General features: G+C 67.0%; 56 protein-coding genes and 2 pseudogenes (2 of these 58 running past the window's edge). 31 read left to right on the top strand and 27 right to left on the bottom strand.

All coding sequences use genetic code 11. The features are described 5' to 3' along the window. From AC5Y36_RS01145 to AC5Y36_RS01115, 7 genes are all read left to right on the top strand, one after another. Positions 1-743 carry the 3' portion of a bifunctional 3-(3-hydroxy-phenyl)propionate/3-hydroxycinnamic acid hydroxylase gene (locus AC5Y36_RS01145; RefSeq protein WP_500039026.1) on the top strand. Its footprint begins 943 nt before the window's first position, so only the last 743 of its 1,686 coding nucleotides appear in the window; the start codon falls outside the window, past its left edge; the stop codon is at positions 741-743. Beyond that, a complete protein-coding gene (locus tag AC5Y36_RS01140; RefSeq protein ID WP_500039025.1) occupies positions 700-1,617 on the top strand; it encodes a 3-carboxyethylcatechol 2,3-dioxygenase in 918 nt (305 codons plus the stop codon). The genes AC5Y36_RS01145 and AC5Y36_RS01140 overlap by 44 nt, the downstream gene beginning before the upstream one ends. 167 nt (positions 1,618-1,784) lie before the next feature. After that, positions 1,785-3,512, top strand: coding sequence for an FAD-binding protein (locus AC5Y36_RS01135; protein ID WP_500039024.1), 1,728 nt, complete (start codon positions 1,785-1,787; stop codon positions 3,510-3,512). After that, on the top strand, positions 3,509-4,810 hold the full coding sequence (locus AC5Y36_RS01130; protein WP_500039023.1) for an LLM class flavin-dependent oxidoreductase: 1,302 nt from the start codon (positions 3,509-3,511) through the stop codon (positions 4,808-4,810). The genes AC5Y36_RS01135 and AC5Y36_RS01130 overlap by 4 nt, the downstream gene beginning before the upstream one ends. Positions 4,811-4,830: 20 nt before the next feature. Beyond that, positions 4,831-5,643, top strand: coding sequence for a coniferyl-alcohol dehydrogenase (locus tag AC5Y36_RS01125; RefSeq protein WP_500039022.1), 813 nt, complete (start codon positions 4,831-4,833; stop codon positions 5,641-5,643). Next, the gene (locus AC5Y36_RS01120) at positions 5,640-6,632 is read left to right on the top strand and encodes a cyclase family protein (protein WP_500039021.1); all 993 of its coding nucleotides are present in this window, start codon (positions 5,640-5,642) and stop codon (positions 6,630-6,632) included. Before AC5Y36_RS01125 ends, AC5Y36_RS01120 begins: the two co-directional genes overlap by 4 nt. A gap of 12 nt (positions 6,633-6,644) precedes the next feature. Further along, positions 6,645-7,460 (top strand): alpha/beta fold hydrolase, encoded by an 816-nt coding sequence (locus AC5Y36_RS01115; protein ID WP_500039020.1) that lies wholly within the window; start codon positions 6,645-6,647, stop codon positions 7,458-7,460. Between the two features lie 70 nt (positions 7,461-7,530). Here AC5Y36_RS01115 and AC5Y36_RS01110 read toward each other — a convergent pair whose 3' ends face one another. Beyond that, on the bottom strand, positions 7,531-8,988 hold the full coding sequence (locus AC5Y36_RS01110) for an aldehyde dehydrogenase family protein (RefSeq protein ID WP_500039019.1): 1,458 nt from the start codon (positions 8,986-8,988) through the stop codon (positions 7,531-7,533). Between the two features lie 146 nt (positions 8,989-9,134). Here AC5Y36_RS01110 and AC5Y36_RS01105 point away from each other — a divergent pair, with 146 nt between their 5' ends. From AC5Y36_RS01105 to AC5Y36_RS01065, 9 genes are read left to right on the top strand one after another with little or no spacing between them, the layout of a single operon-like run. Continuing rightward, on the top strand, positions 9,135-9,947 hold the full coding sequence (locus AC5Y36_RS01105; RefSeq protein WP_500039018.1) for an SDR family NAD(P)-dependent oxidoreductase: 813 nt from the start codon (positions 9,135-9,137) through the stop codon (positions 9,945-9,947). A 44-nt stretch (positions 9,948-9,991) separates the two neighbouring features. Then, positions 9,992-10,663 carry a TetR/AcrR family transcriptional regulator gene (locus tag AC5Y36_RS01100; protein ID WP_500039017.1) on the top strand — a complete coding sequence of 224 codons (672 nt, stop codon included), beginning with the start codon at positions 9,992-9,994 and terminating at the stop codon, positions 10,661-10,663. Continuing rightward, a complete protein-coding gene (locus tag AC5Y36_RS01095; RefSeq protein ID WP_500039016.1) occupies positions 10,660-10,854 on the top strand; it encodes a ferredoxin in 195 nt (64 codons plus the stop codon). Before AC5Y36_RS01100 ends, AC5Y36_RS01095 begins: the two co-directional genes overlap by 4 nt. Positions 10,855-10,856: 2 nt before the next feature. Continuing rightward, complete coding sequence (locus tag AC5Y36_RS01090; protein WP_500039015.1) at positions 10,857-12,092, top strand: cytochrome P450; 1,236 nt, start codon at positions 10,857-10,859, stop codon at positions 12,090-12,092. Between the two features lie 31 nt (positions 12,093-12,123). Then, positions 12,124-13,296 carry an amidohydrolase family protein gene (locus AC5Y36_RS01085; RefSeq protein WP_500039014.1) on the top strand — a complete coding sequence of 391 codons (1,173 nt, stop codon included), beginning with the start codon at positions 12,124-12,126 and terminating at the stop codon, positions 13,294-13,296. Then, positions 13,297-14,535, top strand: coding sequence for a M24 family metallopeptidase (locus tag AC5Y36_RS01080; protein WP_500039013.1), 1,239 nt, complete (start codon positions 13,297-13,299; stop codon positions 14,533-14,535). It abuts the gene before it with no gap. A gap of 39 nt (positions 14,536-14,574) precedes the next feature. After that, positions 14,575-15,702, top strand: coding sequence for a M24 family metallopeptidase (locus AC5Y36_RS01075; protein WP_500039012.1), 1,128 nt, complete (start codon positions 14,575-14,577; stop codon positions 15,700-15,702). Then, positions 15,695-16,654: an enoyl-CoA hydratase/isomerase family protein gene (locus AC5Y36_RS01070; protein WP_500039011.1), complete on the top strand. Its 960-nt coding sequence runs from the start codon at positions 15,695-15,697 to the stop codon at positions 16,652-16,654. The genes AC5Y36_RS01075 and AC5Y36_RS01070 overlap by 8 nt, the downstream gene beginning before the upstream one ends. Positions 16,655-16,657: 3 nt before the next feature. Further along, the gene (locus AC5Y36_RS01065) at positions 16,658-19,051 is read left to right on the top strand and encodes a CaiB/BaiF CoA transferase family protein (protein ID WP_500039010.1); all 2,394 of its coding nucleotides are present in this window, start codon (positions 16,658-16,660) and stop codon (positions 19,049-19,051) included. Positions 19,052-19,118: 67 nt separating this feature from the next. On the opposite strand, the gene AC5Y36_RS01060 is transcribed toward AC5Y36_RS01065, so the two are convergent. The 3 genes from AC5Y36_RS01060 to AC5Y36_RS01050 form a co-directional block, all read right to left on the bottom strand. Next, the gene (locus tag AC5Y36_RS01060) at positions 19,119-19,958 is read right to left on the bottom strand and encodes a mycofactocin-coupled SDR family oxidoreductase (protein ID WP_500039009.1); all 840 of its coding nucleotides are present in this window, start codon (positions 19,956-19,958) and stop codon (positions 19,119-19,121) included. A 26-nt stretch (positions 19,959-19,984) separates the two neighbouring features. Then, positions 19,985-21,181 (bottom strand): cytochrome P450, encoded by a 1,197-nt coding sequence (locus tag AC5Y36_RS01055; RefSeq protein WP_500039008.1) that lies wholly within the window; start codon positions 21,179-21,181, stop codon positions 19,985-19,987. Between the two features lie 233 nt (positions 21,182-21,414). Continuing rightward, a complete protein-coding gene (locus tag AC5Y36_RS01050; protein WP_500039007.1) occupies positions 21,415-22,068 on the bottom strand; it encodes a TetR/AcrR family transcriptional regulator in 654 nt (217 codons plus the stop codon). A gap of 177 nt (positions 22,069-22,245) precedes the next feature. On the opposite strand from AC5Y36_RS01050, the gene AC5Y36_RS01045 reads away from it, so the two are divergent. Then, the gene (locus AC5Y36_RS01045; protein ID WP_500039006.1) at positions 22,246-23,418 is read left to right on the top strand and encodes an acyl-CoA dehydrogenase family protein; all 1,173 of its coding nucleotides are present in this window, start codon (positions 22,246-22,248) and stop codon (positions 23,416-23,418) included. A 78-nt stretch (positions 23,419-23,496) separates the two neighbouring features. Here AC5Y36_RS01045 and AC5Y36_RS01040 read toward each other — a convergent pair whose 3' ends face one another. Genes AC5Y36_RS01040 through AC5Y36_RS01010 form a run of 7 tightly spaced genes read right to left on the bottom strand, consistent with a single transcriptional unit; the run spans position 23,497 to position 29,250 of the window. Then, positions 23,497-24,288, bottom strand: coding sequence for an acyl-CoA dehydrogenase family protein (locus tag AC5Y36_RS01040; RefSeq protein WP_500039005.1), 792 nt, complete (start codon positions 24,286-24,288; stop codon positions 23,497-23,499). A gap of 2 nt (positions 24,289-24,290) precedes the next feature. Continuing rightward, positions 24,291-25,388 carry an acyl-CoA dehydrogenase family protein gene (locus AC5Y36_RS01035; RefSeq protein WP_500039121.1) on the bottom strand — a complete coding sequence of 366 codons (1,098 nt, stop codon included), beginning with the start codon at positions 25,386-25,388 and terminating at the stop codon, positions 24,291-24,293. 50 nt (positions 25,389-25,438) lie between these two features. Beyond that, positions 25,439-25,861, bottom strand: a complete 423-nt coding sequence (locus AC5Y36_RS01030) for a nuclear transport factor 2 family protein (RefSeq protein WP_500039004.1) — start codon at positions 25,859-25,861, stop codon at positions 25,439-25,441. Then, a complete protein-coding gene (locus tag AC5Y36_RS01025; protein WP_500039003.1) occupies positions 25,845-27,071 on the bottom strand; it encodes a metal-dependent hydrolase family protein in 1,227 nt (408 codons plus the stop codon). Before AC5Y36_RS01025 ends, AC5Y36_RS01030 begins: the two co-directional genes overlap by 17 nt. 38 nt (positions 27,072-27,109) lie before the next feature. Continuing rightward, on the bottom strand, positions 27,110-27,433 hold the full coding sequence (locus AC5Y36_RS01020; RefSeq protein ID WP_500039002.1) for a hypothetical protein: 324 nt from the start codon (positions 27,431-27,433) through the stop codon (positions 27,110-27,112). Then, the gene (locus AC5Y36_RS01015; protein WP_500039001.1) at positions 27,417-28,715 is read right to left on the bottom strand and encodes an aromatic ring-hydroxylating oxygenase subunit alpha; all 1,299 of its coding nucleotides are present in this window, start codon (positions 28,713-28,715) and stop codon (positions 27,417-27,419) included. Before AC5Y36_RS01015 ends, AC5Y36_RS01020 begins: the two co-directional genes overlap by 17 nt. A gap of 4 nt (positions 28,716-28,719) precedes the next feature. Further along, entirely contained in the window at positions 28,720-29,250 is a 531-nt protein-coding gene (locus AC5Y36_RS01010) for a carboxymuconolactone decarboxylase family protein (protein WP_500039000.1), read from the bottom strand. Positions 29,251-29,545: 295 nt separating this feature from the next. Here AC5Y36_RS01010 and AC5Y36_RS01005 point away from each other — a divergent pair, with 295 nt between their 5' ends. From AC5Y36_RS01005 to AC5Y36_RS00955, 11 genes are all read left to right on the top strand, one after another. Then, complete coding sequence (locus AC5Y36_RS01005) at positions 29,546-30,826, top strand: amidohydrolase family protein (RefSeq protein WP_500038999.1); 1,281 nt, start codon at positions 29,546-29,548, stop codon at positions 30,824-30,826. 90 nt (positions 30,827-30,916) lie between these two features. Beyond that, positions 30,917-32,083: an acyl-CoA dehydrogenase family protein gene (locus AC5Y36_RS01000; RefSeq protein WP_500038998.1), complete on the top strand. Its 1,167-nt coding sequence runs from the start codon at positions 30,917-30,919 to the stop codon at positions 32,081-32,083. Beyond that, positions 32,083-33,276, top strand: coding sequence for a CaiB/BaiF CoA transferase family protein (locus tag AC5Y36_RS00995; protein WP_500038997.1), 1,194 nt, complete (start codon positions 32,083-32,085; stop codon positions 33,274-33,276). The genes AC5Y36_RS01000 and AC5Y36_RS00995 overlap by 1 nt, the downstream gene beginning before the upstream one ends. Then, the gene (locus AC5Y36_RS00990; protein ID WP_500038996.1) at positions 33,273-34,049 is read left to right on the top strand and encodes an enoyl-CoA hydratase/isomerase family protein; all 777 of its coding nucleotides are present in this window, start codon (positions 33,273-33,275) and stop codon (positions 34,047-34,049) included. Before AC5Y36_RS00995 ends, AC5Y36_RS00990 begins: the two co-directional genes overlap by 4 nt. Positions 34,050-34,073: 24 nt before the next feature. Next, positions 34,074-35,222, top strand: a complete 1,149-nt coding sequence (locus tag AC5Y36_RS00985; RefSeq protein ID WP_500038995.1) for a thiolase family protein — start codon at positions 34,074-34,076, stop codon at positions 35,220-35,222. Then, complete coding sequence (locus AC5Y36_RS00980; protein ID WP_500038994.1) at positions 35,222-36,370, top strand: acyl-CoA dehydrogenase family protein; 1,149 nt, start codon at positions 35,222-35,224, stop codon at positions 36,368-36,370. Before AC5Y36_RS00985 ends, AC5Y36_RS00980 begins: the two co-directional genes overlap by 1 nt. Before the next feature lie 102 nt (positions 36,371-36,472). Beyond that, positions 36,473-37,093: a TetR/AcrR family transcriptional regulator gene (locus AC5Y36_RS00975; protein ID WP_500038993.1), complete on the top strand. Its 621-nt coding sequence runs from the start codon at positions 36,473-36,475 to the stop codon at positions 37,091-37,093. Positions 37,094-37,101: 8 nt separating this feature from the next. Continuing rightward, positions 37,102-37,605, top strand: a complete 504-nt coding sequence (locus AC5Y36_RS00970) for a hypothetical protein (protein ID WP_500038992.1) — start codon at positions 37,102-37,104, stop codon at positions 37,603-37,605. 208 nt (positions 37,606-37,813) lie between these two features. Continuing rightward, the gene (locus AC5Y36_RS00965; RefSeq protein ID WP_500039120.1) at positions 37,814-39,058 is read left to right on the top strand and encodes a cytochrome P450; all 1,245 of its coding nucleotides are present in this window, start codon (positions 37,814-37,816) and stop codon (positions 39,056-39,058) included. Next, a complete protein-coding gene (locus AC5Y36_RS00960) occupies positions 39,055-39,243 on the top strand; it encodes a ferredoxin (RefSeq protein ID WP_500038991.1) in 189 nt (62 codons plus the stop codon). The genes AC5Y36_RS00965 and AC5Y36_RS00960 overlap by 4 nt, the downstream gene beginning before the upstream one ends. A gap of 69 nt (positions 39,244-39,312) precedes the next feature. After that, complete coding sequence (locus AC5Y36_RS00955) at positions 39,313-39,555, top strand: DUF1330 domain-containing protein (protein ID WP_500039119.1); 243 nt, start codon at positions 39,313-39,315, stop codon at positions 39,553-39,555. A gap of 84 nt (positions 39,556-39,639) precedes the next feature. On the opposite strand, the gene AC5Y36_RS00950 is transcribed toward AC5Y36_RS00955, so the two are convergent. The 8 genes and pseudogenes from AC5Y36_RS00950 to AC5Y36_RS00915 form a co-directional block, all read right to left on the bottom strand. Further along, the gene (locus tag AC5Y36_RS00950; protein ID WP_500038990.1) at positions 39,640-39,834 is read right to left on the bottom strand and encodes a ferredoxin; all 195 of its coding nucleotides are present in this window, start codon (positions 39,832-39,834) and stop codon (positions 39,640-39,642) included. Then, the gene (locus AC5Y36_RS00945; RefSeq protein ID WP_500038989.1) at positions 39,831-41,033 is read right to left on the bottom strand and encodes a cytochrome P450; all 1,203 of its coding nucleotides are present in this window, start codon (positions 41,031-41,033) and stop codon (positions 39,831-39,833) included. The genes AC5Y36_RS00950 and AC5Y36_RS00945 overlap by 4 nt, the downstream gene beginning before the upstream one ends. Positions 41,034-41,198: 165 nt before the next feature. Beyond that, a pseudogene (locus AC5Y36_RS00940) lies at positions 41,199-41,993 on the bottom strand (NAD(P)-dependent oxidoreductase); the annotation flags it as partial. Continuing rightward, positions 41,981-42,799: an NAD(P)-dependent oxidoreductase gene (locus AC5Y36_RS00935; RefSeq protein WP_500038988.1), complete on the bottom strand. Its 819-nt coding sequence runs from the start codon at positions 42,797-42,799 to the stop codon at positions 41,981-41,983. The gene AC5Y36_RS00935 and the pseudogene AC5Y36_RS00940, both read right to left, overlap by 13 nt. Then, complete coding sequence (locus AC5Y36_RS00930) at positions 42,799-43,692, bottom strand: alpha/beta hydrolase (RefSeq protein WP_500038987.1); 894 nt, start codon at positions 43,690-43,692, stop codon at positions 42,799-42,801. Before AC5Y36_RS00930 ends, AC5Y36_RS00935 begins: the two co-directional genes overlap by 1 nt. Further along, positions 43,689-45,341, bottom strand: a complete 1,653-nt coding sequence (locus AC5Y36_RS00925) for a thiolase C-terminal domain-containing protein (RefSeq protein ID WP_500038986.1) — start codon at positions 45,339-45,341, stop codon at positions 43,689-43,691. Before AC5Y36_RS00925 ends, AC5Y36_RS00930 begins: the two co-directional genes overlap by 4 nt. Before the next feature lie 11 nt (positions 45,342-45,352). Beyond that, positions 45,353-45,547 (bottom strand): annotated as a pseudogene (locus AC5Y36_RS00920) (ferredoxin); the annotation flags it as partial. Further along, positions 45,544-46,851, bottom strand: a complete 1,308-nt coding sequence (locus tag AC5Y36_RS00915) for an NADH-ubiquinone oxidoreductase-F iron-sulfur binding region domain-containing protein (RefSeq protein ID WP_500038985.1) — start codon at positions 46,849-46,851, stop codon at positions 45,544-45,546. The gene AC5Y36_RS00915 and the pseudogene AC5Y36_RS00920, both read right to left, overlap by 4 nt. 29 nt (positions 46,852-46,880) lie before the next feature. On the opposite strand from AC5Y36_RS00915, the gene AC5Y36_RS00910 reads away from it, so the two are divergent. After that, positions 46,881-47,351, top strand: a complete 471-nt coding sequence (locus AC5Y36_RS00910; protein ID WP_500038984.1) for a hypothetical protein — start codon at positions 46,881-46,883, stop codon at positions 47,349-47,351. A 5-nt stretch (positions 47,352-47,356) separates the two neighbouring features. Here the strand turns inward: AC5Y36_RS00910 and AC5Y36_RS00905 are convergent, their stop codons facing one another. The 4 genes from AC5Y36_RS00905 to AC5Y36_RS00890 are packed head-to-tail and all read right to left on the bottom strand — an operon-like array spanning position 47,357 to position 50,886. Further along, complete coding sequence (locus tag AC5Y36_RS00905; protein WP_500038983.1) at positions 47,357-48,223, bottom strand: alpha/beta fold hydrolase; 867 nt, start codon at positions 48,221-48,223, stop codon at positions 47,357-47,359. Positions 48,224-48,237: 14 nt separating this feature from the next. Continuing rightward, complete coding sequence (locus AC5Y36_RS00900) at positions 48,238-48,630, bottom strand: Rieske (2Fe-2S) protein (protein WP_500038982.1); 393 nt, start codon at positions 48,628-48,630, stop codon at positions 48,238-48,240. Beyond that, positions 48,631-49,773 carry an amidohydrolase family protein gene (locus AC5Y36_RS00895; protein WP_500038981.1) on the bottom strand — a complete coding sequence of 381 codons (1,143 nt, stop codon included), beginning with the start codon at positions 49,771-49,773 and terminating at the stop codon, positions 48,631-48,633. 24 nt (positions 49,774-49,797) lie between these two features. Next, positions 49,798-50,886, bottom strand: a complete 1,089-nt coding sequence (locus AC5Y36_RS00890; protein ID WP_500038980.1) for an amidohydrolase family protein — start codon at positions 50,884-50,886, stop codon at positions 49,798-49,800. 306 nt (positions 50,887-51,192) lie between these two features. On the opposite strand from AC5Y36_RS00890, the gene AC5Y36_RS00885 reads away from it, so the two are divergent. Both AC5Y36_RS00885 and AC5Y36_RS00880 read left to right on the top strand, forming a co-directional pair. After that, positions 51,193-52,203: an acyl-CoA dehydrogenase family protein gene (locus AC5Y36_RS00885; RefSeq protein ID WP_500039118.1), complete on the top strand. Its 1,011-nt coding sequence runs from the start codon at positions 51,193-51,195 to the stop codon at positions 52,201-52,203. After that, positions 52,187-53,362, top strand: coding sequence for an acyl-CoA dehydrogenase family protein (locus AC5Y36_RS00880; RefSeq protein ID WP_500038979.1), 1,176 nt, complete (start codon positions 52,187-52,189; stop codon positions 53,360-53,362). The genes AC5Y36_RS00885 and AC5Y36_RS00880 overlap by 17 nt, the downstream gene beginning before the upstream one ends. 82 nt (positions 53,363-53,444) lie before the next feature. Here the strand turns inward: AC5Y36_RS00880 and AC5Y36_RS00875 are convergent, their stop codons facing one another. The 4 genes in view from AC5Y36_RS00875 to AC5Y36_RS00860 are tightly spaced (at most 39 nt apart) and all read right to left on the bottom strand, a layout consistent with a single transcriptional unit that may run on beyond the window. Further along, a complete protein-coding gene (locus AC5Y36_RS00875) occupies positions 53,445-54,803 on the bottom strand; it encodes a cytochrome P450 (protein ID WP_500038978.1) in 1,359 nt (452 codons plus the stop codon). Positions 54,804-54,820: 17 nt separating this feature from the next. Beyond that, positions 54,821-55,027, bottom strand: a complete 207-nt coding sequence (locus AC5Y36_RS00870; RefSeq protein WP_500038977.1) for a ferredoxin — start codon at positions 55,025-55,027, stop codon at positions 54,821-54,823. Between the two features lie 32 nt (positions 55,028-55,059). After that, positions 55,060-55,920 (bottom strand): mycofactocin-coupled SDR family oxidoreductase, encoded by an 861-nt coding sequence (locus tag AC5Y36_RS00865; RefSeq protein WP_500038976.1) that lies wholly within the window; start codon positions 55,918-55,920, stop codon positions 55,060-55,062. A gap of 39 nt (positions 55,921-55,959) precedes the next feature. After that, a protein-coding gene (locus AC5Y36_RS00860) for an SDR family NAD(P)-dependent oxidoreductase (protein WP_500038975.1) crosses the window boundary here: on the bottom strand, positions 55,960-56,537 show its 3' portion. Its footprint extends 124 nt past the window's final position; only the last 578 of its 702 coding nucleotides appear in the window; the start codon falls outside the window, past its right edge; it ends in the stop codon at positions 55,960-55,962.

The raw sequence follows: 56,537 nt of genomic DNA, 5'->3' as shown, positions 1-56,537 counted from the left end.
GACGCGCCGGCGACTCGCTGCTGGACAGCTACGACGTCGAACGCCGCAAGCACGCCCGCGCGATGATCGACCTGTCCACTCTGGTCGGCCGCGTCATCTCCCCGACCAACCGTCATATCGCGACCGCACGAGACCTGCTGATCCGGGCGGCCTCGGTGGTGCCGACGCTCAAACAGTATGTGCTGGAGATGCGGTTCAAGCCGATGCCGCGCTACGAGCAGGGTGCGGTGGTGCGCCCCGGGCCGCGGGACCGCAAAGGCTCAGCCTCGCCGGTGGGCACGCTGTTCATCCAGCCCCGGGTGCATACCCGCGAGCAGAACAACGTCCTGCTCGACGACGTCGCCGGAACCGGGTTCGCCGTCATGTCCTGGAACAACAATCCACGCGCGCTGCTAGGCGCCACCGAGTTCGCCCGCTGGAAGCAGTTGGGGACACGGTTCATCGAACTGCGCCCCCTGACCCAGCTGCACTGGACCGGACACGACGACCCCGAAGTGGTGGTGGTCGGCGACGCCACCGGTGAACTCAAGCGCTGGTTCGACGCGCACAGCGAATCGGTTCTGTTCGTGCGCCCGGATCGCTGCATCGCCGGCGCCGGCATCGCCCAACTCGCCCCGCAACTGAGCGCCGCGGTACTCGACGTGCTCGCGATACTTCCGAAAGGCGGTGAACCCCACGATGGCACTAGCCCTGTGCTGCATGTCGCACAGCCCCCTGCTGAATCTGCCGGGACCATCGCCTGAGGTGCTCGGCGACATCGACGCCGCGCTGGCCCAGACCCGGGCGTTCGTCGCCGACTTCGACCCCGAATTGGTGGTGACGTTCGCGCCGGATCATTACAACGGATTCTTCTACCGCCTGATGCCGCCGTTCTGCATCGGCCTGGGCGCCACCGGCGTCGGTGACTACGGCACGCACGCCGGCCCGCTGAACGTACCCGCCGAGATCGCCCAGGCCTGTGCACAGGCCGTGCTGGCCGACGACGTCGACGTCGCGATCGCCGACTGCATCGATGTCGATCACGGGACCGTCCAACCGCTGGAGAAGCTGTTCGGCGACGCCACCGCACGCCCGGTGGTGCCGATCTTCCTCAACGCGGTGGCCACTCCGCTGGGCCCGTTGCGGCGCGCCCGGGCACTGGGTGCCGCGGTCGGCACGTATCTGGCCGGGTTGGACAAGCGGGTTCTGCTGCTGGGATCCGGTGGCCTGTCGCATGATCCGCCCATCCCCACCCGAGACACCGCGGCGCCGGAGGTCCTGGAGCGGATTGTGGGAGGCCGACCGATGACGCCTGAGCAGCGGGAGGCGCGGCAGGCGACGGTCGTCGCCGCTGCGCGTGAGCTGGCCGAGGGGCGCAGCCCTCGCCAGCCGCTGAACCCGGCCTGGGACCAGCGGTTCCTATCGGTCATCGACGGTGGCCGGCTCGACGATCTGGACGGGTGGTCGAACTCGTTCATCTCCGAGCAGGGCGGTGGATCCGCGCACGAGATCCGCACCTGGGTGGCCGCTTTCGCCGCGCTGGCCGCGGCCGGCCCCTACCAGACCATGCAGCGCTACTACCGGGAAGCCGCCGAGTTGATCGCCGGCTTCGCCATCCGCACGGCGGTGCCGGCATGAGCGATCGCAAGCGCGGCGAAGCCGGGCGCAGCGGGTCGCGAACAGACCAGCGCATGAGCGAACGCAAGCGCGGCGACGCCGGGGGCAGCGGGTCGCGAACAGACCAGCGCATGAGCGATCGCAAGCGCGGCGAAGCCGGGCGCAGCGGGTCGCGATCAGGCCAGCGCATGAGCGATTCCACCGTGGATGTGCTGGTGGTCGGCTCCGGAGGTGGCGGAATGACCGCCGCGCTGGCTGCCGACGCCGCCGGGCTGGACACCCTGGTGATCGAAAAGTCGTCCCACTTCGGTGGTTCGACCGCGCTGTCGGGCGGCGGCATCTGGGTGCCGGGCGCACCGGCGCAACGCCGGGCCGGCTACACGCCGGCCCCGGAGAGCGTTGTGGAGTATCTGAAGCAGATCACCGGCGGCCTGGTCAGCGACGCGCGCCTGCAGCAGTACGTCACCACTGCTCCGGAGATGATGGAGTTCCTGGAAAAGACCAGCGACTGGTTCGAGTTCGTCTGGAAACCGGGCTACGCCGATTACTACCCGGAACTGCCCGGGGGTTCGGAGCAGGGCAGCACCATCAACGTACCCGCCCTGGATCTGCGCAAGCTCGGTCAGCAGGAGCAGTATCTGCTGGCGCCGCTGGCCCTGGCCCCCAAGGGGATCTGGCTGGGGCCCAAGGACCTTCGGCTGTTCTATCAGATCCGGCAATCGTGGCGCGGCAAAGGGGTGCTGGTCAAGCTGCTGTGGCGGATGTTCCGGGCCCGGGTGTTCGGCGATCGGATGGCGGCGATCGGGCAGTCGCTGGCGGCGCGACTACGGCTGGCGATGCTGCAGCGCGACATCCCGCTGTGGCTGGACACGCCGATGACCGACCTGATCACCGACAGCGCCGGGACCGTCACCGGTGCGGTGGTGCAGCGCGACGGACGCACCGAACACATCCACGCCCGCCGCGGTGTCATCCTGGCTGCCGGTGGCTTCGACCACGACCTGGCCTGGCGCAAGGAGCATCAGCCGGTCCTCGAGCACGACTGGAGCTTCGGCAACCCGGCCGCCACCGGAGACGGTATCCGGGCCGGGCAGCGGGTCGGCGGATCGGTCGAACTGCTCGATGAGGCGTGGTGGTTTCCGGCGATCTGCTGGCCCGACGGGCGACTTCAGTTCATGCTCAACGAACGGATGATGCCGTCGCAGTTCATCGTCAACGGCGCGGGACGGCGGTTCATCAACGAGGCGTGTCCCTACATGGATTTCGCGCACGCGATGATCGAGGGGCAGAAATCCGGTGTCACGCACATTCCGTGCTGGCTGATCACCGACCACCGCTCCTTCAACCGCTACGTCGTCGCCGGCCACCTGCCGCTGCCGAGGATCCCCGGCGCCCCGGTGCCCACCGGACGCAGGATTCCGTCCGCCTGGCTGGAATCCGGTGTGGTGAAGGCGGCCCCGTCGATGACCGAGCTGGCCACCCAGATCGGGGTGCCGGCCGCCGAACTGGACCGCACCGCTACCCGGTTCAACGAGCTGGCCCGAACCGGCCACGACGACGACTTCAACCGCGGCGACAGCGCCTACGACAACTACTACGGCGACCCCACCCTGACCAACCCCAACCTGCACCCGCTGGGCAAGCCGCCCTACTACGCCTTCCAGATCATCCTGGGCGACCTGGGCACCTCCGGCGGGCTGCGCACCGACGAGTACGCCCGGGTGCTGCGCGCCGACGACACCGTGGTGGCGGGTCTGTACGCGGTGGGCAACGTGGCCGCCCCGGTGATGGGGCGCAGCTACGCCGGGGCCGGAGCCACCATCGGCCCGGCGATGACCTTTGGCTATGTGGCGGCCAAACACCTGGCCGGCGAAACCGTCTCGAGCATCCAACCCACTTTTGGAGGTAATCAGTGAAGATCTCACTTTTCTACGAGTTCGCGCTGCCGCGGCCATGGGCGCCCGACGACGAACGCCAAATGATGCAGGACTGCCTCGACGAGGTGGAAGCCGCCGACAGGGCCGGCTTCTCCACGGTGTGGCTGACCGAGCACCACTTCCTGGAGGAGTACTGCCACTCGACGGCCCCGGAGATCTTCCTGGCCGCGGCAAGCCAGCGCACCAAGAACATTCGGCTGGGCTTCGGCATCATGCACCTGCCACCGGTCGTCAACCACCCGGCGCGGGTGGCTGAACGCATCGCCACCCTCGACCTGCTCTCGGGCGGCCGCGTCGAATTCGGCACCGGCGAATCCTCCTCGGTCGGCGAACTCGGCGGTTTCGGTATCGACCCCGCCGACAAACGCGCGCAATGGGAGGAGGCTCTCGAGGTCTCGATCCGCTGCATGGTCGAGGAGCCGTTCAGCGGATTCGACGGCCAGCACGTCAAGATGCCGGCCCGCAACGTCGTCCCCAAGCCGCTGCAGAAGCCGCACCCGCCGGTGTGGGTGGCCTGCACCCGGCCGGCGTCGGTGCAGATGGCCGCCCAGAAATGCCTGGGCGCCCTGAGTTTCGCCTACACCGGCCCCGGTCCGCTGACCGAGCGGGTCAACGGCTACTACAAAGAGTTCGAGGAGGCCGGGGTGCCGATCACTCCGCAGATCAACCCGAACATCCTGGCCATCGGCGGGGACCTGTCGATGATGGTTGCGCCCACCGACGAACAGGCGTTGCAGCGGCTGGGTCAGGGCGGCGGGTTCTTCTCGTTCGGCATCATGCACTACTACATGACCGGGGTGCACACACCGGGACGCACCGGGGTGTGGGACCGCTACCTCGAAGAAGTAGCCAAGGACCCGACGCTGGCCTACGGACCGGGCCGCGGCGCGATCGGATCGCCGGCCACGGTACGTGAGTTCCTGCGCGGCTACGAGGACAGCGGCGTCGACGAGATCATCCTGCTGCTCAACCCGCGCAGCCACGAGGGCACCATGGAATCCCTCGAGCTGATGGGCAAAGAGGTGCTGCCGGAGTTCATCGAACGCGACGCGAAAGCGGTGGCCGACAAGGCCAAGCGGCTGGCCCCGGTGATCGAGAAGGTCGAAGCGCGGCGAGCGGCCTCGACCGCCCCGGTCTTCGACGAGGGCTACTCGTTCGGCGGGCTGCCGACCGGGCGCAGCGGCACCTTCACCGCGACCGAGATCCCCGAGGCGATGGCCGAGATGAACGAGGGGCGGGTACAGGCCGCGCAACGCGAGAAAGAGCAGCGCGGCTGAGCCCCGGAAGCGAACCGGCCATGGCGGACAGCGGCGGATGGTGGCGCTACGACGGCCGCCGCGTGGTGGTGACCGGCTGCGCATCGGGGATCGGGGCGCAGCTGGTCCGCCAGCTGGCCGAGCTCGGGGCATATGTGGTCGGCGTGGATCGCCACCCGCCGGAGTTCGACATCGCCGAGTTCCATCCGGTCGACCTGGCCGACCCCGATTCGATCGACCGCGCGGTCGCCGCGGTCGGCAGCCCGATCGACGCGCTGTTCAATGTCGCCGGGGTGTCCTCGGGAATCGGTGATCCGCTGCGCGTGGTCACCATCAACTTTCTGGGCCTGCGGCAGTTCACCGAAGGGGTGGTTCCGGTGATGCCGGCTGGATCCGCGGTGGTCAGCGTGTCGTCGCTGGCGGGGTCGGGGTATCGCGAGCATCAGCACCGGGTGGCCGGACTGGTGAACACGACGACCATGGCCGACGGCATCGAGTGGTGTCACCACCACCCCGAGGAACTCGCCGACGGCGGCTACCGGTTGTCCAAGGAAGCCGTCATCCTCTACACCATGGCCAACACGGTTCGGCTGGGCGCCAAGGGCATCCGCATCAACGCCACCGGGCCGGGCGTCACCGAGACGCCGATCCTCGACCAGTTGCGCAGCGCCTACGGCCAGGGTTTTCTCGATGGCATACCCAAACCGTTGGGCCGTTCCGCGAGTCCCGCCGAGCAGGCGTCGGTGCTGGTGTTCTTGAATAGTGGGGCCGCCAGCTATATTTCGGGGCAGGTGCTGTGGGTTGATGGCGGAAACCTGGGTGCGCAAACCGCGCGGGAGGCAGGAACGGGATGACAGCGAGCCTGAAGGATTTCCGCAGGGTCGGCGACGACGTCCGCAACTGGGGACGCTGGGGCGACGCCGACGAGCTCGGGACGCTGAACCTGATCACCGCAGACAAAGTCGCGCAGGCGGCCAGCCTGGTCAGACACGGCAAGGTGTTCCCGCTCGGGGTCGACTTCGGATCCGCGGGTCCGCAGGGCGCTTTTCAGTTCCGGCACAACCCGATCCACGTGATGACCGTCGACGGCGGAGACGCGAGCAGCCTGGGCCGCTACGGTCCCGGATGGATGAAGAACCCGCTGGCCGGCGAACTGGGCAGCTACTTCGGCGATGCCCTGTTGCGGTTCAACGACGACATGATCATCATGCCGCTGCAGGCCGCCACGCAGTGGGACGCCTTGTCGCACGTGTACTACGAAGACCAGCTCTACAACGGTTTTCCCGCCGATTCGGTGACCAGCCTGGGCGCGTTCCACTGCGGTATCGACAAGGTCGACGGCAAGGGCATCACCTCCCGCGGCGTGCTGCTGGACGTGGTCGCCCACCGCGGCGCGGACACCTTCCTGGAACTCGGCACGCCGATCACCCCCGCGGAACTCGACGACGTCGCCCGCGCCCAGCAGGTCAGCATCGAATCCGGCGATATCGTGCTGGTCCGAACCGGCTGGTGGACCAGGTTTCTGCAAACCGGCGACGGTGCCGAACCGGGCGCCGGGCTGGACTGGCGATGTGCCTCCTGGCTGCACGACCATGACGTTGCCGCGGTCGCCGCCGACAACCTGATGGTGGAGAACCCGGTATCGGGGGTCCAGGGCGCGTTCCTGCCGATGCACATGCTGTGCCTGCGCGATATGGGACTCATGCTCGGCGAGTACTGGGATCTGACCGCGCTGGCCGCCGACTGCGCCGCCGACCGGGTCTACGAATTCCAGCTGGTGGCGCCGCCGCTACGGGTCACCGGTGGCGTCGGCTCCCCGGTGAATCCCATTGCCATCAAATAAGAGGAGCCGGACTTGGAGATCGCGCGGCGCACCCTAACCGTCGACGGCCTGTCCACCGCCTATCTGGAGGCCGGCACCGGCGACCCGGTGGTGCTGCTGCACGGCGGCGAGTTCGGCGCCAGCGCCGAACTCGGCTGGGAGCGACTCATGCCGGTGTTGGCGCGGCAGTATCGGGTGCTGGCACCGGACATGCTGGGTTTCGGGAGCTCCGCCAAGGTCATCGACTTCACCGACGGCCGTGGCATGCGAATCCGGCACATCGGGCGGTTCTGCGCACTGCTGGGAATCCAATCCGCGCACTTCGTCGGCAACTCGATGGGAGCGATCAACCTGCTCGTCGACGCCACCAGCGATGCCCCGATCCTGCCGGTGCGCAGCATGGTGGCCATCTGCGGCGGCGGTGAGATCCAACGCAACCGGCACATGGACGCGCTCTACGACTACGACGCCACGCTTCCGGGCATGCGGCGCATCGTGGAGGCGCTTTTTTACGACACCGCCTACCCGGCCGACGAGCAGTACGTGCGGCGCCGCTATGAGTCCAGCATCGCACCGGGGGCCTGGGAGTCGCTGGCGGCGGCCAGGTTTCGCCGGCCCGGCGTCGAGCCGCCGGCGGCGCCGTCGAGTCAGCGGGCATATGACCGCATCGCGGTGCCGACCCTGGTGATCGAGGGCGGCTGCGACAAACTGCTGCCGGCGGGCTGGGCTGAACAGATCGCAAGCCAGATTCCGGGTGGGAGCTCGGCGGTCGTCGAGGATGCCGGGCATTGCCCCCAGATCGAGCAACCCGCCGCGGTCAGCAAGTTACTACTCGACTTCCTCCGCTGACTCTGCCTCCACGGCGCTGTTCACTCGCAGTTTTGCGCCGTGAGCGCAGAGTCAACGCATGGGGGAGGTATTACATCTGCGCCCAGACGATCTTGGTCTGCAGGTAGGTCTCGATGCCGGCCTTGCCGGACTCATACCCCCACCCGGACTGCTTGTACCCGCCGAACGGCATCGAGTGGTCGAACTGCATCTGGCAGTTCAACCCGACGGTTCCGGCCTTGAGGCGCTTGGCCAGCCGATGCGCGCGGCCCAGGTTGGACGTCCACGCCGTGGCGGCCAGACCATAGGTGCTGTTGTTGGCCAGTGCGATCGCCTCGTCGTCGTCGTCGAACGGCAATACGGTGACCACCGGCCCGAAGATCTCCTCCTGGAACAGCCGACTGGAATCCGGGTCGACATTGGTGACGACGGTCGGATGTACGAAATAGCCCTTGCGGTCAAGTCGTTCGCCGCCGGTGACCAGTTCCACGCCGTCGGACCGGCCCTGGTCGAGGTAGCCCAGCACCCGAGTCAACTGCTTCTGGCTGATCAGCGGACCGATCATGGCGCCCTCTTCTTTGGGGCCGCCGAGCTGCATGCTGTTGGCCATGTTCGCCAGACCCTCGACCACCCGGTCGTAGACGGCGCGCTGGGCGAACACCCGCGACCCGCACACGCACGCCTGACCGGAGTGGATGAAGGTGCCGAACGCGGCCACCGTGGTGGCCAGGTCGATGTCGGCGTCGTCGAAGATCAGTACCGGCGACTTACCGCCGAGTTCCAGGGTGACCTTGTTGAGGTTGGTGTTCGCCGAGGCTTTCACGATTTCCCGGCCGACCTCGGTCGATCCGGTGAACGCCACCTTCTCCACGTCGGGGTGCGCGGTGATGGCCGCGCCGGCGGTGTGGCCGTAGCCCAGCACCATGTTGACCACGCCGTCGGGAACCCCGGCCTCGGCGAGGATCCGGTCCAAAACCAGCGCGGACAGCGGGGTCTCCTCGGCGGGCTTGACGACGCTGCTGCAGCCCGCCGCCAGCGACGGCGCCAGCTTGGCGCAGAAGTTGAACACCGGTCCGTTCCACGGGAAGATCAGCCCGACAACGCCGTAGGGTTCGCGCAGCGTGTAGACGTGCTGGTGCGACTCGATGCCGGTCAGGCCACCGGTGTTCACATCGCGGGCGATGCCGTCGATCTTGGTGCACCAACCGGCGTAGTAGCGGAACCACTCCGAGCCGACCTTGGTGATGATCGCGGCCTGCGCCGGCGGGATGCCGGCGTTGACCGACTCGAGTTCGGCCAGGACCTCGGCGTTTTCGTCGATCAGGTCGGCGATCTTCCACAGCACCCGGGCCCGGTCGTAATCGGCCATACCCGACCACACGCCCGACTCGGCGGTCGCTTTCGCGCGGGCCACCGCGTCGTTGACGGCTTCGGGCCCGCAGTCGGTGAACTCGGTGAGCTGTTCTTCGGTCGAGGGGTCGATGATCGGGATCACGTCACCGGTGCCGGGAACGTTACGAATCTCTTCCAGCACGGCCTGCACTGACATAGAAATCTCCTTCTCCTATTCCGGTAACTCCATTTGCATGCGTAGATTATGCGGTCAACCACGGGATGTCCAGGGTGAGTTAAATCAGTCGCTTGACTGAAGACGGGGCACCGGGTTGAGTCGAACCATCGGACGGAAGGGCGCAGATGGTCAACGAACTGACCGGCAAGGTCGCGATCGTCACCGGGGGAGCGTCCGGGATCGGCCGTGGTATCGCCGAACGCTTTCTCGCCGAGGACGCCCGGGTGGTCATCGCCGACGTCGACCGGGATCGCGGCGAGGACCTGGCCGCCGCCCTCGGTGCCGGGGCGGCTTTCCGGCGCGCCGATGTCTCGGATCCGGCGCAGGTCGGTGCCCTGGTCGATGCCGCGGTCGAGACATTCGGCGGTCTGGACGTCATGGTCAACAACGCCGGTGTCTCGGGGACCATGCACCGGCGGTTCTTCGATGATGATCTGGCCGACTTCCACCAGGTGATGGCGGTCAACGTGCTCGGCGTGATGGCCGGAACCCGCGACGCCGCCCGGCATATGGCCAAGCATGGCGGTGGATCGGTGATCAACCTGACCTCGATCGGTGGGATACAAGCCGGTGGCGGGGTGATGACGTACCGCGCGTCGAAGGCCGCGGTCATCCAGTTCACCAAGTCCGCGGCGATCGAGTTGGCCTACTACGAGATCCGGGTCAACGCCATCGCGCCGGGAAACATCCCCACCCCGATCCTGGCGTCGTCGGCGGCGGGAATGGACGCAGAGGAGCTTGCCCGCTATGAGGCGGGCATCCGCGAGACGATGCGCGCCGATCGGCCGCTGCAGCGGGAGGGCACCCCGGACGACATCGCTGAGGCCGCTCTGTACTTCGCCGGCGAGCGATCGCGCTACGTCACCGGAACGGTGCTGCCGGTGGATGGCGGCACGGTGGCGGGCAAGGTCATCCGGCGCAAGAGCGCCAAAAATTAAATCAATCACTTGACTTAAAGAACTCGAACGCGTTGACTGGCCTGGTGACCACGGCGAGCAAGGACGCCCGCACCGAACGGGCCACCTCCACGCGGGCGGCGATCCTGTCCGCCGCGGAGCGGCTGTTCGCCGAGCACGGCGTGTTCGCGGTATCGAACCGCCAGGTCAGCGAGGCTGCCGGCCAGGGCAACAACGCCGCGGTCGGCTACCACTTCGGTGCCAAGACCGACCTGGTTCGTGCGATTGAACAGCGGCATCGGGTGCCCATCGAGCGGCTACGCGAGCAGATGGTCGCCGAGACCGGCGCGTCCACCGAGATGCGGGACTGGGTGGCGTGCCTGGTGCGGCCGCTGACCGACCACCTGGCCGAACTGGGCAGCCCCACCTGGTATGCGCGGTTCGCGGCGCAGGTCATGACCGATCCCGCCTACCACGACATCGTGGTCAAGGACGCACTCAGCTCCCCGTCGCTGGTGGAGGTGATCAACCGGATCGACCGCTGTCTGCCCGACCTGCCCGCCGACGTGCGCGCCGCCCGCAACGTGATGGGCCGCAACCTGCTGATGCACACCTGCGCCGACTGGGAACGCACGCTGGCCTCCGGCGGCTCGAAGCCCCAGACCAATTGGCAGATAGCGGGTTCCAGCCTGATCGACGCGATCGTCGGGCTCTGGCTTGCTCCGGTCACGGCACAGCCGAAACGAGGCCGCAAGTGAAAGTGACCGCCAACCAGGACGTGTGCGCGTCGTCGGGCAACTGCGTCATGTACGCCGGCGACGTGTTCGACCAGCGTGACGAGGACGGCGTCGTCGTCGTCCTCAACGACAATCCATCCCCCGACCTGCACGACGCGGTCCGTCGCGCCGTTGCGGGCTGCCCCACCCGGGCCATCCAGATCGAGGAGTGAGCGTGACCGACACCCTGACCGACACCGCCACCGTGGCAGGCATCCCGGAGTACCCGATGGAGCGGTCCGCCGGCTGCCCATTCGCTCCGCCGGCGGGCGTGATGGAACTGGCCGACCAAAAACCGTTGAGCCGCGTCCGGATCTGGGACGGATCCACGCCGTGGCTGATCACCGGCTACGAGGCGGCGCGGGCGTTGTTCGGCGACCCGCGGGTCAGCGTCGACGACCGCCGCTCGGGGTTTCCGCACTGGAACGAAGGCATGCTGGCCACGGTGGACAAGCGCCCCCGGTCGGTGTTCACCTCCGACGGTGCCGAACACATTCGGTTCCGGCGGATGCTGTCGAGGCCGCTGACCTCTCGGCGGGTCGAGGGGATGCGCCCGGCCATCCAGCAGATCATCGATGAGCACATCGACGCGATCCTGGCGGGACCGCAGCCGGCCGATCTGATCACCGCCCTGGCACTACCGATTCCGTCGCTGGTGATCAGCGAACTGCTCGGGGTGCCCTACGAGGATCACGGGTTCTTCCAGGAGCACGCCACGATGGGAGTGTCCCGGTATGCGACCGCCAAGGACACCGTCGAAGGCGCCACCGAACTGTCCAAGTACCTGATCCGGCTGCTGGAAGCCCGGATGGCCGAACCCGCCGAGGACATGGTGACCGACCTGGGGGAGCGGGTCAAAGCCGGTGAGCTGAGCCTGAAAGAAGCCACCCAGCTCGGCACCGGAATGCTGATCGCCGGCCACGAAACCACCGCCAACATGATCGGTTTGGGGATTCTTGCCCTGCTGCAGGAGCCCGACAAACTGGCCGCGATCCGCGACAGCGACGACGAGGATGTCGTCGTCAACGCGGTCGAGGAACTGCTGCGCTACCTGTCCATCATCCAGAACGGCCAGCGCCGGGTCGCCGCCGAGGACATCGAGATCGCCGGGGAGCTGATCCGCGCCGGCGAGGGCATCATCATCGACCTGGCGCCGGCGAACTGGGATGCGGCCGAATTCCCGAATCCCGGTGAGCTGCAACTCGATCGGCCAGCCCGCCAGCATCTGGCGTTCGGATTCGGTCCACACCAGTGCGTCGGGCAGCAACTGGCCCGGGTCGAACTGCAGATGGTGTTCCGCACCCTGTTCCGCCGCATCCCGACGCTGGCACTGGCCGTGCCGTTCGAACAGATCCCGTTCAAGAACGACCGGCTCGCCTACGGCGTCTACGAACTACCGGTCACCTGGTAAACCCCGAAGCAACAAGAGAGACCCCGCCGAAATGACTACTCAGCCCAGCATCTCGCTCTACCCGCCCGAAGGCTACGGCGCGCCGAAGAACCGGCGCGGCCACGCCGGTTCTGACACCGTTGTCGGACTACCGGTCGGGACCGAGGTGTTCTCCGCCGACAACCACATCTCGATCGCGGACGACATCTTCTACCAACGGTTCCCCGAGGACCTCAAGGACAAGGCGCCACGGATCTGGTACGAGGACGGCGCCTACATGGTCGGCCGCAAGGGGCAGTCGTTTTTGCCCGGAGATTTCAGCGCGGTGCTGATGCAGTACGACGACCTGGCCGGTGCGGCCAGCAAGAACATCGAGGCACGCATCCGCGAACTGCGGGAGGACGGCGTCGACAAGGAGCTGGCCTTCCCCAACGCGGTGCTCGCCCTGTTTCATTTCCCCGACAAGGACCTGCGGGAGCGGGTGTTCCGGATCTACAACGAGTACATGGCCGAGCTGCAGGAACGCTCCGGCGGCCACTTCTACGGTGTCGGCCTGATCAACTGGTGGGACCCGGCCGGCGCCCGGCGCACCCTGGAGGAGTGCAAGTCGCTGGGGCTGCGGACCTTCCTGCTGCCGCTGAATCCCGGCAAAGACGACGACGGCAACATCATCGACTTCGGAGCCCGGGCGATGGACCCGGTGTGGGACGAGATCGAAGCGGCCGGACTGCCGGTCACCCACCACATCGGTGAAACCCCACCGAAGACGCCGTGCGAGGTCAACAGCGTGGTGGTCGGGATGATGGTGAACGTCGACTCGTTCCGCGAACAGTTCGCCAAGTACATCTTCTCGGGAATCCTGGACCGCCACCCCGGACTCCAGGTCGGCTGGTTCGAAGGCGGAATCGCCTGGGTGCCCACCGCTTTACAGGACGCCGAACACCTGCTGGCGTCCTACCGGCACATGTTCACCCACCAGCTGCAGCACGACATCCGGTATTACTGGGACACCCATATGAGTGCGTCTTTCATGGTCGACCCGCTGGGCCTGCGGTTGATCGACAAGATCGGTGTCGAGCGGGTGTTCTGGTCATCGGACTACCCGCACAACGAGAGCACGTTCGGCTACTCGGAGAAGTCGCTGGCCACCGTCGTGGCCGCGGTCGGCCCGGAGGACGCCGTCAAGATCGTCAACGGCAACATCACGAAGTTCCTGGGTGTCTAGATGACAACCTTTGCGCCACCGACGGTATCGAGCATTACCATCCCCGATCGCCCCGACCTGACCCGGATGCGCGCCGAAACCGGCGTGCGGCTGCGGTCGGCGATGGAGGACCGCGGAATCGACGCGCTGATCCTGCTCGGCAACAACAACGTCGTCTACGCGACAGGGGCGAGTTGGCCGCTGGGCGACGCCGGCCTGTCCTACGTCGAACGACCGGTGGCGGTGGTCCTCGCCGACGACCCGCACCCACACCTGTTCCTGCCGTTTCGGGAAGGCGCCTCGTCAGAGGCCGGGTTGCCGGCCGACCACCTGCACGGCCCGGTCTACCTGGAGTTCGACGAAGGGGTGGAAGCCTTCGCCGCCACGGTGGCCGAGCTGATCCCGGCCGGGAAGTCGGTCGCGGTCGACGAATTCACCGGGGCCATGCGTCGAGCCCAACAACAGCTTTTCCCCGGGGGCCGGCCCGCCGACGCCGCACAGGTGATCGGCGCGGCCAAACTGGTGAAAACCCCCGACGAACTCGCCTGCATCCGCACCGCGTGCCGGATCACCGACGCGGCCATGGTCGACGTCCAGGCCGCGCTGGCCCCGGGTATCCGCCAGATCGACCTGTCGGCCGGGTTTCTGCGCCGCGCCTTCGAATTGGGTGCGATGGCCAGCATGCTGGAACCGATCTGGCAGGTGATGCCGCAACGCAAAGCGGACGGAGTGTGGACCACGCACGGCGATTTGGCGCTGCCGCTGCTGTCCACCGAGCGTGAACTGCGTGCCGGGGACGTGCTGTGGACCGACGTGTCCATCACCTATGCCGGGTACTGCTCGGACTTCGGGCGCACCTGGGTGGTCGGCGCCGACCCGACGCCGCGTCAGCAGGCGCAGTTCCACCGGTGGCGCGAGATCATGACCGCGGTGCTGGATGTGGCCCGGGCCGGTGCCACCGCCGCCGATCTGGGCCGTGCCGCGATCAAGGCCAACGGGGGCGAGAAGCCCTGGCTGCCGCACTTCTACCTGGGGCACGGTATCGGTGTCAACGCCGCTGAAACACCGATGATCGGGACCGATCTGGGTGCGGAGTTCGACGAGAACTTCGTCTTCGAGCCGGGCATGGTGTTAGTACTCGAACCGGTGGTGTGGGAGGACGGCACCGGCGGATACCGCAGCGAAGAGATCATCGTCATCACCGAGGAAGGCTGGATTCCGTTGACCGACTACCCGTATGCGCCCTATGGCGCGCGCTGACGCCGATGCGGACCAAAGCGATGAGGAGAAGCAGCGCTCGTGAGCACTGAAGTCCTGGCCGACGATCGCGCGCTGCGGCTGGGGCGCCGCGAGCGTGCACTGGCCCAGATGGAAGCCTACGACCTCGACGTGCTGGTACTCGGCCGCCAGGCCAACGTGCGCTATGTCTCGGGGGCCCCGCAGCTATGGGTGGCCGGTACCCGGCCGTTCGGTCCCACCTGTGTGGTGGTCCGCGAAACCGGGGAGATCCACCTGCTGAGCACCTGGGACGAAGGCGTGCCCGAGGACATTCCGCACGAGAACCTGTACGGGATCTCGTGGAACCCGATGAACACCATCGCGAACCTGCAGGGGATCGAAGCGCTGGCCACCGCCAAACGCGTTGGCACCGACGCGCTGTCGCCGGGCTTCGCCCAACTGCTGCCCGTCGCATTCCCCAACGCCGAACTCGTCGACGGGGAGCAGGCAATGCGGGCGGCCCGCCGCATCAAGACACCCGAGGAGCTGACCGCGCTGCGGGAGGCCGTCCGGGTCACCGAGCTGGGGCTGGCGGCGGCGGTCGCCGAACTGCGCCCCGGAATCGCCGAGAACACCCTCGCCGGGGTGCTATTGGAGGCGATCGCGGCCGGCGGGGTGAGCACCCCGTCGACCCAGGATGTCGCCTGGATCACTTCGCGTGAGCACCCGTGGCGTCGCGCCACCCCGGACGGCGTGGTGCAATCCGGCGATCTGGTGGCGTTCTCCGCGGGGGTCCTGGCCGGCGGCTACACCGGTGAGGTGGGTCGCACCTGGCCGGTCGGCGACCCGGCCGGCGCCGCCGACCTTTACCGGCGTTGGGATGCGTTGTGGGCCAAGCTGTCCGCCGCGTGCCAGCCGGGTGCTGCGGCCGGCGACCTGCTGGACGCCTACGGTGCCGCCGGGGAGCAGCTGCCGCCGATGCCGGTGGCCCGCGGCCTGGGAATGGGATTCGACCCGCCGGTGGTGTCGGCGGATCTACCGCAGACCGCAGCCGCCGAACGGCTGGAGCCCGGGATGGTGCTGGCGGTCACCGGCTACGTCTGGGAATCCGGCGTCGGCGCGGTGTTCGGCCGCGAGGCAGTGTTGATCACCGCGGACGGACCCGAAGTGCTGACCACCAGCCCGAATTGGAGCACTCGCGATGTCTGAGGACCGGCCGTCGGCCGAGGAGATCATCCTCTACCACAAGGACCCCGCCACCAAGATCGCCACCATCACCTTCAACCGGCCCGAGTACCTGAATGCACCGACGTCCGCGGCGCGGCTGCGCTACGCGGATCTGCTGCGCGGCGCCAGCGTCGACAACGACGTCAAAGTGGTGGTGATCCGCGGTGTCGGCGCCGATCTGGGCAGCGGCGCGGACCTGCCCGAGTTCATGGAGGGAGTGGACAATCCGGAGCTGCGGCTGGCCGAGCTGAAGCTGGAGGGCGCCTTGGGGGCTGACGTCACCTATCCGCCCAAGGGCACTTTCCGCAACGGCGCGACCATCAGCTCGTGGTACGCCAATGTGCAGGCCGGCAACCGACCGCTGCAGGAGCTCAAGAAGATCAGCATCGTCGAAGCCAAAGGCTATTGCTACGGATGGCATTTCTACCAGGCCGCCGACGCCGACCTGGTGATCTCCAGTGACGACGCGCTGTTCGGGCATCCCTCGTTCCGGTACTACGGCTGGGGTCCGCGGATGTGGACCTGGGTGCAGATGATGGGGCTCCGCAAGTTCTCCGAGATGGTGTTCACCGGCCGGCCGTTCACCGCCGCCGATATGGACAAGTGCAACTTCCTCAACAAGGTCGTTCCACGGGATCAGCTCGAAGCCGAGGTGGCCAAGTACGCGACCGCGTGCGCGCGCAACCGGCCGGTGGACACCGTGTTCATGCAGAAGATGTTCTTCGAGGTCTACAAGCAGCATCAGGGCGAGTACATGGGCAGCTTGCTGTCGGCGTTCTTCGAGTCGATGGGCAGCGGGGTCGCCCCCGACGCCGACGATCTGATGCTCGACGATGCCATCGACAGCGGGCTGAACAACGCGGTCAAGGACAACGACGCCAAATTCCCGCCCGACTTCCGGCTTTCCAAACGCAGCCGCGCCCAGGACAGCTAACCGGTGGCACCGCTGGACGGTTTCACCGTCGTCGATCTGTCCACCGGAATCGCCGGCTCGTACTGCACCAAGATGCTCGCCGACGGCGGCGCCGATGTCATCAAAGTCGAGCCACCACAGGGTGATCCGCTGCGCAACTGGTCGGCATCGGGAGCCGACACCGGCGGCGAGGGGGCCCTGTTCAGCTACCTGTCCTGCGGCAAGCACAGCGTCGTCGCCGACACCACCGATACCGCGTTCGTGCACCGCCTGCTGGCCGCAGCGGACGCCGTGGTGTGGTCACGCGGTTCGGTGATTGCCGAGCACCCGTCGCTTGCGCCCAGCCGCATCCAGCAGGACCATCCACACCTGATCGTCACCGCCATCACCGCGTTCGGGCTGGATGGGCCGTGGTGCGAGCGGCCGGCGACCGAATTCACCCTGCAGGCCTGGTCGGGTGGCATCTTCGGGATCGGACGCGGATCAGCGGACCGCCCACCGGCATTCGTCGGCGGACAGGTCGGCGAATACCTGGCCGGGGCGTACGCCAGCGCGCTGACCCTGGCATCGTGGTTCGCGCGAGACGAGAGCGCCACGGGCGAACTGCTGGACCTGTCGATGCTCGAGACGCAGATCCTGGGCCTCACCTATTACCCGGTCACCTATTTCGAGATGCTCGGCCGGCCGTGGCGCAATGTCCGCAAGGTCACCGTCCCCGGCATCGCATCGGCCAAGGACGGTCTGGTGGATGTCGGGTGTGGCACCGCCCAGCAGTGGTTCGATCTGTGCGCGATGACTGGGCACCAGGACTGGATCGACGAGCAGTCTCCGCTGTCGATCACCGAACAGGCCAACGAGAAGGCCGACGAGATCTACGCCTGGGTGAAAGACCAGACGGTCGCGGAGATCCGCGACCTGGCCACCGCGTTCCGGATTCCGAATGCTCCGGTTGCCAACGGCGCCAACATCGCCGACCTGGACCACTTCCGGCAGCGGCGCAGTTTCGTCACCAACCCCGGCGACGGATTCACCCAGCCCGACCGTCCTTACCGGATGCCGCAGGTGCGGTTGCCCCAGACGCGGCCGGCGCCGCGCCTCGGCGAGCACACCGCGCACTACCGGGCGGCACCGATGCCGGCACGGTCGGCGGGGGCCGGTGCGGGCGGCCACGGCGAGGCCGGCCCGTTCGGCGACCTGCGGGTGCTGGACATGACGACGTTCTGGGCCGGTCCGAGCTGCACCCATCTACTGGCGATGCTCGGGGCGGAGGTCATCCATGTGGAATCGACCCGCAAACCGGACGGAACCCGGCTGATCGCCGGGATTCCGGTCACCGAACCACAGTGGTGGGAACGCTCGCCGATCTTCTCGGCGCTGAACACCAACAAGCTGGGGCTGACCCTGGATCTGCAGCGGGAGGCCGGGCGCGACGTACTACGGCACCTGATCGCGACGGCGGACGTGATCGTGGAGAACTTCACGCCGCGGGTGCTCGAGCAGATCGGACTGGACTTCGACACGGTTCGCCGGCTGCGGTCCGACGCAATCCTGTTGCGGATGCCCGGTTTCGGGTTGGACGGTCCCTGGCGCGACAACCCGGCGTTCGCCTACGTGATCGAGGCTGCGTCCGGGGTCAGCTGGCTGACCGGCTTCCCCGACCGCAACCCGTACGAACCATATTCGGTGGGCGACCCGAACGCCGGAGTGCACGCGCTCAACGCGCTGCTGCTGGCCCTGGAGCACCGCCGCCGCGCCGGCCAGGGCGGGCTGGTGGAAGCCGCGATGGTCGATGCGGCCCTCAACATTGCCGCCGAGCAGGTGATCGAGTACTCGGCGTACGGGGCGCTGCTGCAGCGCGACGGCAATCGGGGACCGACCGCGGCGCCGCAAAACCTGTACCGCACCGCCGATATCGACGAATTCGGACGGCTGGACAGCTGGGTGGCCATCGCGGTCGCCACCGACGAACAGTGGGCGGCCCTCTGCGATGCGCTGGGCCGACCGGCCTGGGCGAGCGACCCGGGTCTGGCCAGCGCCTCCGGGCGCCGCAAGCAGCACGACCTCATCGACGAACAGCTCGGTGCCTGGTGTGCGCAGCGCAGCGGTGAGGAGATCGTCGAGCTGCTCTGGCCGGCGGGTGTTCCGGTCGCCAAAGCGATGCAGCCGCACCGGCAGACCGAGTTACCGCAGCTGGCGCACCGCGGCTTCTTCGAAGACGTCGCCCATCCGGTCAACCCTGCGGTGCCGCACAGCACCATTCCGGCGCGGTCGTCGCGGGCTCCGAAACGATTCCATCGCCGGCCGGCCCCGCTGCTCGGTGAACACAATCACCAGCTGCTCACCGAACTCGGCTACAGCGCCGCGCAGATCGCCGAACTGGAAGCCGACGGTGTGATCGGCAATACGCTGGGCCGTTGACTCTGCGTCCACGACGCAGCCTTCTCGCACTTTCCCTGCGTGGGCGCAGAGTCAACGGCTAAAGCGGCTACTTCAGGCAGCTTCCGGCATCCACCGGCAGCGTCACACCGGTGATGTATCGGGCTTCGTCGGAGGCCAGGAACAGCACGGCGTTGCTGATATCCACCGCATCCACCCAGGGCACCGGCAGCGTGTGGAACATCTGGCAGATCGGTGCCATGTCGTCCGGGCCCGGGTTCTCCAGGTCCGGGCGGAACATCTTCCAGGTGCCTTCGTTCATGATCATCCCGGTGCTGACATGGGTGGGATGCACGGTGTTGACGCGAATGTTGTGGTGGCCCAACTCGACGGCGAAGGAGCGCATGACGCCCACCACGCCGTGCTTGGCCGCCACGTAGTTGCCGCAGTGCGGGTAGGCCTTCAAACCCCCGACCGAGCTCGTCAGGACGATCGAACCGCCCTTACCGGCCGCGATCAGGTGCGGCACACCGGCTTTAACCGTCTTCCACACACCCGACAGGTTGACGTCGATCATCTCCTGCCAGTCGTGCTCGCTGCACTGGTCCAGCGTGTCGCCACCGTTGCCGATGCCGGCGTTGGCAACGATGATGTCCAGACCGCCCAGCTCCTCCACCCCGGCATCCACCGCGGCCTTGAGTCCGTCATAGTCACGCACGTCGACTTCCGCGGTGAAGATCCGGCGGTTCAACGCCTTGACCATGTCGGCGGTCTCGGCCAGTTCCTCCGGAGTGGCCGGGGGGATGGGCGAGTCCTTGACGACCCGCTTGCAGGCGTCGATCGCGATGATGTCGGCGCCCTCCTGTGCCAGTCGGACCGCGTGGCTGCGGCCCTGACCGTGCGCCGCGCCGGTAATGAATGCGACCTTGCCTTCTACACGCCCGGTCATGCCTACCTCAATTCCTCACTCGTACTTCATCCGATTACGGCGGGCATCGAATCCCAGCCCCGGACAGTGGACGTCGGTGACAGCGATGCCTTGGCCATGTCGACTTCCCACTCCGGGAAGCGTTTGAGAATCTCCTGCAGCGCGATCTGGCCCTCCAACCGCGCCAATGCCGAACCCAGACAGTAGTGCGTCCCGACACTGAAGGTCAGGTGCTGGCGCACCTCACGGTGAATGTCGAAAACGTCGCCGTCGGGCGGGAATTGGCGGTGGTCGCGGTTGGCGGCGCCGATCAGCATCATCATCACGCTGCCCTGCGGAACCGTCTGCCCGTAGTACTCGACATCGCGGGTCACATACCGCGCCACGTGGGGTGCCGGCGGCTCGAATCGCAGCAACTCCTCGATCGCCTGGGGGATCAGTGCGGGGTTCTCGACCAGCTGGCGGCGCTGATCGGGGTGCTCGGCCAAAACCTTTCCGGCCCAGCCGATCAAACGGGTCGTAGTCTCATTGCCGGCCCCGGCAACCACGTTCACATACATCAGCAGCTCGTCGCGGGTCAGCCGGCGGGTGGTGCCGGTTTGGTCCTCGAACTCGACATTGAGCAGCTCGGTCATGATGTCGTCAGACGGATGCTTTACCCGCCAGTCGATGTACTCGGCAAAGATCGAGCCGTCGTCGAAGCCCTCCGACGCGATCGACATCGGCTTGCCGGCCTCGGTGCGCATCATGTCGTTGGAGTGGTCGCGGATCGACTCCTGGTCCTCCTCCGGGATGCCCACCAGCATGCCGATCACCCGCATCGGCATCTGCGCACCCAGGTCGGCGACGAAGTCGAGGTGACCGGTGCCGACCAGCGGGTCGAGGCTGCGGGCACAATAATCCCGGATCTTGGGCTCCAGCTCGTTGATCTTGCGCGGAGTGAACATCCGGGCCAACAGCTTGCGGTGGATGTCGTGCAGCGGCGGGTCCTCGAACAGCAACAGACCCGGCGGAATCGGGGTATTGGCCTTGATCAGCTCCAAGATCGCTCCGCGTGCGGAACTGAACGTCTGGTAGTCCACCAAACCCTTGTTGACGTCGGCGAATCGGCTCAGGACGTAGAAGTCGTGCTGCTCGTTGTAGTACAGCGGCGACTCTTCACGCAACCGCTTGAACATCGGGTACGGATCGGCGTTGATTTCGACGTCGTACGGGTCGTAGTGAGTGGCCGCGCTGACTGTCACGGGGTTTCGCCTCTCGCCGGAATCGGTACTCCGCAATACGAAGCAAGATCGAGCATCAGGGATTGCGCATCGCTTTGAGTCACGACTCTGGCACCCGCAGCCCGCGGGTGTCAATGCCACACTCAATTTTAGACATCTTTGATTCTTCGATCAGAAGAATAGCATTCTCACACCCGCGTGACGAAGGTCGGCCGGGTCTCACGCGAGTCGGTGTTCCGGTGGGTGCTGGGGGCTCAGCCGCCGACGAATCCGTTGGCGCAGAAGTCCCAGACCTCGTCGGCGGTCAGCGGATGCACCGCCGGATCGTCCGAGCTGGGGCTGGATTGCGCGTTGAACATGACGGTCTGCATGGTCATCGCCGCCATCCGTCTGGGGTTGACCCCGGCCCGCAGCTGACCGGCCGCCTCCGCGGCCTCCATCAGCTCGGTCAGCAACGCCACCAGCGGCGCGTGCGCGACCTTGACCTCGGCTGGGTGTGACACCAGCAGGGTGGGAGCGAAGTCGGTGAACAACGGCCGCTTCGCGGTCGGGTCGGGACGGGAGGATTCGAACAGCAACTCCACCGCGACCTTGAGCTGTTGCAGCGGATCGGAGTGGTTGGCGGTGGCGGCCCGAATCTGGTCGGCCGAGCGACTCAGGGCGTCCTCGAACAGTGCCAGCAGCAACTCGTGCTTACCGTCGAACTGCAGGTAGAAGCTGCGTAGCGACTGCCGTGACCGGTCGACGACCTCCTGCACGGTGAAGTCGGTGCTGCCCTTCTCGATGATGATCGCCTGGGCGGCATCGAGGAATCGCTGGACGCGCTGGGCTGCCCGCAGCTTTGCGGTCTTGATGGAGCGTTCGACTGCGCGCTGCTTCCAGGCCGGCTCGGTGCTCGGATTGCTCACTGGAGGCTCTGACACGTGCAGTGCTGGGAGAACATGATTGGACTGTACCGGAGAACGTCGTGCCATTGTGGTCTCGGACCCCCTCGCAGACAACGTGTCAGAGATTGTAACTTTCCTGCGTTGAGAATACTATTCTCATACCCGTCCGGGGAAGCGAAACGACAGATCGGGAGTGCCGTGCAGCTCACCTTCGATGCCGACCTTGAGGCCTTCCGGGACGAGTTCGCGGCGTTCCTCGATGAGCACCTTCCCACCGAAGCTGAAGCCCTCGAGCGGTCGCGGTCGTGTTCGCACGTCCCGGACTGGGCGCGGCGGTGGCAGCGGCTGCTGTTCGACAACGGCTGGCTGATACCCGGCAACCCACCGGAGTTCGGCGGCCGCAACGCCACCATCCTGCAGCAGTACGTGCACTCCGAGGAGTTGTCCCGGCGGCGGATCTACCAGAGCTTCAACCCGCAGGGCGTCGGCATCATTGCCGCGTCGCTGCTGTCGTTCGGCACCGAGGAGCAGAAGCTGCGCTGGGCGGCGCCGATCCTGCGTGCCGACATGACCGCGTCGCTCGGCATGAGCGAGCCGGGGGCCGGGTCGGACCTGGCCTCGCTGCAGACCCGCGCGGTGCGCCAGGGCGACCAGTTCGTCGTCAACGGGCAGAAGGTATGGACATCAGGCGCCCATGACGCCGACGTGCTGCTGACTTTCGTGCGCACCGATCCCGATGCACCCAAGCACAAGGGCATCAGTGTGCTGCTGATCCCGACCGACACCGAGGGTGTGGTGCGCCGGCCGTTCGCCTCCGCCTGCGATCACGACGACATCGACTTCAACGAGGTGTTTTTCACCGACGTCCGGGTCCCGGTCGAGAACCTGGTCGGACCGCTCAACGGCGGGTGGGGAGTCGCCAACGGCTCGCTCGGACACGAGCGCACCCTGCTGTGGATGAGCTTCGCCGACCGGCTGCGCGACCTGATCCACGACTTTCGGCCCGCCGGTCCGCTGCAGCGTGACCAGTTCGCCACGCTGCTGATGGACAACCAGGCGTTGCGGCTACTCGGCTCGGTTGCGCTGGCGCAGGCCGCCCGCGGCGAGCAGGACGTCGCCGGACTGTCGGTACTCAAGCTGCTGGGCTCCGAGGCGGTGCAGAGCGCCGGCGAGCACGCGCTCGATGCGGCCGGCATCGACGGGCTGGTCCACCCCGCCAGTTCGGGAACCTATACCCCGCTCAACGAAGACCATGCCACCAGCAGCTGGTTCGACCGGTATCTGCGGAGCTTCTCGGGCACCATCGCCGGTGGCACGTCGGAGATTCAGCGCAACATCATTGCCCAACGGGTACTCGGCCTGCCGCGCTAGGCCCCAGCAGACCAGGGCGAGCAGACGCAAATGTGCCCAATTTCCGTGCGAAATAGGCACATTTGCGTCTGCTCGCCCTTATAGCTGCACCAGCCGGGGCGCCGAGCCGCGGGCCCGCAGACCGCCGCCGACCTGGCGGGTCAATTCGCGGGCGTTGCCGAGCAATCCGTCCAGCACCAGTACCCGCTCGATGTGGCGGTGCAGATCGTGTTCCGCGGTGAAACCGACGCCGCCGAGCACCTGCTGGCAGTGCTTGGCCGCGGTCAGCGCGGCCTTGCCCGCGGCGGCCTTGGCCAGCATGGAGGTCAGGTCCGGGCTGTCGACGACGGGCACGCCGAGGGTGGCCTCGGCACCCTCGATGGCGACCAGGGTTTCGGCGAGCCGGTGCCGAATGGCCTGGAACGAGGCGATCGGTTTGCCGAACTGCACCCGGTCCAGGGCGTGCCGGCGGGCCAGGGCCAGCATTGCCCGCGCCGAGCCGACCAGCCACCACCCCAACGCACGGCGGGCCTCACCCAGACGCATCTGTTCCCCACCGGGTACTGCGCGCAGCGGAAGCCCGCCGAGGACCGGATTGTCCTCGCGTTCGTCTCGTTCCCAGATCACCCAGCTGCCACCGGCGTAGGGCATCGGGGGAGTGCCGCCGGGCAGGCCGCCGATGGTCTCCAGAATCACGTCGTTGAGTACCGAGGCATGCGCCCCGGTCTCCCCGAGCAGCCGGAACACCAGTGGGATTGCCAGATCGGGATCCTCGGAAAGCATTTCCGCCCAACCGAGTTCGGCCAGCGTCCGATCCAGCTCAGCGCCGCAATGCGACGCCATGGTCTTGCGCAGGGTGTCTTCCAGCAGAGTGATCGAGGTGGCATCCATCGTCACTCCTTTCCGAGGTCGAGCAGTCGGCGGGCGATGATGTTGCGCTGGATCTCGGCGGTGCCGCCGTAGATGGTGGCCGCCCGGGAATACAGGTACTCAGAGCGCCACTGCGCCTCGTCCAACTCGATGCGGCCCGGCAGCAGGTCGCGGGTGGTGTCGTAGAGCAACTGTTCAGCGCCGGCCAGCAGCACCTTGTCGATGGACGTGTCCGGGCCCAGCCGATGGCCGTCGGCCAGCCGGTGCTGGGTGGCGCGGGACCGGCAGCGCAGGGTGTGCAACGCCAGATACACCGCACCCAGGTCGTTGTCGATGGCCGCGCCCTGACGCTTCACCTCGGCGATCAGCGCATCGAAGCGCGCATACAGGTAGGCGATGCGCTGCCAGAAGCAGGTCGAGCGCTCATAGGGCAGCAGGTCCATGGCCAGCTGCCAGCCGTCGCCGGGCTTGCCGAGCATCCGCGAGCCGTCGACGACGACATCATCGAAGTACACCTCGCAGAACTCGTCGACGCCGTGCATGGTGCGCAGCGGGCGCACATCGATGCCGGGGGTGTCCAGGTCGACGAAGAACGCGGTGATTCCGTCATGCCCGTCCCCGGTGCGGGTCAGCAGGATGCAGCGATGCGAGTACTGGGCGAAGCTGGTCCACACCTTCTGGCCGTTGATCACCCACTGGTCGCCGCGCGGGACGGCGCGGGTGCTCAGCGATGCCAGGTCGCTGCCGGAGCCGGGCTCGGAAAAGCCCTGGCACCACTGTTCGCGACCAGACAGCAGCCGCGGCACCATTTCTGCGGCGAGCTGCGGTGGCGCGTAGTCGATCATGGTGGGCGCCAGCACTTCCAGCATCGAGTACGGGCCGGGCTCGACCAGCCTGCGGCCGACCACTTCTTCGCCGACCACGGCCCGCAGCATCGCCGGACCGCCCAGCCCACCGGCTTCCACGGGCCAGCCGTACCGCATCCAGTCGGCCTCGTAGAGCGCGGCGGAGACCCGGGCGAACTGTTTGAGGTGGCCGTGCAGCGAGTTGTCCGGTCCGGGGCTCAGGTCGTTCTCGTCGAGCCAGCAGCGTAGATCTGCTTGGAACGCAGCGACATCCATTTGGCTGGTGTCGGTGGCCCAGTTCTCTCCTGCGGCGGGCGCCGTCGTCATCATTGGGCGGCCGGACGACCGACCGCGTGCGGACGTCCGGCGTCATGCGCGCCGCTGCGCCGGATGAACGTCATCTTGCGGGTCCGCAGCCGCCACCCGTCGGCGGTACGCACATAGGTGTCGTTGTAGTAGCCGATCCGCATGTCGTGGCTGGCGTGATCGATGAAGCACAGCGGTTGGGTGCCGGTCGCGGTGTCGCCGTCCAGCTCGATCACCGGGACGCCGGTCATGAACAAACCCTTGGGGGCAGCCTCGACGAGTACCGGGAACCGGTCCAGCGAATAGGTTTCGCCGAACGCGCTGTAGGTGCCGTCCGGGGTGAACACCGCCACCAGGCCGTCGATGTCGCCCTGGGTGATGGTCACCGCGTAGCGGGCCAGGGTTTGCTGGATCTCGACCAGGTCGTCAGTTCTTGTTGACATACACCTTGCCGCCTTTCATGACGAAGTTCACGTTCTGGGTGACTGTGATGTCGGACAGCGGATCACCCGGAACCGCAATGACATCGGCCAGCAGACCCTCGGCCAGCCGGCCGCGATCGCTTGCGTTGATGAGTTCGGCGGCGGTCACCGTCGCCGCCCGCAGCACGGCAGCCGGCGGAATTCCCCAATCGACCAGGGTGGCCAGTTCCTCGGCGTTGCGGCCGTGCGGGATCGCGGGCGCGTCGGTGCCGACAGCGATCTTCACGCCCGCTTCGTAGGCGGCCTTGACCGAGGTGCGGGCCTTCGGGAACATCTCGGCCGCCTTGGCCTGCAGTTCGGGCGCGGCCTTGGAGACGTCCATCGACTCGGCCAGCCGGCGGGTGGTGACCAGGAACCGGTCGTGCTCGACCAGCATCGCGATGGCCTCGTCATCCATCAGGAATCCGTGCTCGATGCAGTCGATCCCGCACGCCACCGCGTGCTTGACGGCCTCGGCGCCATGGGTGTGCGCGGCCACCCGCAGCCCCCGGCGATGCGCCTCATCGACGATGGCACGCAGTTCCTCATCCGAATAGTGTTGTGCGCCAGCCTCCCCGGTCAGCGACATCACGCCACCCGAGCAGCACACCTTGATCAGCTGGGCGCCGTGTTTGATCTGGTAGCGCACCGCCTTGCGGATCTCGTCGACGCCATTGGCGATGCCCTCTTCGACGGTCAACTCCAGGACGCCGGGCATGAAGGCGGCGAACATGGTCGGATCCAGGTGCCCGCCGGTGGGGGTGATCGCGTGCCCGGCCGGCACCACCCGCGGACCCTCGATCCAGCCGGCGTCGATGGCCTTGCCCAGCGCGACGTCGAGCAGGTACCCGCCGGTTTTGACGAACAGCCCGAGGTTGCGCACCGTGGTGAACCCGGCGTGCAGCGTGCGCCGCGCGTTGCCGACCGCGCGCAGCACCCGGGTCGGCGGATCGTCCTGAACCTGGGACAGGCCCGGGATTTCACCCCGTCCGCCCATCAGCAGGTTGACCTCCATGTCCATCAGACCCGGCAGCAGGATCGAGTCGCCGAGATCGATCACGTCGGCATCGGCTGATGGCGTGGGCGACCCGCCGACACCGACGATGCGGTCGCCGTCGATCTGCAGCAGCCCGGGCCGGATGATCTCCCCGGCGTCGACGTCGAGAAGTCCGGCTGCCTTGAGGGTTAACACAGCGGTGAGCGGGGTGCGCGACGAGCGATGAGCATTCCTTAAACTACCGGTTCCCTGGTCAGCTCCACCCACGCCGCGCCGCTGTCCGGCACCCGCGGCTGCTTCCACGCCTCCACCGGGAACGACACCATCACCAGCGACTGCATCACGTGCATCAGCGAGCGGGCGTCGTCGGGCAGGTCATTGAGGTCGAACTTGTCCAGGAAGGTGATCGCGTCCTCCAGTCGCGCGAACGCGACGTCGTAAAACGCTTGCAGCTCCGGCATGGTCGACGCCAACCGTTTGGCGTAGCGCTCCGGCTCGGTCGCCAGATCCCAGTCGGCGTAGGGCTGCAGGTCCGCGAACTCAGCGGGTAGCGCCATTGGCGTGCTCCTTGATCTCGTTCTTCTGGTAGTCGCTGACGTAGTCGCGGGCCGTCTTGTGCAGGTGGCGCAGCAGGATTTCCTGGTCGCACAGCAGGAAGTCCTTGACGACCTGGGTGCCGATCATCTTCTGGGTGGCCTCCAGGGTGTTGGCGTCCTGCAGCGCGTACTCCTTGAACGTCACCGCGGCCAACTCCTGGGCCAGCCGTTCGCGCGCGTTCTTGGGCGGCACGAAGTACAGGCTCGCCTCGAAGATGTGCTTGTCGACCGCGGTCGGCCAGTAGTGGTAGGTCAGGTACCAGCCCGGCTCCCACAGCAGCAGCATGAAGTTCGGGAAGAAGATGAACGAATCGATGCCCCACTGCGGCGCTTTGGCGGGGTTGACCCCGGGCGGCAGGGCGTCCAGGCCCTCGATGTCGGGTTTGTCCCACGGGCCGAACAGGCCACTGCGCAGCACCCGGTCCATCGGTTTGACCATGTTGAGGTCGGCCGGCGGCGCCTGGCCACCCCAGGTCGAGATCATCGAGTGCTGACCGGCGAGCTCGTAGTGCAGCGCCTCGAACCCGTACTTCTGGATCTTGGCGGCTTCCTCCTTGGTGTACTGCCCTTGATGCAGCACCGGAGCGTGGTAGAACTCGGCGAACGCGTCGATGAACAGCTTCCAGTTGGCGCCGATCTCGGAGCGGTAGGAGTAGACCTCGGTCATCTCGTGGAACGGATAACCTTCGATGCCCTTGGCCAACGGGCCCAGATAGTCCTGCAGCGGTGCCGCATTGGCGTCGAGGTTGACGAAGATGAAACCCTGCCAGACTTCGCAGCGCACCCCGACCAGCCCGTACTCACCCTTGTCGACGCAGAAGAACTCCTCCTCCTGCTGGATGAAGGTGAGCTCGCCCTCCAGGCTGTAGCGCCAGGCGTGGTACTTGCAGGTGAACTGCCGGCAGGTTCCGGAGGTCTCTTCCATCGGGAAGTCGTTCCACACCAGCTTGTTTCCGCGGTGCCGGCAGATGTTGTGGAATGCCCGGACGACACCGTCCTTGCCCTTGACGATGATCAGCGAGGTGCCGACGCCACACGAGGGCAGTTCCCGGGTGAAATAGCTGCCGGCCCGGGGCAGTCGTTCCATGCGCCCGACGTTGAGCCAGGTGCGCCGGAAGATGGCCTGCTGCTCGGCGGCGTAGTGCTCCGGGTCGAACGAGTCGCTGTAATCGACCGGTGCGGTGCCGAGTTCGGGATAGTTCTGCGTCCAGCTTCCAGCCGCCGGCTTGGGGAAGTGCGCCACGGGGTTACCTCTTCTCTTCGAGTTCGACGCCAAATGTGTTGAATGCCATCGCCAGCAGGCTGTAGCAACCGACGGTGAAGACCAGGTCCATGCGCTGGCGTTCGTCCAGATGCTGGGCCAGCACATTCCAGGTCGCATCCGAGACGTTGGACTTGTCGTCGAGTTCGTCCACCGCGGCCAGCACGGCGCGGTCGAGTTCGCCGGCGGCCACGCCGTGCTGCAGATCCTGGATCTCGGCGTCGGTCAGGCCGACGTCCTTACCCATGTCCACGTGGTGGGCCCACTCGTAACTGCAGCCGCGCCGGTAGGCGACCCGCAGGATGGCCAGCTCACGCAGCCGTTCGGGCAGCGTCGATCCGAACAGCAGGTGGACGTTGAACCGCAGGAAGGCCTTGGCCAGATCGGGATGACGGGCCAGGGTGGCCAGCGCGGTGCCGGCACCCTCGGGGTTGCGGCGCTCGGCCGGCAGCATGCCCGACAGCGCCCGCTGGACCTCTTCGTCCCATTGGTCCGCCGGCAACGGCCCGAGCCGCATAGCGCCCTCCTCGCATTGGAGAATCACATTCTCATATTTGACCAATAGATTTCCACGAATCGCTCTGTTGGTCAACACCCGGCGTTCGACCTGGTCAAATCCCGGTGCCGCGGCGACCTGGGGCGGGGTGGTGGACGGGGGCCGCGGCCACAGCAAGAACCGCGATGGATGTTGATTCTCGCGAACCGAGAAGCTAATTTCCATATAGGGTGGCGATGGACGATCCGTTCGCCGCTGTACCGGCCCCGCGGCCGGCCGACCCTAGACGGCGAATCCCAGTGGAAGGAATCGGTCCGTGAACAAGGACGACATGATCCTGATCAGCGTCGACGACCACACCGTTGAGCCGCCAGACATGTTCAAAAACCATCTGCCGGCCAAATATCTCGACGACGCGCCGCGCCTGGTGCACAACGCCGACGGCTCGGACACCTGGCAATTCCGTGACATCGTGATCCCGAACGTGGCGCTCAACGCGGTGGCCGGCCGGCCCAAGGAGGAATACGGGCTGGAGCCGCAGGGACTCGACGAAATCCGGCCCGGCTGCTACAACGTCGACGAGCGGGTCAAGGACATGAACGCCGGCGGCATCCTGGCCTCGATCTGCTTCCCGTCGTTCCCCGGCTTCGCCGGGCGGTTGTTCGCCACCGACGACCCCGACTTCTCGGTGGCTCTGGTGCAGGCCTACAACGACTGGCATATCGACGAGTGGTGCGGCGCCTATCCCGCCCGGTTCATCCCGATGGCGATACCGGTGATCTGGGACGCCGAGCGGTGCGCCGCCGAAGTGCGGCGGGTGGCCGAGAAGGGCGTGCACGCACTGACGTTCACCGAGAACCCGGCCGCGATGGGCTACCCGAGCTTTCACGACCCGTACTGGAACCCGTTGTGGAAGGCGTTGTGCGACACCGACACCGTGATGAACGTGCACATCGGATCCTCGGGCAAGCTGGCGATCACCGCTCCCGACGCGCCGATGGACGTGATGATCACGTTGCAGCCGATGAATATCGTGCAGGCCGCCGCGGACCTGTTGTGGTCGCGGCCGATCAAGGAGTACCCGGACCTGAAGATCGCCCTGAGCGAGGGCGGTACCGGGTGGATCCCGTACTTCCTGGAGCGCGCCGACCGCACCTACGAGATGCACTCGACGTGGACCGGGCAGGACTTCGGCGACAAGCTGCCCTCGGACGTGTTCCGGGAACACTTCTTGACCTGCTTCATCTCCGACCCGGTGGGCGTCAAGCTGCGCAGCATGATCGGCATCGACAACATCTGCTGGGAGGCCGACTACCCGCACAGCGACTCGATGTGGCCCGGTGCACCCGAGGAGCTGTGGGACGTGCTGACCGAGAACAACGTGCCCGACGACGAGATCCATGCCATGACGCACCGCAACGCGATGCGTTGGTACTCGTTCGACCCGTTCAGCCACATCAGCCCCGAGCAGTCGACCGTCGGCGCGCTGCGCAAGGCGGCCGAAGGCCACGACGTGTCGATCCGGGCGCTGTCCCACCACAAGGAAGGCGAGCGGGCGTCCAACGCCTTGATGGAAGCGGCGAAGTCCAACAGCTGAGTTTTTGCGCCGAGCAGACGCAGAATCGCATGATCGGGGTGCCCGCCGTGCGATTCTGCGTCTGCTCGCGGGAAGAAGGTGACCTCCGAGATGAACTTTGAGCTGACCGAGGATCAGCAGCTGATCCGCGCCTCGGTCGCCGAACTGGCCGCGAAATTCGACGACCACTACTGGATGCAGAAGGACCTGGCGCACGAATTCCCGCAGGAGTTCTACGACGCCATCGCCCAGGGCGGCTGGTTGGGCATGACGGTCCCCGAGGAGTACGGCGGGCATGGGTTCGGCATCACCGAGGCCACCCTGCTGGCCGAGGAGGTGGCCCGCTCCGGCGGCGGGATGAACGCCGCCAGTGCGATCCACATGTCCATCTTCGGTATGCACCCGGTCGTCGTGCACGGCTCCGACGAGCTCAAGGCGCGCACCCTGCCCCGCATCGCCTCCGGGGAGCTGCACGTCTGCTTCGGTGTGACCGAACCCGGCGCCGGCTTGGACACCTCCCGGATCACCACCTTCGCCAAACGTGACGGCGACCGCTACATCGTCAACGGCCGCAAGGTATGGATCTCCAAAGCCCTTGAGTCGGAGAAGATCCTGCTGCTGACCCGGACCACCCCCTACGACGATGTCGTGAAGAAGACCGACGGCATGACGCTGTTCCTCACCGACCTCGACCGCAGCCGGGTCGACATCCGGCCGATCCCGAAGATGGGCCGCAACGCGGTCTCCTCCAACGAGTTGTTCATCGACAACCTCGAAGTTCCGGTCGCCGACCGGATCGGGGAGGAGGGCAAGGGCTTCTCCTACATCCTCGACGGGCTCAACCCGGAACGAATGCTGATCGCCGCCGAGGCGCTCGGCATCGGACGGGTGGCGCTGGATCGGGCCGTCAAGTACGCCACCGAACGCGAGGTGTTCGGCCGACCGATCGGCATGAACCAGGGCATCCAGTTCCCGCTTGCCGATTCACTGGCCCGCCTAGATGCCGCCGAGTTGATGCTGCGCAAGGCCACCTGGCTCTACGACAACGGCAAACCCTGCGGCCGGGAAGCCAACACCGCGAAATATCTGTGCGCCGACGCCGGATTCACCGCCTCCGACCGGGCCCTGCAGACCCACGGCGGGATGGGATATTCCGAGGAGTACAACGTCTCCCGGTTCTTCCGCGAGTCGCGGCTGATGAAGATCGCCCCGATCAGCCAGGAGATGATCCTGAACTTCCTCGGATCGCACGTGCTGAAGCTACCGAGAAGCTATTGATGGCGACGGCGCCACTGGCCGGCATCACCGTCGTCGCCCTGGAGCAGGCGGTGTCCGCGCCGATGTGCACCCGGGTGCTGGCCGATTTCGGTGCCCGGGTCATCAAGGTGGAAAACCCCAAGGGCGGGGACTTCGCCCGCGACTATGACGACGTCGTCAACGGGCCCGGCGGTTTGGCAGCCCACTTCGTGTGGGCCAACCGCGGCAAGGAATCCGTCACGATCGATCTGAAAACTCGGGCGGGGCTGGATCTTCTGCACCGCCTGCTGGACCGCGCCGACGTGCTGGTGTCCAACCTGGCGCCGGGCGCCACCGCCCGGCTCGGCATCGCGCCCGACGACATGAAACTGCGGCACCCGCAGGTCATTCCGGTCGAGATCGACGGCTACGGTCCGGGCGGACCGATCTCCCACAAGCGGGCCTACGACCTGTTGGTGCAAGCCGAATCGGGATCCTGCGCGGTGACGGGCAATCCCGGCATGCCGGCCAAACCCGGCCCGCCGGTCGCCGACATCTCCACCGGGCTGTATGCCGCACTGTCGATTCTGGCGCTGTTGTATGGCGGTCGGGATGCCGGCGGTGCTCCCTCGGTCGCGGTCAGCCTGTTCGACACCATGACCGACATCATGGGATACCAGCTGACGTACACCCAGCACAGTGGCATCGATCAGCAGCCGCTGGGCATGAGTTCGCCCGCGGTGGCACCCTACGGGGCCTTCGACACCCGTGACGGCCAGACGGTGGTACTGGGCACCACCAACGACCGGGAATGGCAGCGGCTGGCCCGCGACATCATCGAATGTCCGGATCTGGCCGAGGATCCACGGTTCGCCTCGAACGCCGATCGGTGCACCCACCGCGACGAGCTGAACGACGCGATCCGATCCTGGTGCGCCGAGCATGATCTCGCCGACATCCAGCGGATCGCAGACGACGCCGGCATCGGCAACTCCCGCTACAACACGCCCAGCGAGGTCGTCGCGCACCAGCAGCTCAAGGACCGCGACCGGTGGCGGACGGTGCAGACTCCCAAGGGTCCGATCGAGGCGTTGCTGCCGCCCCCGGTGATCTCGGGATTCGAGCAGCCGATGGCTCCGGTGCCCGCCCTCGGCGAACACACCGATGTGGTGCTAACCGAATTCGGAGTGGACGCCGAGCAGATCGCGGTGTTGCGGAGGAGTGGTGTCCTATGACCGAACCGCTGCTGATCAACGACCGTGACGGCGTGCGGACGCTGACCCTGAACCGGCCGCAGCGCCGCAACGCACTGAACCCGGAACTGTGGATCGCGTTGCGCGATGCGCTGCGGGCCGTCGTAGACGACGACAGCGTGCGTGCCCTGGTGCTGACCGGGGCCGGGGGAGCGTTCTGTTCGGGCGCGGACATCTCGGTTCCCGACGATGTGCACCCGGACCGTAAGTTGCGGCGGCTGACCGACGTGGCGCTGGCCCTGCACGAGTTGCCGATCCCGACCGTCGCCAAGGTCAGCGGGGTGGCCGTGGGCGCGGGCTGGAACCTGGCGTTGGGGTGCGATCTCGTCGTGGCCACACCGGAGTCGCGGTTCTGTCAGATCTTCGCCCAGCGCGGCTTGTCGATCGACCTCGGCGGCTCCTGGTTGCTGCCCAAGCTCGTCGGCCTGCAGCAGGCCAAGCGACTGGTGCTGCTGGCCGAGACCATCGACGCCGAGGAGGCCCACGGTCTGGGCCTGGTCACCTGGGTCAAACCGGCCGACGAGATCGACGCGTTCGTGAACGACCTCGGTGCCCGGCTGGCCGCCGGTCCGCCGGTCGCGTTGGCGCACAGCAAGGCGTTGCTGAAATCCGGTGCGAACAGCACGCTTCCGGACGCGTTGGCCAACGAGGCCCGCGCCCAGCCGGGCAACTTCGGCACCGCAGATTCCGCCGAGGCCTATGCCGCGTTCGCCGAGAAACGCCGGCCGTCGTTTACTGGACGGTGGCGCGGTTGATCGGCGAGGGAACGGAGCAGAACAATGCGTGAAGCAGTGATCGTCGAAGCTGTCCGCACCCCGGTGGGAAAACGCAACGGCGGCTTGGCCGGGATGCACGCCGCCGACCTGTCGGCGGTGGTGCTGGCCGCACTCGCCGAGCGCACCGGGGTGGATCCGGCCGTCATCGACGACGTGATCTGGGGCTGCGTCTCGCAGGTCGGCGATCAGTCCAGCAATATCGGCCGCTGGGCCGTGCTGGCCGCCGGGTGGCCGGAAGCCATCCCCGGCACCACGGTCAACCGGGCTTGCGGGTCCAGTCAGCAGGCGCTGGATTTCGCGGTACACGCCGTGATGTCCGGCCAGCAGGACGTCGTCGTCGCCGGCGGCGTCGAGGTGATGAGCCGGGTTCCGCTCGGCGCCGCTCGCGCCACCGGCATGCCGTATGGACCGAAAGTCCTTGAGCGCTACGACGATTTCTCGTTCAATCAGGGGTTGTCCGCCGAGATGATCGCCCAGCGGTGGGGCCTGTCCCGCACCGCGCTCGACGAGTACTCGGCCCGTTCCCATGAGCTGGCGGGGGCCGCTCAGTTCGGCGGCTCGTTCACCGACCAGATCGTCCCGGTGTTCACCGACGATGCGCAGGTGATCACCGCCGACGAAGGCATCCGTCCCGGAACGACCGTTGAGAATCTCGCTGCGCTGCGGCCCGCCTTCACCGAGGGCGGGGTGATCCACGCGGGCAACTCCTCACAGATCTCCGACGGCGCGGCCGCACTGCTGATCACCACACCCGCACTGGCGCTCGAACTCGGGTTGACCCCGATCGTGCGCTACCGCGGTGGCGCGGTCACCGGAGCCGACCCGGTGCTGATGCTGACCGGCCCGATACCGGCCACCGAAAAGGTGCTGCGCAAGACCGGGCTCAGTATCGGCGAGGTGGGTGTGTTCGAAGTCAACGAGGCGTTCGCCCCGGTCCCGCTGGCCTGGTTGGCCGATACCGGCGCCGACCCGAAGCTGCTCAACCCGCTGGGCGGTGCCATCGCACTGGGGCACCCGCTCGGCGCGTCGGGAGCAGTACTGATGACCCGGATGATTCACCACATGCGGGACAACGGAATTCGATACGGACTGCAGACCATGTGCGAAGGTGGCGGCACCGCCAACGCCACCCTGGTGGAGTTGATCAGCTGATGCGGCGAGACCTGTTCACCGACGACCATGAGGCGTTTCGGCAACTGGCCCGCGACTTCGTCGAGAAGGAGATCGCTCCGCACTATCCGGGGTGGGAGAAGGCCGGCCGGATGCCGCGGGAGGTCTTCGAAAAGCTCGGCGCGCTCGGCATGTTGGGCATGGCCCTGCCCGAGGAGTACGGCGGATCGGGACAACCCGACTACCGCTACAACGTGGTGCTGCAGGAGGAGGCGGCCCGCGCCCTGGTCACCACCGGCACCGTGCGCACCCAGCTCGAGGTGATCCTGCCGTACTTCCTCAACTACGCCAACGCCGAACAGCGGCAGCGCTGGTTTCCCGGCATGGCCGCCGGCACGCTGCTGACCGCGATCGCGATGACCGAACCCGGCACCGGGTCAGACCTGGCAGGGATGCGCACCAACGCCGTGCTGGACGGCGACGAGTACGTGCTCAACGGCGCCAAGACCTTCATCACCGGCGGGTTGTTGGCCGATCTGGTCATCGTGGTGGCGCGCACCTCCACCGATCCGGACAACCGGCGCCGCGGCCTGACCCTGCTGGTGGTCGAGGACGGCATGCCGGGCTTCGTCAAAGGGCGTGCCCTAGACAAGATGGGCTGCCGGGTGCAGGACACCGCCGAACTGTCGTTCACCGACGTTCGTGTCCCGGTCGCCAACCGGCTCGGTGACGACGGGGAAGCCTTCGGCTATCTGGGCCACAACCTGCCCCAGGAACGGATGACCGTGGCCGTCGGGTCGGTGGCGCAATCCCGCGCCGCGATTGCGGCCACCATCGACTACACCCGGGAGCGCAAGGCGTTCGGCGCACCGGTCGCGTCCTTCCAGAACACCAAGTTCGAACTGGCAGCGATGTCCGCCGAAGTCGAGGCGGCCCAGGCCATGCTCGACCGCGGCATCCTCGAACTGGTTGCCGGCGAACTCTCCGGGGCCGACGCCGCCCGGGTGAAACTGTTCTGCACCGAGATGCAGGCCCGGGTGGTGGATCGCTGTCTGCAGCTGTTCGGCGGCTACGGCTACATGATGGAGTACCCCATCGCGCGGCTGTACACCGATGCCCGAGTTGCCCGCATCTATGCCGGGACGTCCGAGGTGATGAAGGTGATCATCGCCAAATCGCTTGGGCTGTAGCGCTGAGCCGACGCGGAACAAATTTGTCCGGGTGAGACCCTTGTCACAGCCGTCCAACCAACCTACTGTGTGTTCAGTAGGTTTGTTGGACGAAGGAGTCCGGTGTCCGATACGCGGCCGTATGCCACGCTGCTCGCCAAGGGCGAAGACCGCAAACAGCGAATTCTGATCGCCGCTCAACGGTTGCTGACCCGCAACGGATGGCGTGCCACCTCGCTGGCCCAGATCGCCGGCGAGGCCGGTGTCACCCCGGCCGGGCTGCTGCACCATTTCGAATCCAAGGAACAACTGCTGCACGCGGTGCTCGACGCCCGCGATGACGACGACGACACCCACTCGGACCGCTCGGGGGATCTGATCGAGCAGATCGCCCGGGTCGCCGACCGCATGTACCGGTCGCCGGAGTTGGTGGGCACCTTCGCGGTGTTGCTGGTCGAGAACATCCTGCCCGACGCGCCGCTGCACGATCGTCTGCTGACCCGCTACCGGGCCGCGGTGGACATCGTCGCCGACGGGATTCGGCGCGGTCAGCGCGCCGGGCGCTACCGCGCCGACCTGGACCCGGCCCGCAAGGCCGCAGAGATCATCGCGTTTGTCAACGGAATGGAGACCACATGGCTACTCGACCCTTCAATTCCACTGACCGAGGTGTTCAAGGGCTACGCCGAGTCGCTCACGCGCGACTTCGCCCCTCCCGGTCAGGCGCAGTCCAGCCAGACCTAGAGCCCGACATGCGGTACCGCCTGGACGTGGTGTCACCCACCGTGTCAGACGCGGTCCGCTTCGCCGGCGGGTGGCTGTTCGACCGGGTGATGGCCGGCTGGGACGTCACCGTGTTGGTCTGCGACTCGCACGCGGATCGTCCGCTGCAGGTGCTGGGCGCGCGAACCCTGGACCTGGAGTCGGCGCTGCGGTCGGTGGGTAGCCGGCCGGTGCCGCAGAGTCTGGCGGTCGCGGCCGATCTGTTCGAATCCGATACCCGGGTGCGCAGCGGGGTGCTCGACGCGCTGGAGCAGGGCGCGACCGAGGTCACGTTGTGGGGTGACACCGCGTCGACCGAATTGGATCGCAGCGTGGACGCCGTGCACCACCGGCTCAGTGGTGCCGCCCAGGTTTTCAAGGCCCAGGCCCTGGCGGCCGCCGACGCCGCGGCGCCGGTCGGTCCGGTCGAAACCTTTCGCAGCGCCATGACGCCGCGCCGGTCGGTCGCCGCCGACCTGATCCCGGCCAGCTGACCCGCACGCCGGGCGGCACTCCCACGACGCACGACCGGCGTGTCGCGTCGTGAGAATGCCGCTGGCGACGGCGCGCACCTGGTTGACGCTGCGCACCCGGTGTGGAAGTGTCTTAGTCAATAATGAGAGTGACATTCTCGCGTGCGAGAAGGGAGTGAGCCGGACCGTGGACGACGTGGATGCGATCGACTTCTTCCGGGATGAGGCCATGGTGGCCGACCCGTACCCGTACCTGCACGCGATGCGGGAGCGGTGCCCGGTCGCCAGGGAACCGCACCACGGGGTCACCATGGTGACCGGTTGGGAGGAGGCCTGCGAGGTCGCGGGCAACGCCGAGGTGTTCTCGTCGTGCATCTCGGTGACCGGCCCGTTCCCCGGCTTTCCGGTACCGCTCGAGGGCGATGATGTCAGCGAGCTGATCGACAAGCACCGCGACGAGCTGCCGTTCAGCGACCAGTTGCCCACCCTGGACCCGCCGACCCACACCGATCACCGTTCGTTGCTGATGCGGCTGATCACCCCCAAGCGTCTCAAGGAGAACGAAGACGCCATGTGGGTGCTGGCCGACCAGGTGCTCGACACCTTCCTGGCGCCGGGCGAGGGCGAATTCATCAAGGGCTTCGCGGGTCCGTTCACCCTGCTCGTCATCGCCGATCTGCTCGGGGTTCCCGAGGACGACCGCGGCGCGTTCGTGGACAACATTGCGCGCCACGCCGGCGGCGGGGTGGGCAGCACCGACTCGGAAGCGTTGGCGCACAGCCCATTGGAGTTCCTCTATGGAACCTTCGCCGACTACATCACCGACCGCCGCAGCAATCCCCGCAAAGACGTGCTCAGCGATCTCGCGGCCGGCACGTTCCCAGACGGATCAGTCCCTGATGTCACCGACGTGGCGCGGGTGGCGACCAACGTGTTCTCGGCCGGCCAGGAGACGACGGTGCGGCTGCTCGGCGCGGCGCTGCAGGTCATCGCGGAGCGTCCGGACATCCAGCAACGGTTGCGCGATGACCGCAGCCTGATCCCGAACTTCATCGAGGAAGCGCTGCGGATCGAGAGCCCGGTCAAGGGCGACTTCCGGCTCTCGAAGGTCACCACCAGCGTGGGTGGCGTCGAAATCCCCGCCGGCACAACGCTGATGGTGTGCAATGCGGCTGCCAACCGGGACCCGCGCCGCTTCGACGACCCGGACACTTTCGACCCGGCCCGCAAGAATGCCCGTCAGCACATCACCTTCGGGCGCGGTATCCACAGTTGCCCCGGGGCGCCGTTGGCGCGGGCCGAAACCCGGGTGGCGATCGAGCGACTGCTGGACCGCACCACCGACATCCGGATCTCCGAGCGGCTGCACGGCACCGCGCAGGAGCGCCACTACCGCTACGTTCCGACCTACATCCTGCGCGGCCTGATGGAACTGAACCTGGAATTCACGCTGACCGAGGACGGTGCCCGATGAAGGCCTCGGTTGACCCGGACCGCTGCCGCGGTCACGGTATCTGCACCACGATCTGCTCTGAGGTGTTCGCCATCAACGAGGACGGCTACTCCGATGTGATCGTCCCGGAGATCCCCGACGAGTTCCACGACGCGGTGCGTGACGCCGTCAAGCAATGCCCCGAGCAAGCCATCGAAATCAGCTGAGACAAAAGGAATCAGAGCGTGCCCAAGGGATATGTCATCTTGACCGAGGCCATCCACAATCCCGAAGGGATGAAGGAGTACGCCCGCGCCGCCGGGGTGGCGATGGGCGGGGCGAGCATTCTGTCGGTGGACACCGCCCCGCAGGTGATCGAAGGCAGCTGGCACGGCGATCAGACCGTGGTGCTGGAATTCGACTCGGTGGAGGCCGCCCGCGCCTGGTACGAATCCGAGGCCTATCAGAAGGCGGCGAAGTTGCGCCGGGCGGCCGCCGACTGTAACGCGGTGATCGTCTCCGGCTTCCCGGGGCAGTGACGCGAGACTTAACCCGCTGCGGTCCGCCACGGTGTGTCGTCGCAACAGGTTACGTGTCGTGCGGCGGGGAGGGGTCGCGAGGCGCTAGTCCTCGACGATTGCCAGCGCCTGGCGTGGGCACTGGCGCACCGCCTCATGCACGTCGTGCTCGGTCTCCGGGGTGACCTCCGGCTGCAGGATGGTCAGCTCGTCGGCGTCGTTGAGATCGAAGACCTCCGGGTTGATCCCCATGCAGATCCCGTTGGCTTCGCACAACCCATAGTCGACAGTGACCTTCATCGGCTCACCCGCACCGGCACGTTGCTCCACCCCGCGACATTCTGCATGTGCACGCGCTGCAGTCCGTCCCAGTCCACCTCGTAGCGCGGCATGAAGTCGAGCAGCCGTTCCAGGGCGATCTTGGACTCCATCCTGGCCAGCGCCGCGCCCAGGCAGCTGTGAATCCCGTAGCCGAGCCCCAGGTGCTGGGCCTCGGTCTGGTCGCGCCCGATGTCGAAGGTGTCGGCGTCGGTGAACGCATCCGGGTCCCGGTTCGCCGCGGCGCCGATCAAAAACACCGGCTTGCCGGCCGGAATCGTGCCGCCACTGACCTGCGCTTCTTTCAGCGTGTAGCGCACGTTGTACTGCACGGGCCCGGCATAGCGCAGCAGTTCTTCCACCGCACCGGCGACCAGGTCGCGGTTGTCGAGCAGCCGCTGCCACTGATCGGGATGGCGGGCGAAGAGCACCGCGGCATTGCCCAGCAGCTTGGTCACCGTCTCGGCGCCCGCACCACCGAGCAGCGTTGCAAAACCGGTGATTTCGATGTCGTCGAGGCGACGCATCTCGCCGTCCTCGCCCGGGATCTCGGCGGCGATCAACCGGCTGATCATGTCGTCCTGCGGCTCGGCGCGACGCTCCTGGATCAGCCCGTAGTAATACATGCCGGTTTCGATCGCGGCCTGCATGCCGGCCTCGTCCATTTCCGGCTGGCCGGGTTCACGATGCAGGGAGGCGTCGATCCAGTGCCGTACCTGCTGGCGGTACTCCTCGGGCACCCCGGCCATCCGGGTGATGACCTCCACTGGGAACGGCCCGGAGAAGTCCTGCACCACATCGAAGTGGTCGGGATCGGCCGCGTTCAGGTACCGGTCGATCTGTTCGACCACCGTCTCGCGCTGCGCCTGGATCTGGCGCGGCGTGAATGCCTTGTTCAGCAGGCTGCGCATGTGCCGGTGATCGGGCGGGTCCATGAAGATGATCGACTTCTGCGGCACCTGGCCGGACCGCACCATGGACAGATCGCAGCCGCGTGCCGAGGAATAGCTCTCGAAATCCTTGAACGCCGCAGCCACATCCACGTGCCGGGTCAGCGCGTAGAAGTCCAGCTCCTCGTTGTAGTACAGCGGAGCCTCGACTTGCATTCGTCGATAGATATCGAACGGATCGTTGAAATATTCGTCCGAGAACGGGTCGAATACGAGTTTCGGCTGGACCATTAGCGCTGCTCCTCCTCATCGCTCCGTTCTGCCTCGTCAGCGTGAGTCGCCGACTTCTCCTCAGCGGCGCAGAGCGGGCTGGAATATTGCTGGCCGGGGATCGGACCGTAGACCTAACAGTAAGGCATACCGGTCGAATGTGGAAGCAGAATTCGACCGTGCGCCTCAACCCGTTCCGGCGGCGTTTATCGCGTCGTCCAGCACCCCCAGATCGGCCCCCAGATCGGCTGCGACGGCACGCACCACCGCGATGTCCTTGGTGATGAAATCGCCCACTACCTCGACAAAGGAGGCAACCGACCCGCGGTCGGCGACGGCGCTGGCCGCCCGCGAGGCGCCGCTGCCGTGCACCAGCGCCGCCAGCAGCTTGGCTTCGGGCACACCCAGGCGCTCGCCGAGTCGGGTGGCCGCCGACAGCAGCCCGATCTGCGCGCCGAACAGCGCGTTGTTGATCAGCTTGACCCGCTGCCCGGCACCGCAGGCTCCGACGTGCAACACCGGGTCGCCGTAGTTGGACAGGACCGGGTGGACCGCCGCCACCGCCTGATCGGAGCCCCCGACGAACAGCGTCAATGTGCCGGCCGCCGCGTCGTGGGGTCCGCCGCTGACCGGGGCGTCGACGACGCGGGCACCGCGCGACGCGATCGCCTCGATGGTGCGCGGACTGGCGGTGGTGTGGACCACCAGCACGGATTCCGGGCCCATCGTGGCCAGCAGCTCGCTGTCCAGGCACACCTCACGGACCTGTTGGTCGGTGAAGACGCAGACCACCACCACCTCGGCGCCGGTGCCCACATCGGCCAGGTCCGCAACCGCCCGGGCGCCCAACGCGGTCAGCTCGCCGCACTTTTCGGTGCCGCGTCCCAACACCGTGACGTCGTGGCCGGCCTCCACGAGGCGGGCCACCATGGGCCGTCCCATCCGCCCGGCGCCGACGAACCCCACCTTCATCGCGGATGCTTCATCAGCGCGAGTGTGGCATCGGCGGCGTCGAGCACCGCCCCGGGCGTGGCGCCGGCCTGATCGGCCAGATCGGCCACCAGCCGGACATCCTTTTGCAGCAGGGTCCCGGCCAGGCCTGCCAGCCGGTCCAGCGTGCCGCCCGAACCCTGGATGCTGTTGAGCGCGAAGCTGTTCGCGCTGCCCCGGGACACCACCTGGGCGAGGCGCTCGGCGGAAACGCCGAGGGATTCGCCGAGCGCGAGCGCGGTCGCGGCGGTGCCCAGATTGGCGGTGAACAGCAGATTGTTGAGCAGCTTGGTGACCTGCCCGGAGCCGATCCCGCCCAGATACACCACCGGATCGGCATAGCTTTCGAACACCGGGCGGCATCGGTCGGCCACGTCTTCATCGCCGCCGACCATCACCAGCAGCTTTCCTGCCGCAGCCGCCGGCCCGCCGCCGCTGACCGGGGCATCGAGTACCGAAACGCCCTGCACCGCCGCCGTTTCAGCGATCTTGCGGCAGGTGTCGGGGTGCACGGTGCTGTGCACCGCGATCACCCCGCCGCTCGACAACCCGCTGAGCACCCCGTGCTCGCCGCTGACCACTTGCTCGACGTCGGCGTCGCCGACCACGCACAGGCATACCAGGTCGCTGGCCCGGGCCAGTTCCGCCGGGGACCCGGCGTTCTGGGCGGCGGTGTCGGCGTAGGGCTGAAGGGACGCCGTCCGCCGGGCCCACAACGTCGTCGGATGGCCGGCATCGATGATCCGGCGGGCCATCGGCCCGCCCTGGCTGCCCAACCCGATGAATCCAACCCGCATCAATCGGCCTCCCACTCATTACCGGCGGCGGCCCTGGCCGCCACACACTGTTCGACGAACGACAACACCGAGAGGTGGTACGTCTCGGCACTGAAAGCGAGGCTCAGATTGTGTCCGGTATCGGCCTGATCGTTGACCTGCCAATGCGGTACCGCGGTGAACAGTGCCGCGATCTCGGCCTGCGCGGCGGCATCGGACTGCCAGACCTTCTCGTACTCGGCGAAACTGAACCGCACCGGTACGCGGGTCTGGGCCGCCAGCGCGGGAAAGTCGATGCGGTGCCAGTCGGCCACCATCGCGGATTCATAGGCCGCGCCGGAGGAGGAGTTGGTGACCCCACCCAGCACCTCGTTCGGGTACAACCGGGCCGGCTCCCACAGCAGCTCACGCAGCCCGGCCGGCCGACGGTCGGGGCGCGCCTGGCGCAGCACCTCGGCGGCTGCCGGGTGGTAGCGCAGACCGGTGCCGGCCAGCTCCAGGCCGAGCAGATCGGTGCCGCGTTCGTCGGCGGCCATCCGCAGCGCCAGTTCGCAGCCGTTGGAATGGCCGAGCACGAACACGCCGGCACCCCGCGGCCGGTCGCCGAGAACCCGGTCGACTGCGTTGTAGGCCAGGTCGACTCGCTGCGCGGGGTCGACGATCGCCTCCGGGTAGGGTGCGGAACTGCCGTACCCGGGTCGATCCAGCGCGATCACGGTGCAGCCCTGCGCTGCGCCGGTGCGCAACAGCGACAGCCGGGGCTGGCCTGGGCAGTCGAAGTACGCCGACGTGGTGCCGCCACCGTGCAGCGCGACCACCACCGCGCGCGGATCGCGCGCCTCGGCGAACAGGGCAGACATCGGTATGCCGCCGGCGTTGACGACCCGCGGCACAACGGTATTGGCCGTGTTCATGTGTCGGTCCGCAACAGCAGCACTCCGCTGGGCGTCAGTCCGCCGCTGCTGGCCACCGCCACCCGGGCACCGGGCACCTGCCGGTCACCGGCCTCGCCGCGCAGCTGGGCGACGGCTTCGTGGATCAGCCCCATGCCGTGGGTACGCCCATGCGATAGCTGGCCGCCGTGGGTGTTCAGCGGCAGCACGCCGTCGCGGGCGATGTTGGTGCCGCCGTCGAGAAAGCTCTTGGCCTCCCCGATGCCGCAGAACCCCAGCGCCTCGATCCAGGACAGACAGTTGAAGGTGAATCCGTCGTAGAGCTCGGCGACGTCCACGTCGGATGGTCGTAGCGAGGTGCGTGACCACAGGTGGGCGGCCTGTCCGAGGACCTGCGGCTCATGGGTCAGGGTGCTCTGGTCCCAGTCGATGCGTTCCACGATCTGGGTGCCGACTGCCTCCACTCGAATCGGCGGCTTGGCTAGATCGGCGGCGGTGTCGGCAGCCGAGACGATCACCGCGACCGCGCCGTCGCACGGCACGTCGCAGTCGTACAGCCCGAACGGGGTGGTGATAGGGCGCGCCGACAGGTAGTCGTCCATGGTCATGGGATCGCGGTAGATGGCCGTTGGATTCAGGGCGGCATTGGCGCGCTGGTTCAGCGCGATCCAGCCCAGCGTCTCGCGGGTGGTGCCGTAGCGGTGGAAGTGCCGCTGCGCGTTCTGGGCCAGGGTGTGCGCGGCGGACGTGGCGCCGAACGGCATCTGCCAGCTGGTGGTGCGGCCGCCCTGCGGGACGATCTTGCCCTGCTTCATCAATTCGTTGTAGGTGGCCTCCCACAGGGTTCGGAAACACAGCACGTGCCGGGCCAGCCCGCCGGCCACCGCCAGCATGGCGGCGATCACCGAGCCGCCCGGACCGAACGTCTCCATCCCGCCGTTGTGCCAGGTCGGTCGGATGCCCAGCGCGGATTCCAGCGCGGTCACCCCGCCCTCACCGAAGGGGCCCGGCAGCCCGGCGCCGGGATAGGTGGACAGGCCGTCGATGTCGTCGAGGCTCAGCCCGGCGTCCTCGATCGCTGCCCGGCAGGCCTGCACGGTCAACGACAGCGGCGGCACCATCAAGCGCCGGCCCAGCGGCGACGCCCCGACACCGCTGATGGCCACCGCATCTTCGAACTTGCGGTGCGACACCATCGGCCGTACCTGCGCGGCGAAGTCCTCGGGCGCGATCTCATCCGCCGGCAGCGACGCGACCTCCGGGGACCCGGTGGGCCGGAACAGCGGCAGCCACACGTCCTCGTGCTGTTCGAACACCACGTCGAGTTGCTGCCCGAGCTGCAGCTGCTCGGGATCGCCGTCGATCACGTTGGTGGTCAGCCGCACTCGCGGGTCCTCGTTGATCGCGACCTGGGCCACCACGTACGGCGCCGGCAGACCGGGCAGGCTGAAGCGGTGGTTGACGGTGAACCCGATCAGGGTGGCGCGCCCGGAAACGTCGCGCACACCCAGGTTTTGGCCCCGGCAATACCGGCACACCGGCTGCGGAGGGTGGATCAGCGCGGCACAATCCCGACACTCCTGCAGCCGCAGAGTCTGGTCGGCGCCGGCGGTCCAGAAAAACGCGTTCTCCTCGGTGACCAGGGGCAGCGGTCTGCCCGGTGTGCTCAACTCGCACCGTCCTCGGTGACCTCGATGATGGCGTGCACCGGACAGTCCAGCAGGGCACGCAGCACGTCGTGCTGGTCGGCCTCGGCCACGGTGCCATCGCCGATCAGCGAGGCGTAACCCCAGTCGTCCAGGGAGAAGTGCGCCGGCGCGTGCTTGGCGCAGAAGCCGAATCCGTCGCACAGTGTGCGGTCCACGCGGATCTTCATGCGGTCACCTCCTCCACCGCATACGGACGTTCGGCACGGAAGACGCCATCGCGGCAGAGCGCGCAGGCGGCGGAGAGGTGGGCGGCAACCATCTCCGGGAACCGGGTCAGCAGGCTGGCTGCCACATTGGTGGCGCCGTCCAGCGTTCCGCAGGCACCGCGCCCGGGCAACACCCGCGCCCACCGCTGCAGCCGCTCAACGTCTTCGGTGGTTGCGATCCCGTCCCGCAGCGCCTCGGCCACCGCCGCCATCGCCGCGGTGCCGTTGAAACACGACCCGCACTGTCCGGCGTTCTCCCGGCCGAAGTAGGCCAGCACGGACGCCGCGACCGCGACCGGGCAGTCGTCGGTAAGGATCGACATCGCCCCGCAGCCCAGGCCGCTGCCCTGGGCGCGCAGACTTTCATGATCGAGGGTGACGTCCAGTACATCGCGGTTCAGCAGACCGGCGAAGTAGCCGCCCATCAGGACGCCGCGCATCCGCTCAGCCGTAATTCCGTGCACATCAAGCAGTTCAGCGACGGTGACGCCGTGCGGCAGCTCGTAGAGCACCGCCGGTCGACCGCCACCGGTGACGGTCGCCAGAAAGGTGCCCGGGGATGAAGCGGTGCCCACCGAGCGAAATCCGGTCGCACCATGCCGGTGCAGATAGGGAAGATTCGCCAGTGTTTCGACGTTGGAGACCAGCGTCGGGCGCTGGCCGACTCCGCGCTGATAGGGGCGCGGGGGCTTGTCGGTCGGCTTGGCGGGGCCCCCATTGATGGCGCGCACCGCGGCGGTCTCCTCGCCGGCTACATAGCCCGCGTCGACGGTGAACACGCTGATCGACAGACCGCCCAGGGTTTCCGTGGTCATCTCACTCAGCGCGTTCTCGACACAGCGGGCCGCCAACGGGTCCGAGACATACACGTAGGCCCGGCTTGCGCCCACCGTCTGCGCTGCCAGCCGCAGCCCGTCGAGCACCAGATGCGGGCGGTTGCGCAGCAGCCAGCGGTCTTTGATCGACGCCGGCTCACCCTCCTCACCGTTGGCGAGTACGACGGTATCCCGGCCGTCGCGCGCGGCCTCACGCACCGAACGCAACTTGATCGCGAGCGGGAACGCCGCCCCGCCACGCCCGAGCAGGCCGCTGCGCTCCACCTCGGCGAGGAACGCGTCGGTGTCCGACAGGGCCCGGTACCCGCCGGCCGCCGTGTAGCCCGCGCAGTCCTCGGTGCCATCGGACAGCAGCCGCGGCGCGCAGCCGGGCCAGGCAGCGGCGGTGATGTCCCCGATGTCAGCGGTCGGCGCGCTACCAGTCGTCATTGCCACCTCTTTTGATTAGGCTCGCGGACGTGAGAACAGCGGTGGTACGCGTCGACGTCGACCCGGGTGGGCAGCTGACATCCGAGCAGCTGGCGGCGGGGATGGCGACGTTGCGCGGAGCCGCCGAGCTGGCCGGTGCCGACGTGGTCGACACCGATGTGGCAGCCATGCCGGTGGGGCGCCGCCAGGTCCGGCTGCTGATCACCGGGGCGGGCCCCGACGTCGGAGAAATCGGAGTGCGGCTGTGTGCCAGTGCATTCGGCACCACACCGCAGGCCGGTGTGATCACCTATGTGAGTCGAGGAACCGACGCCGATGTGCATGGGGTGTTGGCTGGTTTCGGTTTGACCGGCGAGGTCCGGCGCACGCCCGGGGCGAACGGCCTGGATGTGGTGCACGTGACCATGCCCGAGGCGGATCTGCTGCGGGTCGGTGAGAGCCGCATGCACACCGCGCTGGAGGCGTCGCTGAACTGCGAAGTCCACATTCATACCTGCTGAACCCATCAGCGGCCCAGGAATTCCAGGATCGCCGGGGCGGCCTGCACCCAGGTGTCGAACATGTTGAAATGCTTCACTTTTCCGGCGGCACGGTCCTCCGCGGCGCGCTCCCAGGCGTCCTCCGGCCAGGGCGGGTCGATCAGCTCGGAACCCTTGATCAGGCAGCTGACCTCCAGCGAGGTCCGCTTGGGATGGTCCAGATCGTTCTCGCCGCCGCGGATGATCAGCGTGGGAACCGTGATCCGGTCGAACATTTCGTCGTCCACGCCGGGAATCGTCTGTCCCGGCTTGGACACGAACGCGTTGAGCCAACGCAGCATGACCTTGAGGAAGGCGTCGCCGTCGAAGTCGAGGAACCGCTGCTTGTTGTTCGGGTTCTCCTCGATGCGTTCGCGCCATTCCTGGACTTTGACCACCGCGTCCATCCCGGTGCCGCGGACCGCCAGAATGCTGGGCACGATGTAGTACGAGCCGAGCACGAAGGTGCCGTAGATCCCGCCGACGATGTTCCACACCACCAGCTTGGTGACCATCTCGGGGTAGAGCATGGTCGTCAGCATGGAATCCCGGGCGCCACCCGAACCGCCGGCCAGGATGCACGGGCCGGTGTCGAGCGCGGCGAGCAGCCCGTGCAGCGTCTCGGCGCGCATGTGCGATTCGGACTGGCCGTAGAACTGCACGTCGGAGGCCCCGCAGTTGGGGCGGTCCCACAGCAGCACCCGGTAGCCGCCGGCGACCAGGGCCTGCGCCAGTGGACGCAGGCCCGGAATCTCCTTGGAGAACCGCCCGCCGGGCGTCAAAACAATCAGATCACCGGTATCACCGATGATTTCGTAGACAACGTTTCCGCCGTTGACTTCGATAGAGGCCACCGATTACTCCTGTGCTAGGCCTGGACCAGGACGTCGTTGCCGACAACCCGCACCGGGTAGGTGCGGATACTCCACTCGGGCTTGACGGCGGTGGTGCCGGTGGCGAGCTCGAAACCCCATTGATGCCACGGGCAGTAAATGTATTCCAGGTCCCGCACCATGGCCGCGTCTCCGGGCGCGGTCTCGTCGACGACAGTGCGGCCGCGCAACCGCCCGGTACACAGCGGACCACCCTGATGCGGACAGAAGTTCGCGATGGCGTAGAAGGTGCCGTTGATGTTGTACACCCCGACGCCGTGATGCCCGATCGGCACCAGTTTGTGAGTGCCGGGCGGGATCTCGTCAATGGTGGCAACGATGTGCTCGCGACCCTGGGCCAACCGGGGCCGCTGATCTTCTTGGGTCATTCAGAACACCCGCACCTGACCCTCAAGCGCCGGGACCGTGTCCGGCAGATGGTAGGTCGCCAGACCGTTGCGGAACATCACCGCTTCGCGAGCGGCCTTCGGCAGGTGTTTGACCAACCAGCGCGGATCGTCAAACGTCCAGTGCGGGTAGTCCGAGGAGTACAGCAGGATCTTCTCGCACTCCATCCATTCGAAGGCCCGGGTCAGCTCGGTCTTGTCCTCCGGGTAGTCCAGCGGCTGGGTGGTGAACTTGATGTGGTCCTTGACGTATTCGCTAGGTTTGCGTTGGATGTCCATCCACGACTTGCGGGCCGCGTAGATGGCATCCATCCGCCACATCAGCGGCAGGATCCAGCTGAAGGCGTGTTCCACCAGCACGATGCGCAGCGTCGGGAACCGGTCGAAGACACCGTCGAAAATCAGGCTCATCACCTGGTTCGCCGCCAGCAGCGAGTAGGTGACCATGAAGTCGTGGTTGTAGCTGGGCAGCCCCACCGGCGGCATCGGCAGTTCCTCATGGTGGCTGCGCGACAGGTGGCAGCTCACCGTGATGTCGTGTTTGGTTGCCGCCGCCCAGATCGGGTCATACCTCGGGTCCCCCCATGACGGGCGCGGCTCGGCCTTGATCAGGATCTGCGCCATGTAGGGATGGCCCGCCCACTTCTCGATCTCGGCGGCGGAGGCCTGCGGATCCTCGATCGCGGCGCAGATCGATCCGCGCCAACGTTCATGCCAGTTGTTCTTCGAGTCCAGCCAGTGGTTGGCCTGCCACTCGTTGAGCGCGCACGACATCGCGTGCTGCGCTTCGGGGATGCGGGCCGGGTAGGCGCCGGGCTCCAGAATCACGTAGTCGGCGCCCGCGTCCATGATCAGCTGCTTGAAGGCCAGCTCCGGGTCGCTGCCGGGGAATTCGCCGTCGGCGGGGAACGCGTCGACCCGCATCGCGTACGCGTGGGCGTAGTCGGGGGCGTCGTAGTAGATCAGCTCGCCCACTCGCCGGGGCAGGAAATACTTGGAGCGCCACGGTTCCGGGATGTACTGGGCCAGTTCGCCGCGCCGCGGCACCGGATGAACATCGGAGTCGACACAACGCACGGCGACGCGCTCGGCCGCCGGTTTCCGCTCTGTGGCTGTCACGGTCATCGTGATCTCCCTCGATCCAGGTCTCTAGTGTGCGCCCGCCGCGGCCGGAACGTCTATGCCGTACAACTGGCTGGCGTTGCGCCAGCACAGCTTGTCGCGCTGCTCGGCGCTGAAGGTGTGCGGCACGTCCAGTTCGTTGCTCTGCCAATGCGGATAGCTCGATCCGTACATCACCATGTCTTCCTTGCCGGTGAAGCCGAACCATTCCCCGGCGAACTCGGTGTCGCCAGGGCCGTCCATGGCGCCCTGCACGAAGTACACATGCCCGGGCAGGTAGTCGCTCGGCATCTTTGGGGCCCACGGTGTTTGCTCCAGGTGTGGGCGGCCGAAGGTGTCCATCCGCCAGATGAACGGCGTCAACAGGTCCGCCGCTCCGTCTGCGAAAACGAACTTGAGCGCGGGCATCCGCTCGAATACCCCCTCAGCGATCATGTTCATCAGGTGGTACAGGTAGTTGCACGCCATGAAGCTGACGTAGTGCTCGTAGGTGCGGGTATTGCCCGACGGTGTCGGGGATGCGGCGATGCCCGCACCCACCTCGATGTGCGCGGCGACCGGCAGGCCCGCGGCCACCGCGGCCTCCCACAGCGGCCAGAACTGCGGTTTTCCGTATAGCTCGCGTGATTGCAACGGGATTCCGATCTGCACCACCCGGGGATGGTCCTTCCATCGGTCGATCTCGCGCAGCGCGCCGGCGACGTCGTCGGGGTTGACCCGGATCGTGCCGCGGAAACGCTCCCCGTGTTCGCTGTGGTCCAGCCAGCGTGATACCAGAATGTCGTTGTGCGCCGCGGCGATCGCCGAGCCCAGATGCCGGTCGGGCATCACGCCGCGAGTCATCGGGTGCAGCACCGCCACGTCGACACCGCGGTCGACGAACAGGTGCTCGGCGACGACGTCGGGGTCCGAACCGGGGTACCGGCGATCGGGACCCTCGGTACCGGGCGCGTACTCACCGCCGGGCGCCCCATACCAGTCCATCTCGTAGTCGGGGAAACCGCGACTCTTGTACGGCTCGTGCAGGAAGCTGCGGAAATCCTTGTTCGACTTGGCGAAGATGTGCACGCTGGCGTCGATCACGGGCGTGCGATCGCCGTCCGGATGTTCTCTCATCAACGCCGCCCTTCGCCGTGTCGCCGGACTGGGGTACCGGAGTCGGTTGCCGGGTTGGGGTGCCCGCCGGGTCGCGACTCGGGTGAGTCACCGGAGGCCGGCACCCGCTGTGACCCATTGTATAGCTGTGTTCTTGGTTTGCAAGAATTCGGTTCTCATCAGCGGTCCGGGCAGATGCCGCTGGCAGCGGCGGTGTACGGCGGTCGGGAGCGGTGCTGCGGAACGGTAGCAGCATAACTCAGAATGAGATCATTACATTCGCTAATGAGAATGTTATTCTCTATCTGGCTGAAAGGCGGTGGCGCGGTGCTTCTCGAGTTCGACGACGACCAGCGGCTGTGGCAGGACACGGTGCGGGATGTGGTGGCCAAGCAGTGCCCGCCCACGCTGGTCCGCGGTGTGGCCGAAGGTGGGGGCCAGGAGGCCATCGAGCCGCTCTGGAAGGGCTACGTCGACCTGGGCTGGGCCGAGCTGCACGAGCCCGAGACCGCGGTGGAGTTGGCGATCGTGATCGAGGAACTGGGTCGCGCCACCGATCCCACGCCGCTGCTGGGGACCCTGACGCAGTTCGCGCCGCTGGCCGCCGAGCACTACCTGCCCGGTTCGACCGGGGCGGCGGTTTTCGGCGGGGTGACCGCGCACCGTGACCCCGACGGGTGGGTCCTGGACGGAACGGCGCTACGCGTCCTCGATGGGGATCGGGCCGACCGGCTGGCGGTGGTCAGCGCGTCCGGGGTGTTCCTGGTGGACGCCGACGCGGTGACCGTCAGGCGCACCTCGGTGTTCGACCCGACCCTGCACGTCGCCGATGTGTCCTTTGCCGGCGTGCAGGTGCCCGACACCGCGCGGGTGTCCGACCGTGCCAGCGGCGAGCGGGCCCGGCACGTTGCGCTGACCGGGATGGCGCTGACCATGGTGGGAGCCTGCCAGCGGATTCTTGATCTGGCGCTGGAACACGTCCGCGGCCGCCACCAGTTCGGGGTGCCGATCGGATCGTTCCAGGCGGTCCAGCACAAGGCCGCCGATATGCACGTCGCCATCGAGCGGGCGCGGGCCCTGGCCTACTTCGCCGCACTGACCATCTCCGCCGACGACCCGCGGCGACGGATGGCCGCGCTGATGGCCAAAGCGGCGGCGGGGGAGTGTCAGTCGGTGGTGTTCCGGCACGGTCTGCAGCTGTTCGGGGCCATGGGTTTCACCTGGGAGAACGATCTGCAGTTCGCGCTCAAGCGAGCGAAGGCCGGTGAACTGATGCTCGGTGGCGCCGCCGAACACCGCGCGACCATAGCCGAGGAATATCTTGCAGCTCACGTTTGATCCCGAGGTCGAGGAGTTCCGGTCGGAGTTCGTCGCCTTCCTAGAGGCGAATCTGCCCGCGGAAGCCGAAACCGGTGAGCGGCCGCGGTCGGTGTCGCACATGCCGGACTGGGCGCGCCGCTGGCAGCGGCTGTTGTTCGACAACGGCTGGCTGCTGCCCGGGAATCCGCCGGAGTTCGGTGGCCGCAACGCCACGCTGCTGCAGCAGTTCGTGCATCTGGAGGAGCTGTGTGGGCGCCGGATCTACCACAGTTTCAACCCGCAGGGTGTCAACATCATTGCCGCGTCGCTGCTTTCGTTCGGCAGCGACGAGCAGAAGCAACGCTGGGCGGTGCCGATTCTGCGCGCCGAGATCACCGCGTCGTTGGGCATGAGTGAGCCGAGCGCCGGATCCGATCTGGCGTCGCTGCGAACCAGGGCGGATCGCGACGGTGACCACTTCGTCGTCAACGGCCAGAAGGTGTGGACATCGGGCGCCCACGACGCCGACGTGCTGCTGACGTTCGTGCGCACCGATCCCGATGCGCCCAAACACAAGGGCATCAGCGTGTTGCTGATCCCCACCGATACTCCCGGGGTGGTGTGTCGGCCGTTCCCGACCATCTGCGGCATCGACGACAAAGACTTCAACGAGGTGTTCTTCACCGACGCGCGGGTTCCGGTGGAGAACCTCGTCGGCCCGCAGGGCGGCGGGTGGCGGGTAGCCAACGGATCGTTGGGCCACGAACGCACCATGATGTGGCTGGGTTTCGCCGACCGATTGGACAACATCATCGCCGACTTTCGCCCCGATGGCGCGTTGCAACGCGACCAGTTCGCCACGGCGGTCATGGATTATCAGGCGCTGCGCCTGCTCGGCTCCAAGGCACTGGCTCGGGCCAACCGCGGGGAGGAGGACGTACCCGCGCTGTCGGTGCTCAAGCTGCTCGGCTCTGAAGCTGAGATGGTCGCCTCCGGACACGCGCTGGATGCAGCGGGTTCAAACGGGCTGGTGCACCCGGCGAATTCGGGGCCGTACGCGCCGATGAACCTGGACAGCTACTTCGCCAGCTGGTTTGAAAGGCATGCCCGCAGCTTCTCGGGCACCATCGCCGGTGGCACCTCGGAGATCCACCGCAACATCATCGCCCAGCAGGTACTGGGTCTGCCGCGGGGCTAAGCATGCGCGAGCAGACGTAAATGTGCCCTATTCCAATGGAATTAGGGCACATTTACGTCTGCTCGCGCATAAAAGGCTCGCGCTAAGAGAGGACCACCGGGTCCTTGTGTTCGGTGATCGGGCGGGCGCAGCCCTGTTCGTCGCAGATGCGCTGCAGCTTCTCCAGCGTCTCATCCAGGCCGGGGCCCAGCGGCTTGCCCGGCGTGAAGGTCGCCGGCAGGTGACGCATGCCCTGGATGACACCGATGGTGTCGTAGTGCACGGTGCCCTCCGGGTCGCACCGGTAGTCCGGCATCCGGTCCAGCACCGCGGTCAGCATTGACTTGAACACCGTGCGTGCCACATTGGATCCCACGCAGCGATGAACCCCGAGCCCGAAGCTGAAGTGCCGGTTTCCCTTGCGGTCCAGGATAATCCGGTTCGGGTCATCGAAGACGGCGGGATCCCGGTTGGCCATCGCCCAGGACAACCACAGCCGCTCGCCCTCCTTGAACCGGTTGCCGTCCACCTCGACATCCTCGGAGAAGGTGCGCCCGTCGCCGGGAGCCGGGGTGAAGTATCGCAGGAACTCCTCGGTCGCCGGATTCAGCAGTGTGTCACGTTCACGGCTGAGCAGCTCGCGTTGTTCGGGGTGAGCGGCAAGCCATTCCAGCGAATGCGCGGTCAACGCCGTCGTGGTGTCGAAGCCGCCGCCGATGACCAGGCCCACCATGCCGAGCGCATCGATGTCGGGGACCGGCTCGCCGTCGATGCGGGCGGTGGCCAGCGCGTTGACGATACCGGGACGCGGATTCTCCTTGATCTCGAAGTAGCTGGTGAGCAGATCCAGCCCCATCTGACGGTGCAACTCGGCGACACGCACCGAATCGGGGGAGTGCTCCGGGGTGTACACGGCGGCATGCACCGGCTCGCAGTAGATCGTCCACTTGGCCAGCGGGACACCCAGCATCGCCAGCGTCAACACCGCGGGCGCGATGTTGGCCAGGTCGTCGACGAAGTCGATCTGCCCGGACTCGATCTTCTCATCGACGCAGGCCCGCACGATCTCGTCGATGAACGGCACCCAGCGCTTGATCGCGGCCGGCGACAGGTATGGGTTGACCACATCACGGTAGAAGCGGTGCTCCTCGCCGTCCATCTCCAGCATCCCGCCGCGCACCCCGACTGCACGTTTGGCCGGTGGAATCGAAATGCCTTTGTAGCCCCGGCGTTCGTTGTTCACGTCGTGATCGTTGACCACCTGCGGGCAGCGGGCCAGCTCGAAGACTTCGCGGCTGCCGGCGGCCACCCAATGGCCGTCGTAGGCCTCGGTCCATGCCATCGGGCACGAGGAGTGCATCTCCTGCGTGATCGTCTCGAACTGCAGCCGGTACTCCGAGGTGTGCCGGTCGAAGTGGTACTGGCCCTTCTTCCGGTCGCCGACGGACTCGTTGACGCTCAAGGCGTTGTCTCCCTTGGTTATTCTTGGCCGTCACCGGTGATGATGATGGCCTGCTCCGGGCAGGAATGCGCGGCCTCGCGCACCTTGTCCTGCTGGTCGGCGGGAACGATGTCGGTCACCGCCGACGAGTGGCCGTCGATGTCGTCGAGCACAAAGGAGTCCGGGGCGATCATCGAACACAGCGTGTGCCCCTGGCACCGTTCCGGGTCAACCCAAACTTTCATGCCGTTGCTCCTTATGGGGGGAAGAGTGGCGATCAGACGTGGTAGTCGTACCACTTGAGATAGCCGCCGGCATCGACCCGCAGTTGCATGCCGGTGACATAGCGCGCCTCGTCGGAGGCCAGCCACAGCACCGCGTTGGAAATGTCCTCGGGCTCGATGAACGGCACCTTCATCGCCTGTTGCACGTAGAAGACCGGTTCGGCGTCGGCACGGGTCGGGTTCTCCAGATCCGGGCGGAACGACCGGTACATCGGTGCGCTCTGCAGCATGTCGGTGTTGCAGTTGGTCGGGTGAATCACGTTGGCGCGGATGCCGCGCACCGCCAATTCGGTTGCCAGGTCGTGCACGTACTGCGCGATGAGCCGTTTGGAGGTCATGTAGGCCATGCCGCCCGGATCGGCGCCGGGGTTGGCCTTCTGGTGTGCGTCCATCAACGCGGCCGCCGACGAGGTGGCGATGATCGATGCGCCCTCACCGAGGTGGGGCAGGGCGACCTGGATGCCGTTGATGGTGCCGACCAGGTTGGTGTTGATCACGTCGGTCCATGCCTGCAGCGGCGGGTTGCCCTTCATGCCGGCCACGCCGGCTTGGGCGACGACGATGTCGAGCTTGCCGAACTCGGCGATGCCGGTGTCCAGGGCGCTCTTCAGCGCCGCCGCGTCGCGCACGTCGGCCTGCGCGGTGATGATGCCCCGCCCGGTCTTCTCGACCAGTTTGGCTGTCTCCTCGAGGTCAGCCGGGGTGGCCATCGGGTAGCCGATCGTGGCGATGTCCTCGCACAGATCGACGGCGATGATGTCGGCGCCTTCCTCGGCCAGCCGCAGCGCGTGGCTGCGGCCCTGACCGCGGGCTGCGCCCGTGATGAATGCGACCTTCCCGGCTACGCGTCCCACGTCATTTCCTTTCGTTGGCTCCAGCGAATTCAGCGCGCATCAGGTGTTGCGACCGCCGTTGACTCCCAAGATCTGGCCGGTGATGTAGCCGGCCTCCTCCGACACCAGGAAGGCGCAGGCCGCGGCGATGTCCTGCGGGGTGCCGATGCGCCGGACCGGTGTGCGGGCGATGTTGTCCTCGACGTCGCCGAGGAAGCCGCGGCTTTCGGCCTTGCGCAGCATCGGGGTGTCGATGAAGCCGGGCGGCACCGCGTTGACCGTGATGCCGTTGGGCCCGTATTCGAGAGCCAGGGTTTTGGTCAGCCCGTTGACGGCGGACTTGGCCGCCACGTAGTGCGCCATGTACGGGGTACCGGAGTGCGTGCTCGACGACGAAATGTTCACGATCCGACCCCAGCCGGCGTCCAGCATGTCCGGCAGCACCGCCTGAATGGTGTGGAAGACGCCGTTGAGGTTGACATCGATGACGCGTTGCCAGTCCTCGAAGGTGATGTGGGTGAACTTCTTGAACCCGTCCAGACCGGCGGCGTTGACCAGCACGGTGACCGGGCCGAGCCGCTCGCGGATCTGCGCCAGCGCGGCATCGAGCTGTGCGCGATCGGTGACATCGGCGGCGA

This window comes from Mycobacterium sp. NGS50, assembly GCF_059812545.1.
This window is presented reverse-complemented; position numbering and strand designations above follow the sequence as displayed.

Excerpts from the sequence above, each read along its gene's own strand:
- AC5Y36_RS01140 (WP_500039025.1), top strand. The coding sequence starts at position 700 with ATGTCGCACAGCCCCCTGCTGAATCTGCCGGGACCATCGCCTGAGGTG.
- AC5Y36_RS01135 (WP_500039024.1), top strand. The coding sequence starts at position 1,785 with ATGAGCGATTCCACCGTGGATGTGCTGGTGGTCGGCTCCGGAGGTGGC.
- AC5Y36_RS01125 (WP_500039022.1), top strand. The coding sequence starts at position 4,831 with ATGGCGGACAGCGGCGGATGGTGGCGCTACGACGGCCGCCGCGTGGTG.
- AC5Y36_RS01120 (WP_500039021.1), top strand. The coding sequence starts at position 5,640 with ATGACAGCGAGCCTGAAGGATTTCCGCAGGGTCGGCGACGACGTCCGC.
- AC5Y36_RS01110 (WP_500039019.1), bottom strand. The coding sequence starts at position 8,988 with ATGTCAGTGCAGGCCGTGCTGGAAGAGATTCGTAACGTTCCCGGCACC.
- AC5Y36_RS01105 (WP_500039018.1), top strand. The coding sequence starts at position 9,135 with ATGGTCAACGAACTGACCGGCAAGGTCGCGATCGTCACCGGGGGAGCG.
- AC5Y36_RS01085 (WP_500039014.1), top strand. The coding sequence starts at position 12,124 with ATGACTACTCAGCCCAGCATCTCGCTCTACCCGCCCGAAGGCTACGGC.
- AC5Y36_RS01080 (WP_500039013.1), top strand. The coding sequence starts at position 13,297 with ATGACAACCTTTGCGCCACCGACGGTATCGAGCATTACCATCCCCGAT.
- AC5Y36_RS01070 (WP_500039011.1), top strand. The coding sequence starts at position 15,695 with ATGTCTGAGGACCGGCCGTCGGCCGAGGAGATCATCCTCTACCACAAG.
- AC5Y36_RS01060 (WP_500039009.1), bottom strand. The coding sequence starts at position 19,958 with ATGACCGGGCGTGTAGAAGGCAAGGTCGCATTCATTACCGGCGCGGCG.
- AC5Y36_RS01040 (WP_500039005.1), bottom strand. The coding sequence starts at position 24,288 with ATGGATGCCACCTCGATCACTCTGCTGGAAGACACCCTGCGCAAGACC.
- AC5Y36_RS01035 (WP_500039121.1), bottom strand. The coding sequence starts at position 25,388 with ATGGATGTCGCTGCGTTCCAAGCAGATCTACGCTGCTGGCTCGACGAG.
- AC5Y36_RS01030 (WP_500039004.1), bottom strand. The coding sequence starts at position 25,861 with ATGTCAACAAGAACTGACGACCTGGTCGAGATCCAGCAAACCCTGGCC.
- AC5Y36_RS01020 (WP_500039002.1), bottom strand. The coding sequence starts at position 27,433 with ATGGCGCTACCCGCTGAGTTCGCGGACCTGCAGCCCTACGCCGACTGG.
- AC5Y36_RS01010 (WP_500039000.1), bottom strand. The coding sequence starts at position 29,250 with ATGCGGCTCGGGCCGTTGCCGGCGGACCAATGGGACGAAGAGGTCCAG.
- AC5Y36_RS01000 (WP_500038998.1), top strand. The coding sequence starts at position 30,917 with ATGAACTTTGAGCTGACCGAGGATCAGCAGCTGATCCGCGCCTCGGTC.
- AC5Y36_RS00995 (WP_500038997.1), top strand. The coding sequence starts at position 32,083 with ATGGCGACGGCGCCACTGGCCGGCATCACCGTCGTCGCCCTGGAGCAG.
- AC5Y36_RS00990 (WP_500038996.1), top strand. The coding sequence starts at position 33,273 with ATGACCGAACCGCTGCTGATCAACGACCGTGACGGCGTGCGGACGCTG.
- AC5Y36_RS00985 (WP_500038995.1), top strand. The coding sequence starts at position 34,074 with ATGCGTGAAGCAGTGATCGTCGAAGCTGTCCGCACCCCGGTGGGAAAA.
- AC5Y36_RS00980 (WP_500038994.1), top strand. The coding sequence starts at position 35,222 with ATGCGGCGAGACCTGTTCACCGACGACCATGAGGCGTTTCGGCAACTG.
- AC5Y36_RS00970 (WP_500038992.1), top strand. The coding sequence starts at position 37,102 with ATGCGGTACCGCCTGGACGTGGTGTCACCCACCGTGTCAGACGCGGTC.
- AC5Y36_RS00965 (WP_500039120.1), top strand. The coding sequence starts at position 37,814 with ATGGTGGCCGACCCGTACCCGTACCTGCACGCGATGCGGGAGCGGTGC.
- AC5Y36_RS00960 (WP_500038991.1), top strand. The coding sequence starts at position 39,055 with ATGAAGGCCTCGGTTGACCCGGACCGCTGCCGCGGTCACGGTATCTGC.
- AC5Y36_RS00955 (WP_500039119.1), top strand. The coding sequence starts at position 39,313 with ATGAAGGAGTACGCCCGCGCCGCCGGGGTGGCGATGGGCGGGGCGAGC.
- AC5Y36_RS00950 (WP_500038990.1), bottom strand. The coding sequence starts at position 39,834 with ATGAAGGTCACTGTCGACTATGGGTTGTGCGAAGCCAACGGGATCTGC.
- AC5Y36_RS00945 (WP_500038989.1), bottom strand. The coding sequence starts at position 41,033 with ATGGTCCAGCCGAAACTCGTATTCGACCCGTTCTCGGACGAATATTTC.
- AC5Y36_RS00935 (WP_500038988.1), bottom strand. The coding sequence starts at position 42,799 with ATGCGGGTTGGATTCATCGGGTTGGGCAGCCAGGGCGGGCCGATGGCC.
- AC5Y36_RS00930 (WP_500038987.1), bottom strand. The coding sequence starts at position 43,692 with ATGAACACGGCCAATACCGTTGTGCCGCGGGTCGTCAACGCCGGCGGC.
- AC5Y36_RS00915 (WP_500038985.1), bottom strand. The coding sequence starts at position 46,851 with ATGACGACTGGTAGCGCGCCGACCGCTGACATCGGGGACATCACCGCC.
- AC5Y36_RS00900 (WP_500038982.1), bottom strand. The coding sequence starts at position 48,630 with ATGACCCAAGAAGATCAGCGGCCCCGGTTGGCCCAGGGTCGCGAGCAC.
- AC5Y36_RS00895 (WP_500038981.1), bottom strand. The coding sequence starts at position 49,773 with ATGACCGTGACAGCCACAGAGCGGAAACCGGCGGCCGAGCGCGTCGCC.
- AC5Y36_RS00890 (WP_500038980.1), bottom strand. The coding sequence starts at position 50,886 with ATGAGAGAACATCCGGACGGCGATCGCACGCCCGTGATCGACGCCAGC.
- AC5Y36_RS00870 (WP_500038977.1), bottom strand. The coding sequence starts at position 55,027 with ATGAAAGTTTGGGTTGACCCGGAACGGTGCCAGGGGCACACGCTGTGT.